The following is a 55,486-nucleotide window of genomic DNA, read 5'->3' on the forward strand; positions in this document are numbered from 1 at the left end:
CGCGTGAGTACCTCCTGCAGGGCGGCCGGCGCATTGGACTGGCGAATCAGTTCAATGGGGGCTACGTCGTTCAACAGCGGCGCGATGCGCGCAAGTTCAACATCGAGTTCGCCGGCTACTGGCGCGACCAGTTGTTCGCGGGCAGCTTGCGTGCCATACAACCGCGCCCGCCCGGATACCACGCGCGTCACGATGCATAGCGCGGTGGGCAGCGCTGCCTCGAGCGCGCGCAATACTGCGTGCAGGCGCTCCCCGAGCGAAGCCGCGGACGGCAGCGTTGACAGCAGATGATCAAGGTGTTCGTGCGGCAACGCCGCGCCGATGGCCTCGGCGCTGAGAATGCGCTCGCCCGCCTTGCCAGGCAACTGCGCGTCGAGCGGCAAAGGCAACCCGTGTACCACGATCTGCTGTGCAGGCAGGCCATCGAAACGTGTCGGCGTGATAGTCAGCCGGACGTTGACCGGTGCCTCGGATGTGCCCAAAGAAACAGCAGAAGCCACCTCTGTGGCGGCTGTATCGGGCATCTGCGGATCGGCGTTCGCGCCTGCGTACGCATTCAGCGTGGCGGGCACATCCTGAAAGAAGCGCGAGAACGGCTCGCCGAGCAGTTGATCGACCGAGCGCGCGCGCACCATGCTGATGCCGGCCGCATTGGCGTACACGATGCGGCCTTCGAGAACGACATAGAGGGGAACGGGCAGGCTTTGTGCCGACAGCGGGTAGGAAAGTTCGTCTTGCATCCCACGCTCCAACCAATGGTATTGCCCGAGATACCACGCAATCAATGTGTCCGCGGGCAACGCAACAGCAGCCAGCCTGCGGAGGCGGGACAACAACTTTTATGATGCGCAAAAGTTGCGTGTCGCGCAAATCGTTGATTTGTGATTTATACAACACACCGCATGTTTGGTTTGTCTGCGACGTTCTCGGTTGTTTGCAGCATTCGCTGAAAAGGGTGGTCCGATCGATACGGATTCGATCAAGCCTGCAATACCGCATCTGAAGCGCTTCTCTTGTCGGCGAAATGCCGTTTGGTTCGGCAAGGCGTGCACGCCAATCTGCGCGCTGACATCAAGAGGCAGATTCGCATTGTGAGGACGAAACAGGTGTTCACGCGGCCGATGAACGTTATGGAAAGAAAAAAATTGTGCCTGTAAGTAGCAGGTGTACCGGCATGCCGAAGCGCAAAGCCAACGGTAAAACACGGGCAAGGATGGATTCATCGTGGGTGTATCCAACGATCAGTCCGCAGGGGTCATCGCTTTGAAGCGGTTTTAGCGACGATCAAACATCCCTCCAGGGTGGTGAAGCAATGCGGTGCCAATGCCAGGTCGCCACGTAGCTTGATAGGCGGTGGCACAGCCAGCCGCCAGCAATGTACTGGCGTCAATTGGCCTCGGGAATTGCAGGACCCAACGGCAGTTGCTAATGTGATGGCACTGAAATGCAGTGCTTGCAGGTTTGCAGTCTCGTCTGATCGCGTATACCAGAAGAATGCATCCATCTGACTTTCTGGTTGAATCTTGAGCATTCGGTGTGCCTGATTTGATTCGACCGCTTTTGGTGCACTTGCGGCAAGCCGCGGTGCGCGATCAAAACCGTTGAAATTTCATTTCAGTTATGAATACAATTGAACTAATATCTGACCCACAACAGAATTTATTGGGAGCGCATATGGCGACATACAAGGAATTGGTTGCACAAAAGGCCAAGCTGGAAGAGCAGATCGAAACCGCCCGCGCCAAAGAGCTGGAAGCCGTTATCCAGCAAGTGCGTCAAACGGTTGCCGAATACGGCCTGACGGCTGAAGACCTGGGCCTGGCACCGCGCCGCGGCCGCCGTGCTGGTGCCAAGGCACCCGTGCCGGCGAAGTACCGCGATCCGAAGACGGGCGCAACGTGGTCTGGCCGTGGCCGTGCACCGGCCTGGATCGGCAAGAACCGCGACAAATTCCTGATCGCCTGATTTGCCCCTTTCGGTACGACGGCCCACCAGACCGGTGGGCCGTTTTTGTTGGAGCGCCTGAGCGTTCCTGACTATAACGTCGACATGACGCCCCGCCTCCCCAAATACCTCGAACTGGCCGATCGCATCCGGCTCGACATCCTGCATGGCGCCTTGCCGGCCGGCAGCGTTGCCCCCAGCGAAAACGAAGTCGCCCAACGCTACGGCGTATCGCGGCTGACCGCGCGCCGCACGCTCAATGAGCTGGCCGCACGTGGGTTGCTCAAGCGCTCGCGCGGGCAACGTAGCGTGGTGCTCGATCGGGTGGGGCCGCATCGTCCTGTGCTGTATGCCCCGGGTCAGTCCGATGCGGCGTTGGAGTACGTGCCCGGCGCCGCCTACAGCGTCAGCGCATTCCAATTGGAGCGGGCTGATGAGACGGTGGCGGCCGCGCTCGGTCTGGAGGTTGGCGCGCAGGTGGCATTTGTGGAGCGCCGCGCGCAGGTCGAGGGCAAGCCCATCATGCTGCTGCGCACGTGGTTGACGTCACGGCTGGCGGCCATGCTCGAGGCGCGCGATTTTGAAGACCGCTTGTTCGTGCAGGTCTTCCAGCGGGCCAACCTGACCATCGCGCGCTCGCGCGAGGCGCCGCTGGCATGCGTGGCTGACGCGCATCAGGCCAGCCAGCTTGACGTGTCCGCAGGCGTGCCGCTGGTGCGCGTACGCCGGATCGGCTACAGCGTGGCTGACGTGCCGATCTCCCTCACGTATTGCGATTTCTCCCCCGAGCGCTATACGCGCGAGGTAGACATTCGCGTCCTGCAAAACGACTAGAGCGTGTCATGTCCTTTTACGGGAGATGCGTTCGTTTCAAAACGGTTTGCGTGGTAGGCGCAGACCGCCGCCCTTGGCGTTCCAAGGGCAAGGGCTGCAACACCCCACGCGAGCCGTTTTGAAACGAACCCTTCGGGAAACCCACCAAAAAGCCGCATGGCCGCGTTGCGGCTCGCTTATTTGGCTTGCCAAACCGCGCTCGCCACGCCTTGCCCTGCGACTTTTTGGTGGGTTTCGCACTCCCGTAAAAGGGCATGACACGCTCTCTGCACTTGCGCCAGCACGGTGCAGAAACGGCGCCACACACCCCTGTGTTGGGACTTGTCTGGTAGGGGTATTCAAGCTAGTCTGCGCGCCTTCCCGCGAAAACGTATTCATTTGTGACACCTCAGCATGCTGACGGCGCATTGGCACGGCTGTTGCATTCACTCGCGGCGATCTCAGCAGGGCAGGCGAGCCACCTGCCTCTGTGAAGCGAATTCAACACAACGGAACCAGAAGAGGGAGAAATCAACGATGCAACTCAAGCGATGTTTCAAGCTGGCCGCGCTGGCTGCTGCCGCCGGTCTGACCGCAGGTGCGGCCCAGGCGCAATCGTCCGTCACGCTGTACGGCCAGGTGGATGCCTGGGCCGGCATGACCAAGAACCTGGGCGCGTCTGACCGCGCAGCGGTTGTCAATTCGGGCGGCATGTCCACGTCGTACTGGGGCATGAAGGGCAGCGAAGACCTGGGCAACGGTTTGAAGGCCATCTTCACGCTGGAAGCGTTCTTCCGCCCTGACACCGGCAAGGGCGGCCGCTTTGATGGCGACACGTTCTTCGCCCGTAATTCGTTCGTCGGTCTGCAGTCGAACACCTGGGGCTCGATCAAGCTCGGCCGCAATACGCCGCAGTACTTCGTTTCGACGATCCTGTTTAACCCGTTCGGCGATTCGTACACCTTCTCGCCGATGGTGTTCCACACCTACCTGGGCAACGGCCGCACGGGCGCAGCCGGCATCTCGGGTCTGGTGGGCGATTCGGGCTGGAACAACTCGATCCTGTACAGCACGCCGGACATCAATGGCTTCACGGGCACGCTGATGTACGGTGCGGGTGAGCAGGCTGGCCACAACGGCCAGAACAAATTTGGCGCGGGCTTCCTGTACTTCCGCGGCAACTTTGCAGCCACCGCCGCTTTCCAACAGGTGCGCTTCGATGCCACCCCGGGCGACCTGAATGCACTGGTGGCGGGTTTCCAGCGCCAGACTGCAACGCAGCTGGGTGCGTCGTATGACTTTGGCGTGGTCAAGCTGTACGGTCAGTACCAGTACATCAAGAACACGATCGCCACGGGTGATGCGAAGAGCAACGGCGGCCAACTGGGTGTGTCGATTCCGGTCGGCCCGGGCAGTGTGCTGGCTTCGTACGCCTACACGAAGACCTCGGGCGCTGCAGACGTGAAGCGCAACACCTGGGCCATTGGTTACGACTATTCGCTGTCCAAGCGCACGGATGTGTATGCCGCGTACTTCCGCGACAAGGTGTCCGACCTGAGCTCGGCTGATACTTTCGGCGTGGGCATGCGCGCAAAGTTCTAAACCTGCGCTTTCCTTGTCACCCCCGCGTGTCGACAGCGCGGGTGGGCATTTACAGCGGCGTCCGGGGTTCCGGGCGCCGTTTTTTGCTTGTGGAAGGCGAGTGGGGTCGGGCGTTCAACCGGTACGCGCGATGCGTACGGGCGCCAAGGAAGACGTGGCAGGCTCAGCCACGAGTTGCGGCTGATTCAGCAGCATGGCGCCACGCTGGGTGGCGACGAATACCGCTTCGGTACGGCTGCGGACTTCCAGGCGACGATATAGCGCGTTGATGTGCGCCTTGGCTGTGGCCTCAGAGATGCCGAGCATGCGGCTGATGGTTTTGACCGGATGGCCGCGCGAAAGCAGAACCAGGATTTCGTACTGGCGTTGGGTGAGTCCCAATAATGCGCAGTCGTCACTGCCCTTGGCGCCACCTGTTTGCGCATCTGGCCGGGCAAGCACAATGGAAGCCGGTACATAACGGCCGCCGGCGAGTACCAATTCCAATGCGGCTGCAATCAATTTGCCTGAATAGCTTTTCAGCAGATATGCAGAGACATTCAATTGCATCAGCGCGCGCACATGTGCGGCTGAATCGCTTTCACCCAGTACGGCGACGTGCCGTGGATGTGGCTGTTGCAGCAACCGGGAGAGCGCCGGAAGATCGTCGATGCCCGGCAGTGGCAGGCCGATCAGGGCCAGTTCGGCGTCCGCATGCGCCGCGAGATTTTCAAATAGGGCCTCGTCCGGGTCGACGCTGACGACTTCGGAAATGGCCGGCAAAGATTGTAAAACGTGGGTCGCACCGGCACGCACCAAGGGGTGTGCCTCAACTACGATCGATTTCACTGCGCCGCCTGTCTGGTTATGGTTGTTTGCCCATTTCCGGAATATGGCCGGCCGTCGCCCATTTGGACCGGCGAGATCCAAATTGATACAGGCGTGGCTGGTAGAAACGCAATGACGCGCGGTTTCGGTATGTTTCCCCGTTCAACCAGCAGTCACCAGGTGCGGTGCCGCCGGGCCGAAACCTTGGCATGCCATTCAGGCGCGATTTCTTTCCGGTTTTCTTGTTTATGTCGCCAGGCGCGGAGGATATACCCCGCCAAAATCGGCAGAATAAATCCCCAGCATGCTTGTTGCACCCATCAATGGGATGTAAACCTTTTTGTTTACCCCGATTGGCGGTGTGCCAGACCCCCTATAGATAGCAGGATCAGGCAGGGGCAGCTAGCCCCACTTCAAACCCATTGACGTAAACGTAAACCGGCGTTCGGCCGTCTTTGACGGCCCTGCGGTTTATTGGGCGACGACCGAGAAGCGCGGCATCGACAGCGGTTGCTTGCCGTCGCGGCCGTAGGGCGTGCCACCGCCGTTGTTGGCAGCGTGCAGGACAGACAGCGCGTTTTGCGTGGCGCGCAGACGCAGATCGATCAGGGTGCCGTTATCCAGATTGCGCTGGCGCAGAGTGCGGGCCAGGGCCAGGTTCTCGTCGAACAGGCGGCTAGCGGTTTCATCGGTGCGCAGGTATTTGACCAGCCCGTACGGATCGGCGCCGCCGTGCTGTGCCCACCAGAGGCGGCGCTCGCGGTCAGCTTCGCCCAGGGCGGTGAGCTGCTTCTGCTTGGTCTGGGTGACGCGCTCGAGCTCGACCATGTCGCCGTCGCGCAACGCTTGCGCCTCGGCTTCCAGCGTCTGGGTGGCGGCGCGCAGCAGTTCCTGCTCGTCGGCAAGGGTGCGGATCAGCAGTGTGTTGTCCATGTTGGCGACCTTTAGCTGGGGAGCTTGGGCAGCCGCCGGCCGGCACACCGCCCCGCCGCGATCAGCCCAAGCGGGCTGGCGGCGTCATGAGAAATGGGGGACGGACGACGGGAGGCTCCCGTCAGACCTTCTTGCTTTGTGCCGAGAGCAGCGAATGCGCGTCGGACAGCGCCGCATCGGCGATCTTGCCGGCGTCCATCTTGAGCGTGCCATTCTGAATGGCGCTGCGGATCTGCTCGACGCGTGCTGCGTTGAAGTCGCCGCTGCCCACTTGGCGCGAAACTTGATGGACCGACAGCGAAGGCACGGTTGAATCCTGGTCGCTGTGGCGCGTGGTGCCCGTGGCCGTCGTGGCCACCGAGGACGAGCCGGTCGCGCGCGTCGACCCGGACGCTGCGTCCTTGGTCGGCGCAATGGCCGGCGTGTTGTTGACGATATGGTTGATTTTCACGGGTGTCTCCGAAGAGCGCGTTCATCCTATCACCCATATCGGCCAACCCCGACCCAAACTTTAGCGAGGCGTATTGAGAGCGCATCACAGTGTGCGTGTGATCGATTGATATCAAATCGATGTCAGAACTGGATCGCGACCACACCGGCGGACTGCGCAATGCCGGAGACGACGTTGCCGTTGGCCGTGCGCACCTGCGCCACCTGACCCACGGCTGCCTGGTTCATGGCCCGGCCGTCACTGGTCACCTGGAAGCCGCCGCCTTCGGCGACGAGCTTGACGGTCTGGCCGGCCTGCACGGCAATTGCCAAGCGCAGGCTTTCGGCGCGCAGCGGCTGGTTGGCCGCCACGCTGGTTACCAATACACGCCCGACCACGTCGGCGGGTTGCTGTACGACTGACGGTGGCAGCAGCGAAAGGTCCCCCGTGCGTGCTTCCAGATCGCTCATGTCGAGCGTCTTGCCCGGCGACAGCTGGTGCGACGCCACGTAGTACGTCCCCGTGATCTGGATGGTGGCTGGCACCCACGCCGCCCAGGCGTGCGGTGATTTGCAGCGCACTCCAACTTGAATGCGGCCGCGCAGGCGGTTGGCCGCCGGGAGCATCAGGTCGATCTGGTCACACGGCTGGTTGGCCACGCGTGGATCGACCGGGCCGACTTCCACCGAGGCGCGCGGTGCGCCAGCGTCATTGGTGCCACCCAGGATGTCCAGCTGTGACTGCAGTTGCTGCTGGATCTGCATCTGGATGGCGTTCGGGCCCTGGACGGTGGTCGTGGCGGGTTGTGCGGCCTGGGCCGGCATCGGCATGTTGGTGGCTGCCGGCGCGTAGCCGACGCGCATCATGCTTTGCGCGTGTGCCGGGAACGGATGGGCGAGGCTTGCCAGGACGCCCAGCGCCAGGGCCAGCAGCAGCGTGCGCCGGCGTGCGGCCAACGGCATTGCCGTGGCGCCGCGGCGGCGGACAACGGCAAAGGTCGGGTAGTGGGCGCTACGTGCAAACCGCGTGGACATGGAAAGCCCTCCATCTAGGAGCGTGTCATGCACTCTTACGGGAGTGCGAATCCACCCAAAAGGCCGCAGGGCTAGGCGTGGCCGACGCCGTGTGGTGATTCCACACAAGGAGGCCGCAACGACGCCATGCGGCCTTTTGGGTGGATTCCCTTTGGGTTGTTTCCAAAACACGCGCTGGGGGTGTTACGGCCACCCGCCAATGGAACAACCATTGGCAGCCGTCCGTGCCTACCCAGCACGCGTTTTGGAAACAACGCATCTCCCGTAAGAGTGCATGACACGCTCCAGAGTCCGGTGAAGTGTAGCCACGCGCGCGGGAGGGCCAAATGCGGAAATGTCGGCCAATCCCCCCCTTATTCGGACGAATGCTCTTGCCAGGTGGCCCCTAGACTTTGCAACGTGGTGAAGTCCCTGGCGTTGCGCGGTGCCGTTCCATTTGCCGCGCGGCCTGCCCCGGAAGGTCGGTTTCCCGGCCGGCCCCCGGATCCGCAGACAAGGCCCTCTCCACTGAGGCTGCATGACGGCAACTCAGCAATACAGCGGTTCTGGAGACGGCATCGGCGGTTTTGAAGGGGCTGCCGATGCCTGCTTCTCCAACCCACGGAATTCGGAATACCAAACAAACGCGGCGGCGGGGTTGCCAGTTCAGGCACCAACAAGACGCCACGCGCGAGGAATGACAGACATGGTCGACAAGCTGGATCAGTTGTTCGGTTTTCAGGAGAAGGCGTTGCAGTTGCGTTCGCAGCGGCACCAGATCCTGGCCTCGAACATTGCCAACGCCGACACGCCCAACTACAAGGCGCGCGACTTCGATTTCCAGTCGGCGCTGCAAAAGGCGGTCGGCCAGCAAAGCGGCAACACGCTGCCGATGACGGCCACGGCGTCCGGCCACCTGACGGCGGACGGCGCACCTGCCGGTGATGTGACGCTGATGCAGGCCTCGCTCTCGCAGCAGGCCAAGTCGCTGCAGGGCGAAGTGCAGTACCGCACATCGCAGCAGCCTTCCATTGACGGCAACACGGTCGACATGGACGGCGAGCGCATGCGCTTTGCCGACAACACCGTGCGTTACGAGGCCGACCTGAACATCGTGACGCAGAAGATCAAGTCGATGCTGGCGGCCATTCAGAACAGCTAGCGCGGCAAAGCAAGACAAAGCAGGACCGAGCAGAACAGAGCAAGACAGGGTAGGACGATCGCGCCGCAGTCTCGGGCGCGACGAAAGAGGGGCGGGAGTGATGCGGCGCCCCGGGCCAGGCAGTCTGGCCCGGAGAGCGCCCACACAACACCGGACCGATCCGGCAACAGCAAACAGTATTCAGACAGCGGAACCAACATGTCGCTATTCAAGGTGATGGATGTGGCTGGCAGCGCGCTCACCGCGCAGTCCAAGCGCATGAACGTGGTGGCCTCCAACCTGGCCAACGCCGAGAGCGTGACGGGGCCCAACGGCACCGCCTACCGCGCCAAGCAGGTGGTGTTCTCGCCCGAGCAGGGGGCTGACGACTACGCCACGGGCGTGTCGGTCGACCGCGTGGTGGAAGACACCGTCACCCCCATGAAGCGCATGCACCAGCCGGGCAACCCGCTGGCCGATGCCGATGGCTACGTGACCATGCCGAACGTGGATCCGGTCGAAGAAATGGTCAACATGATTTCCGCCTCGCGCTCGTACCAGGCCAATGTGGAAGTCGCCAACACCACCAAGACGATGGCCGCCAAGGCCCTGACCCTGGGCCAGTAAGCGGCACCCGCTCAAGCCTCCTAAGCGAGATACGACTATGACCGTCAGCTCCACGACAAGCACCACGGGTACCTCCGGTACCACGAGCACGACCACCGGCAACAACCTGGCGATCACCAGCGGTACCGATCTGCAGAGCACGTTCCTGCAGATGCTGGTGGCGCAGTTGAAGAACCAGGATCCGCTGAACCCGATGGACAACTCGCAGATGACCACGCAGCTCGCGCAAATCAACACGGTCAGCGGGATCCAGCAGTTGAACACTACGATGTCCAGCATGCTCACGCAGAACGCTGCCACGCAGGCTTCATCGATGATCGGCCGGACGGTGCAGGTGCCGTCGTCCAACCTCACGCTGGCGTCCGGCAAGGCCAACTTTGGCATCTCGGTGCCTAATGGCGCCGATGACGTGGTCGTCACCATCAAGAATGCGGCCGGGGTTGCGGTGCGTACCGTTGATCTGGGCCAGATGACGGCCGGCTCCGGCAACTACACCTGGAACGGCAAGGACGACAAGGGCAACCAGCTTGCCGACGGCAACTACACGATCAGTACTGCGGCCACGCTCAACGGCCAAACCACCACGGCAAACGCGCTGGGCACCGACAAGGTGGCCGGCGTGACCATCAACAACGGCACGATGCAATTGGTGCTGGCATCCGGCGGGACGGCCAAGCTGTCTGACGTCGCTTCTATTCAGTAACGGGCCCGTCTCAGACACGCCCGCCGCATTTCTATTCTCGGGAGAACACTATGGGATTCCAGCAAGGCCTGAGCGGTCTCGATGCCGCCTCTCAAAACCTCGACGTGATCGGCAGCAACGTCGCCAATGCCAACACCGTCGGCTACAAGAAATCGACCGCCGAGTTTGGCGACGTGTACGCACGTTCGCTGGTGGGTGCTACCGACAATCAGGTCGGCCAGGGCGTGAGCGTGACCCGGGTGTCGCAGTCGTTCACGCAGGGCAACGTGACCAACACCGGCAACCCGCTGGACATCGCCATCAACGGCACGGGCTTCTACCGCATGGTGGACGCGAGCAGCGGTCAGGTGTCGTACACGCGTAACGGCCAGTTCCAGACCGACAAGAACGGCTACATCATCTCCGCCACCGGCCAGAATTTGACCGGCTACGGTGTGGATAACACCGGCAAGGTCAACACCGCCGTGCTGACCAACCTGAAGATTCCGGTCAATGACCTGGCGCCGCTGGCCACCACCAACACCGCGTTCGGGGTGAACCTTGACGCTGCCGCCACGCCGCCGACCACCACGCCGTTCTCGGCCACCAACTCGGCCACGTTCAACCACTCCGTTTCGGAACAGGTGTACGACGGCACGGGCACGGCCCACATGCTGACCAACTACTACGTGAATACGGGCCCTGGTACGTGGGCGGTGTACTCGCAGGTCGATGGCAACAACCCGACCGGCGGTAACCCGGTCTCTACGCTGACCTTCAATGCCAGCGGTGCACTGACCACCAACCCCAGCAAGGTTGCCGTGGCCTTTGGCGGCATGAGCATCGCCAACATGGACTTCACCGGCACCACGCAATACGGCGGCGGCTACAACGACACCGCCCCCGGCGTTTCGCAGGACGGCTATGCCACGGGTCGCCTGGCCAGCTACGCGGTGGGTACCGACGGCACCATCACTGCACGCTATTCCAACGGCCGCACCGCCGTGCTGGGTCAGGTTGCCATGGCCAACTTCAAGGCACCGGAAGGCCTGCAGAACATCGGCGGCAACCAGTGGGTGGAAACGTCCAACTCGGGCGCCCCGAACCTGGGCACGCCGGGCATGGGTTCGTTCGGCTTGCTGCAGTCGTCGGCGGTGGAGCAATCCAACGTGGATCTGTCGGCCGAGCTGGTGAACATGATCATTGCCCAGCGCTCGTACCAGGCCAATGCGCAAACCATCAAGACGCAGGACACCATCCTGCAGACGCTGGTGACCATGTAAGCACTGGATTGTCCTGACAGCCATCACCTGAACGCCCATCTAGGAACCTCGCATGGACCGCTCGATTTACGTGTCGATGACTGGCGTGAAGCACCTGTTCGACCAACAGGCCGCCAGCGCCAACAACCTGGCCAACGCCAGCACCACCGGCTTCAAGGCGCAGATCGACGCGTTCCATACGGTGGGTGTGCAGGGCGATGGCTCGCCCACGCGCAGCTATGTGATGGCATCGGCCATCGGCACAGACGTGACGCCAGGCCCGATCGAGACCACCGGCCGTTCTCTGGATGTGGCAGTCGACGGGCAGGGCTACTTTGCCGTGCAGGCCGCGGATGGCTCCGAGGCGTACACCCGCGCGGGCACGTTTCAACTGAGTGCCGACGGCACCATCGTCACCCTGGCCGGCCAGCCGGTGATGGGTGATGGCGGCCCGATCACGCTGCCGCCCAACACGACGGTGCAGTTTGCCAAGGACGGCACGGTCAATGCCATCAGCGCGGACAACGTCACGCCGCCGGTGTCGCTGGGCCGTCTGAAGCTGGTCAGCATTGACCCTTCCAACCTGAACCGTGGCACTGACGGCCTGTTCCGTCAGCGTGATGGGCAGGACGCCGACACGAATGAAAACGTGCGCATCACGCCCGGCGCACTGGAAGGCAGCAACGTCAACCTGACCGACTCGCTGGTCAACATGATTGAAATTTCGCGCCAACTCGAGATGCAGATGAAATCGCTGCAGACGAGCGACACGAATGCTCAGTCGGCCAATGAACTGCTGCGCCACGCTTGATGCGTTGCGTGTGAACTGAATCAACCAAGGACTCGAACATGATTCGCTCCCTGTGGATTTCCAAGACCGGGATGGATGCCCAGCAATCGCAGCTGGATGTCATCTCGAACAACCTCGCGAACGTCAACACGACGGGCTTCAAGCGCTCGCGCGCCGTGTTCGAAGACTTGCTGTACCAAAATGTGCGTGAGCCGGGGGCGCAATCGTCGCAACAGACCACGCTGCCTTCGGGCATGCAGGTCGGTACCGGTGTGCGCATCGTCGCCACCGAGCGCTTGCACACGCAGGGCAACCTGACGCAAACCGGCAACGCGACCGACGTGGCCATCAACGGCAACGGCTTCTTCCAGGTGCAGATGCCTGATGGCACCCTGGCCTATACGCGCGACGGCAGTTTCCAGGTCAACGCGCAGGGTCAGTTGGTGACCTCCAGCGGTTACCCGATCCAGCCGGCCATCACCATTCCGCAGAACGCCACCAGCCTCACCGTGGGCAAGGATGGTGTGGTGACGGTCACCACGCCTGGCTCGGTCAACAACACCCAGGTCGGCACGTTCCAGTTGGCCAACTTCATCAACCCGGCCGGTCTGCGCAGCATGGGCGAGAACCTGTATGCAGAGACCGAAGCCGCCGGCACAGCCAACCTGGCTAACCCGGGTTCCAACGGCACGGGTGTGCTCAACCAGAACTACGTGGAAACGTCCAACGTGAACGTGGTGGAAGAAATGGTCAACATGATTCAGACGCAGCGTGCGTACGAGATCAACAGCAAGTCGGTGCAGACGTCCGACCAGATGCTGGAGAAGCTGTCGCAGCTCTAAGCTGGGCAGCGCAGTTTTTAAGGAAGTCTTGCGATGCAAACCCCCCCGGTCTACTCGCTCCAACAGGAACAGATTCAGCACGGCGGCCGCGCTGTGCGAATCGCCAAACTGGCCGTGCTTGGCACGGCGGCTCTGCTCGCTACGGCGTGCGGCTTCCTGCCGCCGCCGGCGCCGATTGTGCAGGGCCCGACCACGGCGCGTCCGCCCATGCCCGTCATGGCACCGCGTCAGAACGGGGCGATCTACCAAGAGGTTGCATCGGGCAGCGGCGGCTTTCGCGGCATGTTCGAAGACCGCCGCGCACACATGGTGGGCGACACCATCACCATCGTGATTACCGAGAACACGGCAGCCAGCAAGCAGACTTCCGGCAGCGTGGACCGCAGCGGCAGCAAGACCACGTCGGTGCCCACGTTTGCTGGCATGAACCCGGGCGTGCTGTCGCTGCTGGGCGTGTCGGCCAGCGACGCCAACAAGTTCGACAGCAAGGGCGCCAACGGTGCGCAGAACAACTTCACCGCCACCATTACCGTGACGGTGGTGGAAGTGCTCGGCAACGGCAACCTGGTGGTGAGCGGCGAGAAGCAGATGGCCGTGGGCCAGGGCACCGAGTCGATCAAGTTCTCAGGCGTGATCAACCCGACCACCGTCAACAACCAGAACACCGTGCTGTCCACCCAGGTGGCGGATGCACGCATGGAATACCGCGGCACCGGCTACGTGGCCGAAGCCCAGCAGATGGGCTGGCTGTCGCGCTTCTTCCTGACCGTGTCACCGTTCTAAGGAAGCGGCCATGACTTTGTATCGCACGACGTTACATCGCACCCTTGGTGCCGTCCTGTTGGCATTGAGCGCGATTGCTGGGTTTGCTCCCACGTTGGCGCACGCCGACCGCATCAAGGATCTGACCAGTGTTGCCGGTGTGCGTGAGAACGCGCTGATCGGCTACGGCCTGGTCGTCGGCCTGGATGGCAGTGGTGACCAGACCACGCAGACGCCGTTCACGATCCAGAGCTTCAACAACATGCTCACGCAGTTCGGCATCAACGTGCCGGCCGGCGCCAGCATCCAGCTCAAGAACACCGCCGCCGTGGTGGTGACGGCGGCGCTGCCTGCCTTTGTGCGGCCGGGGCAGACCATCGACGTGACGGTGTCTTCCATTGGTAACGCCAAGAGCCTGCGCGGCGGTACGCTGCTGCTCACGCCGCTCAAGGGCGTGGATGGCCAGTTGTACGCCCTGGCGCAGGGCAACGTGGTGATTGGCGGCGCGGGTGCGTCGGCCAACGGCAGCAAGGTGCAGATCAACCAGCTGGGCGCCGGCCGCATCGCCAACGGGGCGACGGTGGAGCGCGCAGTGCAGGCCACGGTGGGCGAAGCCGGCAGCATCCAGCTCGACACCGGCACGACGGACTTCGGTACGGTGCAGAACATCGTCAACGCCATCAACAAGCAGTTCGGCACCGACACCGCCCAGGCCGCCGACGGCCGCACGATCAACGTGCGTGCGCCGGCGCTGGCATCGGACCGCGTCGGGTTTCTCGCCAAGTTGCAGAACATTGACGTGACGCCGGCGCTGGCCGCCGCACGCGTGGTGGTCAACGCGCGTACGGGCTCGGTGGTGATGAACCAGCTCGTCAAGCTCGAGCCCTGCGCGGTGGCACACGGCAGCCTGTCGGTCACCATCAGCACCGAGCCGGTGGTCAGCCAGCCGGCGCCGTTCTCGCAAGGCCAGACCGTGGCGGCCGCACGTTCGAACATCGAGGTCAAGCAGGCAGGCGGCAGCCTCATCAACGTGAAGGGCGGCACCAACCTGGCAGATGTGGTCAAGGCCATCAACGCGATCGGCGCCAACCCGCAAGACCTGATTTCGATCCTGCAGGCGATGAAGGCGGCCAACGCCCTGCGCGCCGAGCTGGAAATCATCTAAAGCAGGGGCCGACGCGATGAACCCGACCGACCTCACCAGCCGCCTGGCGCTCGACTCCACAGGGTTCGAGTCGCTCAAGCAAGCCGCACGCACCGACCCGACCGGCGCCGCCAAGACCGTCGCCAAGCAGTTCGACGCGATCTTCGTGAACATGATGCTTAAGCAGATGCGCGATGCATCGCCGCAGAACGGGCCGTTCGATTCATCGTCGACCAAGATGTACACGTCGATGCTTGACCAGCAGCTCTCGCAGACGATGGCATCGCGCGGTGTGGGCGTGGCGGATCAGTTGCTCAAGCAGATGCTGCGTCAGGCCAACCACGTGAACCCGGATGCCGGTGGGCCGGTGAATACCGCGCTGTCCAACACTACCGCGACAAATACCGCCTTGCCCGGGGCCGCTGGCTCCACGGCCGACGCGGCCAAGGCCATCGCCCGCTCGTCGCTCAACAGCATGGCCGCTGCGGTTGCGCCCGGCACGGAAGACGATGGCTCGGGCATCAGCACCGTGCCGCGCCCGGGTCTGGAAGAGCGCGTGCAGCGCGCCTTGGCTGCCCTGCGCAAGCAGGCCGGGGCAGACCAGAGCGGCCAGTCGACCGGCGCACTGCCGGATGTAGATTTGTCGACCGTGGCTTCCGAGCCGCGTGGTGATCGCATGGCCAGCTTCTATAACAAGCTGATCGGCCACGCCTCGCAGGCCGCGCAGGAAACCGGCATTCCGGCCAACTTCATGATCGGCCACGCCGCACTGGAGTCCGGCTGGGGGCGCCGCGAAATCAAGTCCAGCGACGGCACCAACACGCACAACCTGTTCGGCATCAAGGCCGGCGGCTCGTGGACGGGCAAGACGGCCACGGTGACCACCACCGAATACGTGGGCGGGGTCGCGCACAAGGTCCAGGAGAAGTTCCGCGCCTACGGCTCGTACGCCGAGGCGTTCAAGGACTACGCCAATCTGCTGGCCAACAACCCGCGCTACAGCAACGTCGTGGCGGCGGGCAACGGTAACGATGCGGCCTCGTTTGCCAAGGGCTTGCAACGTGCGGGTTACGCCACAGACCCGAACTACGCCAACAAGATCATGGCGGTGCTCAAACAGATCGTTTGACGTTCGCTATCAACAAGAAAAACCAATAGTGTCGGCCGGCTCAAGTTTGATCAGAGCCGGCCGATGTTGTTTGTAGGGTCCATCTTGGCGGCACTGTGCTGCCTGCATCGAGACAAACATGAGCAGCTCCCTCCTGAATATTGGCGCGACCGGCCTGCAGGTCGCCAATATCAACCTACAGGTGACCGGCAACAACATCGCCAACGCCAACACGCCTGGCTATTCACGCCAAGAGGCCGTACAGACGGAGAACATTCCGCTGTACGCCGGCGTCGGCTATCTGGGGCAGGGTGCGAATGTGACGACCGTCAAGCGTATCTACGACCAGTTCCTGACGGCCCAGGTGCAGAGCGGCCAGGCCGCCACCAGCTCGGCTGACCAGCTCAACAGCCTGGTGTCCGGCCTGAGCCAGTACATGTCGGACAGCAACAGCGGCCTCTCCTCGGCGCTGACCAGCTTCTTCAACGGGGCCGACGGTCTGACGTCCAACCCGTCGAGCACCACCGCACGCCAGGTGTTCCTGAACGCCGCGGCGGGCTTGCAGAGCCGTTTCAATTCGATTGCCGGCCAGTTGACCTCGCTGTCTGGCCAGGTCAACACGCAGGTGCAGACACAGATCAGCTCGGTCAACAGCGTGGCGCAGCAGATTGCTGGCCTGAACGACCAGATTGCCAAGGCGGAGGCCTCCACCGGTCAGCCTGCCAATGACCTGCGTGACCAGCGCGACCAGCTCGTGCAGACGCTCAACAAGTCGATCAAGGCCAGCGTGGTGCAGACCGGTGACGGTCAGTACAACATCTACGTGGGCAATGGTCAGGCGCTCGTGCAGGGCAACCAGAGCTACCAGCTGGCGGCCGTGCCGTCGCAGTACGACCCGACGCAACTGTCGGTGGGCTACAAGAGCCCGGCCGGCACTGTCAACATTGACGACAGCCAACTGGGCGGCGGCGCCCTGGGGGGGCTGCTGGATTTCCGCCGCAACACGCTCATCCCGGCGCAGAACAGCCTGGGCAAGCTGGCTGCGGCCGTGTCGGCCGACGTGAACGCGCAGAACAACCTGGGCATGGACGCCAACGGCAAGATGGGGACGAACCTCTTCTCCGTGGCTGGCCCCACTGTTGCCGCCAGCAGCAACAACACCGGCAGCGCTACCGTCACGGCCAGCATCACCAACGCCAATGCGGGCCAAGGTTACGACTACCAGATCAAGTACCAGGGCGGCGCCTACACCGTCTCGCACTACCCGGATGGCTCTGCTTCCGTGACGGTGACGAGCTGGCCGACCACCATTGATGGCGTCACGATGAACCTGTCGGGCACCATGAACAGTGGGGATTCGTTCCTGGTGCGCCCGACCGCCAATGCGGCATCGAGCATGCAGACGCTCACCACCGACTATCACAACGTGGCAGCCGCCACGCCGGTGGTGCTCAACCAGGGCAGCAACAACACGGGCAGCGCTACGGTGTCGTCCATTGGTGTGGACGGCACGTACGCCGGCGCGCCGCTCACGTCGCCGGTCAACCTGACGTACAGCTCGGCGGTGGGTGGCTCGCTCTCGGGTTTCCCGGGCAGCGTGACGGTCAACGTCAACGGCACCAACACGACATACAGCGGCGGCACTGCGCCGTACACGCAGGGTGCGACGTACTCGTTCAATGGCGTGCAGCTGACGTTGTCGGGCACACCGGCCAACAACGACACGTTTGCCGTCTCGGCCAACACCGCCAACAGCACCGACGGCGGCAACGCCAGCGCGCTGGCCAAGCTGCGCAATGCCACGCTGCTCGACGGCGGCACCACCTCGATCGGCTCGTCGTGGAACAACCTCGTCACCAAGGTGGGCGTACAGGCCAACACGGCCAGCAGCAACCTGACCTCGCAGAAGGCGCTGCTGGCAAGCTCGCAGCAGCAGCAGTCGTCTGTGTCGGGCGTGAGCCTGGATGACGAGGCAATGAACCTGATGAAGTATCAGCAGGCCTACCAGGCATCGGCCAAGGTGATGCAGACGGCGAATACGCTGTTCGATTCACTGCTGTCGATTGCCGGCGGCTAACGCACACGATTGAAGAATCGCGCCAACGTGCCGATAACGTCCTAAAGCCCTTCGTCCGGACCGATCATGCGAGTCAGTACCGCCCAATTCTTTGCTGCATCCACTGCTTCCATGCAGAACACGCAGTCGAACCTGATGACGCTGCAGCAGCAGATTGCGAGCGGCATTGCGCTCACCAGCGCGGGTGACAACCCGAGCGCGTTCGGCCAGATGTCGCAGCTGCAGCAGACGCAGGACGCCAATGATCAATACCAGGCCAACCGCGACGCCACCGATGCGCGCCTGACCAACGTGTCGTCAGCGCTCACCAACCTGGCGACCACGCTGCAGCAGGGCAAGCAGAGCCTGGTGTCGGCCAATACCTCGCTGATGACGGATTCGCAGCGCATTGGTGTGCTGGCGCAGGTCAAGCAGCAGTATCAGCAGTTGCTCGCCACCGCCAACCAGCGCGATGCCTCAGGCGTGGCGTTGTTCGGTGGCGCCAACGGCACGACCGACCCGTTCGTCAATTCGGGTGGCACCGTGCAGTACGTCGGCAGCGGACAGCCGCCCACGGTGCAGGTCTCTCAGAACGTATCGATGCCGAACTCGGTGGCGGGCGACTCGGTGTTCGTGCGCATTGCCAATACGGACCCGGCCAACCCGAGCGCCAATCAAAGCATCTTCAAGACGTACGAAAACCTGATCACGGCACTGTCCACCCCGATCAACCCGGCCACCCAGGCCACCGATGTTGCCAACCTGCAGAAGGCCGTGCAGACGGCGCAGGGCAACCTCGACAACGCTTACCAGGTCGCCCTGCAGGCGCAGGTGACCGTGGGCACGCAGCAGGCGCAGATCACCACGCTCAACAGCAGCGGCTCGAGCTACGGCGAGCAGTTGAAGGAGCAGATCTCCAAGCTGCAGTCGGTGGACTACACCACCGCCATTTCGCAGTTTGCCCAACAGCAGGTGTCGTTGCAGGCCGCGCAGAAGACGTTTACGGCCATGCAGGGCATGTCGCTGTTCCAGTACTTCAATCCTTGATCGGCTGACCAGAGGCGGTCAGGGGGCGCGGCGTATCATGTCGGCTCGCCTACCGTCAGGACTGGTCATGCCCATTCAATATCTCCGCCGCCTGACCAGCCCCGAACGTACGGAAGACGCCAACCGCCGGCTGGGGCAATCGCTGGCTTTCGTGGCCGGCGCCGCCAACGCAGGCGGTTTTCTCGCCGTCAAACAGTACACGTCGCATATGTCCGGCATTGTCTCGGCAATGGCCGATGACCTTGTGCTGGGCGACGTGGTGCTCGTGCTGGCGGGCTTTGCCTCGCTGCTGGCGTTTCTGTGCGGAGCGGCCTGTACGGCGGTACTCGTCAACTGGGGCCGCCGGCGCAGCACGCAAAGCGAGTTTGCGCTGCCCCTCATGCTGGAGGCCGCGCTGCTGCTGCTCTTCGGGCTGATGGGCACGTCGCTCGGGCAATACCGCGTCGTGTTCGTGCCGGCCACCGTAGCGCTGCTGTGCTTCTTGATGGGGCTGCAGAACGCCATCATCACCAAGATTTCGAAGGCGGAGATCCGCACCACCCACGTGACTGGTCTGGCCACTGATATCGGCATCGAGGTCGGCAAGGCGCTGTACTGGAACCACGGGCACCGCAATCTACCGGCCGTGGTCGCCAACCTGCCCAAGCTGCGCTTGTTGGTTTCCCTGCTGGGGATGTTCTTCGTGGGTGGCGTGGCGGGGGCGCTGGGTTTCAAGCACGTGGGTTATGCGGCGACCATTCCGCTGGCGTCGATCCTGATGCTGCTGGCCGTGGTGCCGGTGGTGGATGATCTGATGTCGCGCCGGCGATAGGCCTGCCGCTCAGCGCAGCACCAACCCGACGCCGATGGCACAGCCCAGCACGATGAGCCACGGCACGGCTGTTCTGACGACGATGGTGCGCAGCCAGTCGCCCTCATCTGCCCGCCGTACGGAACGAAGCAGCCCGCCCGCCAGCAGCACCTCGAACGCGGCTTCCGACAGCAGCATCGGCCCTTGCGTGTAGAAGTACGTCAGCACGCCAAGGCATGCTGTCACAGCGGCCGCCACCACAGCAATCACCAAGACCAGCGGTAGCGCCTCGTCTGCAGAAGACAGGCTGTCTGCCACGCCGCTGCCGGCGTCACCCAGCAGAGATGAATCGGCTGCATCGGCCAGCGGTTCGAAATCGGCCGAGGTGCCGCCACCGCCAAATGCGCGGCCTTGCCCGCCAATGGGGCCAGGCCGCGCGGCCGTACGCCCGATATTGCCGCCAAACCGCGGCAAGGGGAGACCGGAGCCAAAGTCGATCGCATCTGCGGCTGCATCGGCAATCGAATCGCTCTGCCAGCCTCGTGCGCTTTGCTGTTTGCGACGCTGCGTGAATCCCGCATAAGCCAGCCACAGCTTGAAGGCAACGAGCATTGCCAGCCACGCGGCCACGGTGGCGATGCTGTAGCGCCACGGCGGCGAGTCCAACCCCGCCAAGTGCAGCAGCTTGTTGCAGGCCGCACCCCATGCCAGCGACCAGAGCACGATCAGCACCACGTGCAGCCGCAAGGCAAAGCGGCTCGCCAGCCGGCGGGCGAGGTTGCGTTTGAGGACGGGTTCTGTCGTGAGCGTGGGCGCTGTGGGCGTCTTCTTGCGCTTCATCAGATCATGCCGCCGTTGACGCCAATCACCTGCCGGGTGACATATGACGCCGCATCCGACATCAGAAAGCCCACGACGGCAGCCACCTCTGCCGGCTGCCCGACGCGGTTCATCGGTACTGCTTCCAGCGCTTGATCCAGGTGCTCCATGTGCGCCAGCATCTCGGTCTCGATCAGCCCCGGTGCCACGCAGTTGACGGTGATGCGGCGCGAGGCCAGCTCCACCGCCAGCGCCTTTGTCGCGCCAATCAACCCCGCCTTGGCCGCGCTGTAGTTGACCTGCCCGCGGTTGCCCATCACGCCCGAGACTGAGGCAATGGCGACGATGCGCCCGCCCTGGCGTGCACGCACCATTGGCATGGTGAGCGGGTGCACGACGTTGTAGAAACCGTCCAGGCCGGTCTCCAGCACGATGTCCCAGTCTTCGTCTGTCAGGGCAGGGAAGGCCGCGTCGCGCGTGACGCCCGCGCACAGCACGATGCCGTAGTAGGCGCCGTGTGCTTCCACATCGGCTTCGAGTTGCGTACGGCAGGCCCTGCGGTCACGCACGTCGAATTGCAGGACGCGGGCGGCACCGCCCTGGGTTTGGATGTCGGCAACGATGGCCTCGGCCTCTTTGCGGCCGCTGCGGCAGTGGACCGAGACGTCGAACCCGTCAGACGCCAGTTGGTATGCGATTGCGCGGCCAATGCCACGGCTTGCGCCCGTCACGAGAACACGGCGGCTCATGTGGTGAGACTCCCTTTGCTGAATGCTTGAAAACCGGTGGGCGGGTTCGATTCGATGATCGCTTGGGCTAGAGGCTGGCCACCGGCGTGGCTGTGCAATTGCGCAAGACTAACACCCTGTGCCCGGAGGCTTCCCATCGTTCCGGCTAGGGCGCGGCTGAGCAGTCGGCGCGGATCGGATTGTGACCGGCAGCCCTGTCCAAAGAGGCCAACCGATGGCGAAACGTGAGGCGACTACGAGCGGCTACGTGTCAGCAGGCAGATCAGGCTGCCCGCCGACAGCAAGATGGCTGGTATGTGGACCAACGCCTGCACCATTTCCTGTAGGTGAAATGGCTGTATGACAGCAATCGCTGTCTTGGCGCTCAGCAGACTCAGCAAGAGGACGATCGAAAACACAGCGATGGCGATGTGCCGAGGTCGGTGTCCAAAGGGCAATCGCTGCGCGAGTACCACAAAGCCCCACGCCAGCAGGGTACTTGCAAAGCCGGAAACGAGAGCAAGGAGCTTCGCGTTGTCAGCCGCTGCTGCCGAGACTCCCGTCATCACCGTCATCGTGATGTTGATGATGAGCCCGAAGGCCAACACATGCAGGGCGAACTGCGCGAACCCGCAATGGACTCGGGGTTGAGTGGGTGCCTGTGATGCGTTGTTCGGCGTATCGGAGTCAGTAGTCACCGCGGGCCAGATCGATCAACGAGACAACGCCCCGTTTGTCCCAAACTGAGTAAACGCCCGCCCACTCAACTCCAGCGCATCCATGACCGACCGTTCCACCACGGGTGCGAGCGAGGTCATCATCACCATAACCAGCATCAACCCCACCACCAGCGTGGCGGAAATGCCCACCGCAAACGGGTTGAGCGCCTGCGCGGTGCGTGCCAGCACGGCAAAGCCCAAGTTGACGATCATCATGATGGCGATGATCGGCAGGGCGACGCGCACGGCCAATGCGAAGGCGATGGTGCCGCCTTCGGCCAGTGCCTGCCAGCCGGGGTTGGCCAGCGGCGCAGCCGAGATGGGCAGCGCGGTAAAGCTGTCGAACAGGGCGTGCAGCAGTACGAGGTGGCCGTCGCCGGCAATGAAGGCGGTGATGGCCGTGAGGTTGAGAAAGCGGCCGAGCAGCATGCTGCTTTCGGTTTGTGTCGGGTCGACCAGCGTGGCAAAGCCCAGGCCCATCTGTATCGACATCACCTCGCCCGCACCGCTGATGGCGCTGAACACGAGCTGCACACAAAACCCAAGCGACAGCCCGATCGCCACTTGCAGCAGGGTGATCCACAACCCCTCGTAAGAGCCCACGGACACGCCAGGCGGCACCGGCAGGATCGGTGCCAGCGCCACCGTGAGAATGACGCCGAACGCCACCTTGATCGACATCGGCACTTCTGTGTTGGCAAACGGCGGCGCAATCGCAATGAACGCCAGAATGCGCACGAGCGGCCACCAGTACATGGCGATCCAACCGTTGAGCTGGCTGGCGGTGAACTGGATCATGGCGGCGGGTGGTGTGTTTGGTGGCTGCGAGTCGACTACGTCAATTCACGTAGTTGGGGATGTTGGTGAGCAGATCGCGCGTGTAGTCGACGATCACGCTCACGAGCCATGGGCCCGCCAGGATCATGGTGGCGGCTACGGCCACCAGCTTGGGAATGAACGACAGCGATTGCTCGTTCAGCTGCGTGGCAGCCTGGAACACCGCCATCAGCAGGCCGACCACCAGCGACACCAACAGCATGGGCGCGCCCACCATCATGGCGACCTGCATCGCCTGGCGCGCCATATCCAATACGTATTCGGGTGTCATGGTGGCTCCTTATTGCACAAAGCTCTGGGCCAGCGAGCCCAGCAACAGGTGCCAGCCATCCACCAGCACGAACAGCATGATCTTGAACGGCAGCGAGAAGATCGACGGTGTGACCATCATCATCCCCATCGACATCAGCACGGCCGCTACCACGATGTCGATCACCAGGAACGGGATGAAGATGGCAAATCCGATCTGGAATGCGCTCTTCAACTCGCTGGTGACAAAGGCGGGAATGAGCGCGCGCATGGGCGTCTGCTCCGGGCTGGCAATGGGCGGCATGTTGCCCATCTTGACGAACAGGGCGAGGTCCGGCTCGCGCGTCTGCTTGAGCATGAACTGGCGCAGCGGCGTGGCGGCCGTGTCCATGGCTTGTTCTACGGTGATCTTGTTGTCGCGCAGCGGCACGTAGGCGTCGGTGTATACCTTGTCGAGCACTGGCGACATGACGAAGAACGTGAGAAACAGCGCCAGCCCTATCAGCACTTGGTTGGGCGGCGTGGTTTGCGTGCCCAGCGCATGGCGCAGCAACGACAGCACGATGACGATACGCGTGAAGCTGCTCATCATCAGGATGATGGCCGGCAAGAAACCCAGCGACGTGAGAAAGATCAGCGTCTGCACCGGCAGCGTGTAGCTCTGCCCGCCAGCAGTGCCAGAGAGCAGCGGTAGGCCCGGTTGCGCCTGCGCAAACACGGCGGGCGTGGCACACAGCAGGGCCAGCGCAGCGAGGTAACGAAGAACAGCACGCATGTTCATTCCGACTTCCCCGTCAGGTGGCGCTTGACCTGGACAGCCAGTGCATCCGCAAAGGAAGGGGGTTTGGTATTGGCGCCATCACCGGAGTTGGCATTCGGCTCGGCGGGCGTGGCGGGCTCAATGGGCCGTGGCAGCGTGTGCAGTGTCTGCACGTTGTGCTGGGTAACGCCCAGCACCAGCCACGTGCCATCCACTTCCACCACTACGACTTTCTCGCGGGCGCCCAGCATCTGCTGCGCCACGACCGAGACGACCTGGCTGCGGCGCCCAGGGCCCATGCCCGCGCGCTGTTGCAGCCTGCGCAGCAGCCAGCCGGCTGCCACGATCATGGCCAATACGACAAACAGGCCGCCCAAGGTGCGGGCCCAATCAACTGCATGGTTCATTTCAACACCTTGCCCGGGGGGAGCAGTGGTTGCGCAGGGTGCGACGGCTTAGCCGTTCAACTCAGCGGTTCAACTTACGGATACGTTCGGACGGCGTGATGATGTCGGTCAGGCGGATACCGAACTTCTCGTTCACGACCACCACTTCGCCCTGGGCGATCAGGTAACCGTTCACCAGCACGTCCATCGGCTCACCGGCCAGTGCGTCCAGCTCCACCACCGAGCCCTGTGCCAGTTGCAGCAGGTTCTTGATGGGCACCTTGGTGCGGCCCAGCTCCACCGTCAACTGCACGGGGATGTCCAGGATCATGTCGATGTCGTTACGCGTGTTGCCGGCCGCACTGGGGCTATCGACAACCAGCGGCTTGAACACCGAATCGGAGGCTGGTGTGGCTGCGGGCGGATTGGCTGCAGCGCGCTGTGCGGCCTCCAGGGCCATGGCCTCTTCCATCGTCATCTCGACATCGATGTCGTCGGCGCTGGTCTCGGGGTTCATGGTCGGTTCAGTTGTCATCTTCAGACTCCATGGCAGATTCACTGCCGCTCATATTCAGCATGCGGTTGACCCGCAGGGCGTATTGACCGTTGAAGGTGCCGTAGCTGCATTCCATGACGGGCACGCCGTCCACCTTGGCGGTCACGGACTCGTCCAGCTCAACCGGCAAGACATCGCCCACCTTCATGTTCAGGAGGTCGGAAAACTGCACGCGGGCGGTGGTCAAGTCGGCAATCAGTTCCACCTCGGCGGTCTGCACCTGCTGCGAGAGCAGCCGCACCCAGCGCTTGTCCACTTCCAACGCCTCGCCCTGGATGGCGGAGGTGAGCCGGTCGCGGATCGGCTCGATCATCGTGTAGGGCATGCAGATGTGCACGTCGCCGCCGTTGCTGCCCAGCTCCACGCTGAAGCTGGTCGTCACCACCACCTCGTTGGGCGTGGCGACGTTGGCGAACTCGGTGTGCATTTCCATGCGCAGCTGTTCGAACTCGATCGGGTAGATCGGCTGCCAGGCCTTGGCATAGTGGTCGAACATGAGTTGCAGCATGCGCTGGATGATGCGCTGCTCCACATCGGTAAAGTCACGGCCTTCCACACGCATGTGAAAGCGCCCGTCGCCACCGAACAGGTTGTCGACCACCAGGAAGATCAGGTTGGGGTCGAACACGAACAGCGCCGTGCCGCGCAGCGGCTTGACGTGCACGAGGTTGATGGCAGCCGGCACGACCAGGTTGCGGATGAACTCGCTGTACTTCTGGACCTTTACCGGACCAACGGAGATTTCCGCGTTGCGGCGCATGAAGTTGAACAACCCCAGGCGCCAGTTGCGCGCAAACCGCTCGTTGATGATTTCCAGCGTGGGCATGCGCCCACGGACGATGCGCTCCTGAGAGCCCAGGTTGTAGGTGCGTACACCAGACGGGTCGGCCGCGACAGGTTCCTCGTCGACCTCGTTGGTGACGCCCTTGAGGAGCGCATCGATCTCCTCCTGGGAAAGAAACTCTTCCTTGAGCATGTCACTGGATCACGAAGTTGGTGAACAGGACGTCCGCCACCGGCGATTCCTTGCCGACAGCCGTGAACACCTGCTCGCATTGTTCGACGATTTCCTTGGCCAATGCGGCCTTGCCCTCTGCCGGATACAGCTCGGTGGGCGACTTGCTGGCCAGCAGCGTCAGGATCCGGCTGCGCAGTTCGGGCGTGTAGGTCTTGATGCCTTCTTCAGCGTGCTTGTCAAAACTCTTGAAGGTGATGCCGATCTGCAGATAGCGATCGTTGCCTTCCTCGGGCTTCAGGTTGACGGTCAGGGTATCCATTGGCACGAACACCGGTTCTTTGGGCTTGGCCGGTGCGGCAGGGGATGCAGCGTGATTGCCGCCTCCCAGGAAGAACCAGGCGGCGGCGCCGCCCATGCCGACGAGCAGGAGCACGATCAGGATGATCAGCAGCAGCTTGGTGGAGCCGCCCTTGGCAGCAGGGGCGGGGGCAGTAGTGGCGGCAGCGGCTTCGGCCATGGGGATCACTCGGAGCTAATGGGACAACGATCGGGGGGAAGACCTGTCCGGCTCGAAATTCGGAAATTCCAGAGTCGGGTTCTCGGTTGGCATTCTTCCTCACCTCTGTCCAGCTCATTCCGGCAAGAAACGCGGTCAATCCCGTCTATCTCGGGGGTTTGCGGCAAAGCGCTGGGGGGATTGCGTTGTCATAAAGTTATCTATTAATCACTTTTATGCGACGTATCTCGTCCCCATGCGCCTTCCTCATCTCCCGGCACGCAAACCGCTGCGTAAAAGTGATGTCTGCCCGAAAGATTTGCCGGTGCGTGCCGTTGTAGTTCTGCAAAGGGCGTCGGGCAGGTTTCCGGCGCCGCACAACGTCCTGCCGGAAGCCGTCTTGAATTCCTTGTCCATGCCCACCAATGCTGCCTTTGGTCCCGTCGATGCCGACGGGCTGCCGGCTGACTGTCCGGCACGCGGCGAGCCGCCGGGCTTTTGCCCGAAGCTCGACCTGCTGTCGATGGTCAACGCGCTGACAGAGGGCATTCTGGTGTGCGATGGCCTGCGACGCGTGACCTACGCCAACCCCAGCGCAGCGCGCCTGCTGGGCGTGCCGGTGGCCGAGTTGATCGGCCGCACGTTGGCACAGGTGGTGTTGTCGGCCGTGGACGAGTTTGAGACCACCATCCACGACGCCGACTGGCCCGACCGTGACGTGATGGCCGAGGGCCTGCCGCAGTTGAACCAGATCTTTGGGCTGCACTGCCAGGACGGCCGCACCGTTTGGGTGTCGAGCAACTGGACGCCGCTGTACACCGAGGGCGGCCATTCGATGACCGCCGTGCCCGCGGCCGGGTCCAATGCGGGCGCGCCGCCGTACTCCGTGCTGGTGTCGCTGGTCGACATCACGCAGATCCGCGAAGCGCAGCAGCGTATCCGGCATCTGGCCACGCACGATACGCTCACCGGCCTGCTGAACCGCTCCGCGCTGGAAGACCGACTGGAGCATGCGCTGGCCATCGCGCGCCGCAACCGTACGCGCGTGTCGGTCATGTTCCTGGATCTCGACCGTTTCAAGAACGTCAACGACACGCTGGGCCACCAGTTTGGCGACATGCTGCTGCGCGAAGTGGCCGCCCGCCTGCAAGCCTGCGCGCGTGAGGCCGATACAGTGGCCCGCCTGGGCGGTGACGAATTTGTCGTCATGCTCGAATCGCTCGATGCCCTGGGTACGCGCCGGGTCGCCGAGCGCATTCTCTCGGCCATCAGCGCGCCGTTCCATATCGACGGGCAGGAGCTGTTCCTGGGGGTGTCGATCGGCATTGCCGTCGCACCTCACGACGGCGACGACCCCAACACTCTGCTGCGCAAGGCCGACGCGGCCATGTACCTGGCCAAGGAGCGCGGCCGCAACAACTTCCAGACGTTTACCAGCGATCTGGACGACCGCGTTTCGCGCCGTTTCCGCATTGAATCGGGCCTGCGCCGCGCCAGCGACCGCAACGAGTTCTACGCCGACTACCAGCCGCGCGTGGACGTGAAGAGCGGCCGCATCGTCAGCGTGGAGGCGCTCATCCGCTGGAACTCGGCAGATTTCGGCCGCATGATGCCCGGCCAGTTCATTCAAGACGCGGAAGAGACCGGCCTGATCGTCGAGATCGACCGCTGGATCCTGCGCGCCGCTTGCGATCAGCTTGCGCGCTGGCGCCGCATCGGGCTGCCGCAACTGCGCATGTCGATCAACCTGTCAGGGCAAGCATTCAGCTCGGGGCAGCTCAGTGCCATGGTGCGTGGGGCGCTGTCCACCAGCGGCTTGCCAGGGGACGCGGTTGAGTTGGAGATGACCGAGGGCATCCTGATCCGCGATGATCCGTCGCTACATGCGCTGCTGACCGAGTTGCGCGCGATGGGGGTGTCGCTGGCGCTGGACGATTTCGGCACCGGATATTCATCGCTGTCGTATCTGCACCGCTTCCCGATCGACACGCTCAAGATCGATCGCTCGTTCGTGCAGGACTTGCCGCATGTGGCCGAGCGCGCCGCCATCACGCGGGCCATCATCATGATGGCGCAAGCGATGGGCATGAAGACCGTGGCTGAAGGTGTGGAGACCACCGGGCAGCTCGAATTCCTGCGCGAAATTGGCTGCGATGAGTATCAGGGCTACCTGCTTACACGGCCGCTGGAGCCATCTGCCGTGCAGGATCTGGTGCGCGAGAACGTGCGTCGCTATGGGCTGCGCGAGCCACGTCTCCTGTGATTTCGAGTCTTTTCAGGGTGTCCTGAAAAGCGTAGCGAGCCGCCCGAGGTTGACACGAGAAGCGCAGCCGTACACGCGTACAGCGAGCATCGCAGGATCAAGATCGGACGGCGCAGTAGCTTTGCGGGACGCCCTATAGCTGCAACCCGTTGCTGACCACGTACATGGTCACCTCGGCATTGTTGCGCAGCCTCATCTTCGAGAGCACCCGCCCCCGATACACGCTGACCGTCTTGGCGCTGATCTGCAGCGCCTCGGCAATCTCACTCAGCGTGCGGCCGGAGCCAAGCATGCGCAGGGTCTGGAATTCCCGGTCGGACAGGATGTCATGGCGGGGCTTGTCCCAGTCGACGTTCAGATTGTCGGCCAGCACTTCAACCATGTCGGACGGTAGGTATTTCTTGCCCTTGGAGATGGCGTTGACGGCCGCCAGCAACTGCGGCTGGGTGGCGTCCATCGGCAGATAACCGGATGCGCCGGCCTTGAGTGCGCGCACGGCCAGCAGCGCCTCGGGGTGGCGGCCCAGCGCCAGCACGGCCAGGCGCGCATGCTGCTGGCGGACGGCCTTGATGGTCAGGAATTCGTCACCGGTGGCAGATTCCACCGAGAACAGCATGACGTCCCACTCGCGTTCGGCAAGCAGGTCTTGGTTGGCGTTGTGCAGGTCGGGTACGGCCTCGATCTGCCGGGCCAGGCGTGAATCCTTGAGGATCTGGCGCAAGCCTGCACGGGCAATATCGTGCGGTTCGACAATCAGAACGTTGAGCATGGTGGGCGTTGCGGTCAAACGGGCTCGACTTGAGCTCTTCTAACCGCCGGCAGGTTTTGGGCTGGTCCGGCGGGCCTGCAACTCCCCATCTGTGCGATGGCGCTCTCTATATAGGGATGCGGGCGCCTCTGAACTGGTCGATCGAGTATAGCCGAGCACGTATCTGCCAAGAAGACGGCCTGGCGCCTCTTTTGGTGGGGGGCGGAAGTAGGGGGTGCCGCCGGAGCCAAACCGCCGCTCGCGCACAAATTTGTCAAGTTGCCCCTAAACTTTCTGCCGGGGCCACCGATAACCTGAGTACAACGCAGACCTGATCCCCTTCAAGTTGCAGGTCACGTTGCCCGGCCTAGCCGGAACGAGCAATCAAACGGGCAACAACGCCATCGGGAAACTTAGGAGCCGTCATGTCCCTCAGCCTTAATACCAACATCTCGTCCCTGCAAACGCAGCAAGCTCTGTCGCAATCGCAGAACGCTCTGCAAACGTCGCTGCAACGCCTGTCGACCGGCCTGCGCGTGAACAGCGCCAAGGACGATGCCGCTGCTTACGCTGTGGCCTCCAGCCTGACCACCACGCTGAACGCCCAAACCCAGGGTATCCAGAACGCCAACAACGCACAGTCGTATCTGCAAACGGCCGACTCGTACCTGGGCCAGGTTGAAAACAACCTGCAGCGTATGAACCAGCTGGCAGTGGAAGCCAACAACGGCGGTCTGTCGACCACCGACCAGGCCAACCTGGACAAGGAATACCAACAGCTGGCCACGGCCAACAAGAACATCGAAACCAACGCCAACTACAACGGCGCCAAGCTGTTCGATGGTTCGGTGACCTCGACGGCGTTCCAGTACGGCCAAAGCTCGACCACGGACGTTGCTACGGTTACCAACGCCAACCTGTCGTCCTTCGGTACGCTGACCGGTACGAGCGTGACCAGCGCTGCCAACGCCACGGCAGCCCAAGCTGCCATTGCCACCGACCTGACCAACCTGAAGGCAGCTCGCGCAAGCCTGGGTGCACAACAAAGCGGTCTGAGCTCGACCATCAACACGCTGACCTCGTCGAACACCGCGCTGTCGGCTGCCAAGTCGACCATGATCGATACGGACTACGCGTCGGAAACGTCGAACATGACCCGCCAGAACATCCTGCAGCAAGCGGGTACGGCCATGCTGGCGCAAGCCAACTCGGCACCGAACAGCATTCTGAACCTGCTGAAGGGCTAATAGCAGGCTGATGCTGGCCCGGCCTGTCTGGTACAGGCGGCTGGGCGCAGGAGTCGGTAAAGGCCGGCGCTCTTCGGGGCGCCGGCCTTTTCTTTTGTTGATCGATACCCCCCTTTATCAGGGGCGGCGTATGGGCGCCATGCCCTAAAGAAGTGGCAGGCACTGCCGTTGAGAAGAGAGACTTCCGCCGACGCAGACGTTCACCAGATTCGATCATGGCGACTACCACGACCTCTTCCACCACCAGCAACTACGTACCGCCGATCTCGATCCCCGGTATCGGGACGAGCATCGACGTCAACTCGCTGGTCACCAGCCTGATGAGCGTGGAAAGCCAGCCGCTGACTCAGTTGCAGACCCAGCAGAGCTCGTACCAGACGCAGCTCTCGGCCGTGGGTACGCTCAAGAGTTCGCTGTCGACCTTCCAGACTGCACTGTCGAACCTGACCAGCCTGTCGAACTACAGCGCCATGAAGGCGAGCGGCTACGACGCATCGGTGCTGAGCGCGTCGGTTTCCGGTTCGGCGCCGGCCAGCTCGTACGCTGTGAATGTGACGCAGCTTGCGCAGTCGCAAGTGCTGGCCGCGCAAGGGCAGACGTCCACTACGGCAGCCATTGGCAGCGGGTCGTCCACCACGATTTCGTTCTCGTTCGGCTCCGTGTCGGGCGGCAGCCTTTCCAACGGCAAGTACACCGGCGCCACGTTCACACAGAACGGCAGCCTGCCGGGCGGTTCGATCACGATCAACTCGTCCAACAACACACTGGCCGGCATTCGTGATGCCATCAACTCGGCCAACCTGGGCGTCTCGGCCAGCATCGTGGATGATGGCAGCGGCAACCCGTACCGCCTGGTGCTGACCTCCACGGCGGGCGGCTCCAGCTCGGAGATGAAGATTTCCGTGTCGGGCGACTCGACGCTGCAATCGCTGCTCTCGCAAGACCCGGCCGGCACGCAGAACCTGAACGAGGTGACCACGGGCCAGAACGCCCTGGCCACGGTCAACGGTATTGCGGTGCAAAGCCCGACCAACACGTTGTCCAACGTGGTGGATGGCACGTCGTTCACGCTGGCCAAGACGGGCAGCACCACCGTGACGGTGGCCAACGACCCGACCGCCACCACCACCGCCGTCACCAATTTCGTGAATGGCTACAACGCGCTGCGCACGCAACTGAACACGCTCACCAATATCGACACCAGCAACAAGGCCAACAACGGTCCGCTGGCTGGCGATGTGAGCACCAAGACGCTCATCAACCAGATTACCGACGTGCTGGGCCAGGCCGTCGGCAATGGCAACTACCAGTCGCTGGGCAGCGTTGGTGTGACGATGAATTCGGACGGCACGCTGGCGATCAACAACAGCACGCTGTCGGCCGCCATTGCCGCATCGCCCAGCCAGGTCGCCGGCCTGTTTGCGGGCACCGGCACGGCCACGGATTCGCTGGTCAACGTACCAACCTTCTCGAGCACCACGCAGTCGGGCAGCTATGCCGTCAGCGTCTCGCAACTGGCCAAGCAGGGCTCGATTACGGGTTCGGCCGCTGCCAATACGACCATCACGGCGGGCAGCAACGACACGCTGGCGTTCAACATCAGCGGTATCGCCGTCAACGTGACGATACCGGCGGGCAGCTACAGCGCTGCGGGCCTGGCCGCACAGGTCCAGAGCCAGATCAACGCATCGTCGAGCCTGCAGAACGCCAAGATCACCGCATCGGTGTCGGCCAATGCTGGTGGCGTGCTGAGCATTGCCGACAGCCAGTTCGGTTCGATCTCGTCAGTGTCGGTATCGGGCAATGGCGCTGCGTCGCTGCTGGGTGGCAGCCCCACTGCAGTGGTTGGCCAGGACGTGCAGGGCACCATCAACGGGGTGGCGGCCACGGGTTCGGGCCAGAACCTGTATGGCGCGACCGGCACGGCCGTCGATGGCCTGACCGTGCAGGTGACCGGCGGTGCGCTGGGCAGCCGCGGCACGGTGACAGTGCAGCGTGGCTATGCCGCACAGCTCAACACCGTCATGACCAACCTGCTGTCGACCAACGGCATGGTGCAGAACGAGACGGACTCGATCAACAGTTCGCTCACCTCGCTCGCCAGCCAGATCAGCAACATGCAACTGCAGTTGAGCAACAAGCAGGCCCTGTACTACACGCAGTTCAACGCGTTGTCTGCGGCGGTGGCCAGCATGACGAACACCAGTACCTACCTGACCACGCAGCTCGCGGCGATTGCGAACCAGACCAAGAGCAACTAAGTCCGGATTGAAGCAACACCCATAACAAGATCACACAGCGAGGACCTTTCTCATGTACGCAGCACGCCGCGCCATCGGTGCCTACGCGCAAGTCGGTATCGAGACGTCTGTGGTTGACGCTAACCCGCACCGGCTGATCGCCATGCTGTTCGATGGTGCACGCGCCGCTGTCAAGCTGGCTGCCGCCTCCATCGAGCGCGGCGACCTGCCCACCAAGCTGCGTGCCTTTGACAAGGCCATCTCGATCATCGGCCAGGGCCTGCAGGCCAGTCTCGACCACCAGCGTGGTGGCGAGATCGCTGCGCAGCTCAATAGTCTGTACGACTACATGCTGCGCCGTCTGCTGGTGGCCAACGGCACCAATGACCTGACGGTGCTTGCCGAGGTTGACGGTCTGTTGGCGTCGTTGCAGGAAGCCTGGCTTGCTATTGGCCAGCCGGGTGCTGCGGCGTCCAGCAACCACCTGAGTGTTGTGAGCTGACGCGGCTGGCCGCGCAGCAAAGCGATTTTTACGAATTGAATTCGGCCCAACTGGAGCCAACATGCACCGCAACATCCCGATCAAGGACAGCGAAAGTCTGTTCGTCTGCTACGAAGCCATCGCGCGCCTGACTGCCGAGATGGTCAATGCTGCTGAAGTGGGCAACTGGGAGATCGTCAGTACGCTGGAGAGCGAGAGCGCCGCCTATGTGGATGCGCTGCGCCGTTCTGAGCCGCATCCCACGCTGTCACGCGATGACATCGAGCGCAAACGTACGCTGCTCGTGCGCATTCTTGAAGATGACGCCCGCGTACGCGCGATGGTGTATCCGCGCCTGGATCGCCTGCAGAAGCGCATCGACACGGCACGCCGTGCCAACACTGCCAGCAACGCCTACGGCAGCATGGCACGCTACTGATCCACTATACGGATAGGGTCACTCAACCCTCGCGAGGCGCAGGCGCGCCTTGCATCTGCTTTGACAGCGCTAGGTATTGCTCGGATTTGCGGGCAAGCACGTTGGCCTGCATCTGATACACGGTAGCGAGTTGCTGGGCAGCCAGGAAGCTGCCTCGCCCGACAACGCTGCCGTCCATCCCCGCCTGATCGCCAATCTCCAGGCAACGGCAGAATGCCTGCTCCGCCAACGGCAGCCATTGCGTGTTGGCGTGCTCAGGATGTTTGACCGCCGCATCCACCAACACCAGGCCCAGCGCAAAGCACAGATCCGGAAAATCCGGCCATGCATGGATGCTGGCATCCGCATGGGCCATCGCTTCATTCAGTCGATCCGATTTGCCCAGGCTGTACAGATAGCGCAGCGCAAGGCCGCGCCGGTACGGTGCGTCTTGCGGCGCGAGGGCGAAAGCACGGGCGTAATAGTCCGTGGCCCGGGCGTAGTCTTCCTGATGCAGCTCGATTTCCTTGCCGAGTTGGAATAGCACGTAAGGATCGTCAGGCCGATGCTTGAGTTCGTCGAGCAGGAGTTGCGTATTGCGCTCGCCTTTCTTCTGCATCTTGGCGGCGGTATAGCCATCGTGCCGCAGCACGATGGAGAGGCGCTCCGCCGGCAGTGAAGACACCGGTTGTTCATGGATGCGGCCCACATAGCGCACGCCACGCGGCAGCAGGCGGGGGAGCCATGCAATCAACTGGCTGGTGGCGTCGGCCGCATCGGTATCGTTCTTGATGCAAAGGATGCCCAGCACCGGTTTGGCGTTGCTGAGGGCGCGCAGATGTTCACCACCGCTTTCCAGCCATTCATCTGCATCCAGGACGAGGTTCCAGTCCGCATTGGCGGCTTCCAGCGCGGCGTTGCGGGCTGCTGAAAAATCATTCTGCCAAGTCATCTGGCTGACATGCGCGCCGCATGCCTGGGCAATGGCGATGGTGTCGTCAGTGGAGCCGGTATCCAACACCACCATGCGGTCGACAAACGGTTTGGCGCTGAGCAGGCAGCGTTCGATGCAGGTGGCTTCATTGCGCGCGATGACAACCAGCGCGAGCTTGGTGGGAGTGGATTGCACGGTGTGTCGGAAAGATGAAGATTCGGGATGCGGCCTGGTCTGTCGATCAGGTGAGTGTGGCTAGCCGCGGTCATCGGCCGCAGCAAGCGCATTCAGCAGCTTGTGCAGCACTTCGCGCGTGGCGCTGATCTCGTCGGGCTCAAGCGGAATCTTGCACGTGAGCGCTTGCGGCACCTTGGTGGCGCGCTCCTTCAGGGCGCGGCCGGTCTCGGTCAGCTCGATGACAACGCGGCGCTGGTCGTCCTGATCGCGCGTGCGTGTGAGCAAGCCCTGTTCCTCCAGTCGCTTGAGCAACGGTGTGAGCGTGCCGGTATCCAGGTACAGCGTGCGTCCCAGATCGCCTACGGCGCACGGTGTCTGCTGCCAGCAGGCGAGCATCACGAGGTATTGCGGATAGGTCAGATCCAGCTCATCGAGCAGTGGGCGGTACAGGCGCGTCAGCAGATGGCCGGCGGCGTACAGAGGAAAACAGAGCTGCTGATCGAGCGCCAGCACGTCGTTCACGGAAGACTCCCGGGGACGGTCCTGGCGCCTGTGCGGCGCGTGCTGCACTGGCCTGAGCAGGCGCGGTGCGCATGACCGTATTCAATGGGGCATCCATATTGCCACGGACGGCATGCGAATAGTCGCGTTGTTGGGGGCCGTGACCGTCAGCGCGCTTGCGGTTGCTTAAACTCAGCCAAAGAACCCGTGCAAGTGGAGTGACGTCAGATAGACATGCTCATGATGCTCTGGTAGGCCGAGACCAGTTTGTTGCGCACCTGCACGGCGGTCTGCATGTCGATGTTGGCTTTTTGCAGCGAGAGCATCACGTCGTGCAGATCCACGTCGCTGTTGCCCATTTCGAAACTACGTGAGACGGACTCGGCCTTCTGCTGCGAGGCATCGACCCTGTCCAGCGACGACTTGAGCACCGAGCCAAAGTCGACACTGGGTTGCGTGGCGCTACCGCTGGCAGTGCTGCCGCCGACCGCGCTGGATGGTGCCAGCACGCTGTTCATCAGCGAGACCACGGAATTGGCGTTGGAGAAATCCATGCTGGGTTCAACTCAGGGAAATTTGGCGAGCGTTTCAAGTTCCGAAACGAAGCGGACTTCGCGGCCGGCCGGCACCGGAATGTCCATCGGGATCGGGGTCACGACGATGGTGTGCTGCGGAATGGCCGCATCGTTGTCGAGCACCAGGAACTCGGTCCCCGCAAAGTCCTGCGCGTGCGGGAAAATCTGCAGCGGCGCGCGGCGCAGGGTCGCGTACTTGGGCGGTTCGGGCTTGAACGGGTCGAGCTTGGTCAGGCATTCGAATGCGGCGTTGACGCGGTACAGGTCATACGATGCAGGCAGATCGGACGCCTCGCCAAGCGCGCGGACGCGGTTAGCGATGTAGTAGTTGTCGATCCAGTGACCGCCTTCATGCGTGCGCAGGCGCAGCGCCACCTTCATGCGTGCCAGGACGAACTGGTTGATGGCGTTCAGCCACTCCGGCCGTTCGTTGGCGGGCACAGTGTGTGAGAACTTGCCGAACAGGTATTCGAGGCCGCCGCGATACCGGTCCCATGCATGTTTGACTTCCTCGCTCCCCGCCTGGGTGCGAGTCTCATCGGCAAAGTAACGCGTGACTGACCGGTAGAACGGCGTCTTGCTGAAGTAGAGCGCGTATGACCCCAGCATTTCCGCCGCGTGCGCGAACGCCCAGAATGCATGCTCGGGCGCGCTGTAGTACAGCTTGTCGATGACTTCGCGGCGCGCCAGGTAGATCTCCGGGAAGATGTGGTGCGACAGGATCAGCGCCAGGAGCTTGGCGTAGTCGCGTTGCTCGATCAGGTAGTCGTCGTCCTGGCGGTAGAAGGGTGTGATGTCCTGCTGGGCGACGAGGTCGTGGATGAGCCAGGGCGCGAAGATGACACCGACAGCGGGGTTGCGCTCGAAGATGTCGAGATTGTTGTTGATCTCGGCAAGGATCGGCAGGTCGTCGTCGGCATGGTAGAGCACGTACTTGCCCTGCGCGCTGCGGTAGAGCTGGTTCATGTTCTCGGCGGACCCCAGGTTGGACGGGCGCCGGAAATACCGGATGTTCAGCTTGTCCTGATATTCGGCGACCACCTGTTCGGTGGTGTCGCTCGAGCAGTTGTCGCCGATCAGGAGCTCGTAGCTGTGTCGCAACTCGCCAATCTGCGCGGTCAGCTCCTTGAGCAGATTCTCCAGGTAGCGTGCCCGGTTGTAGGTCGGGATGCAGATGCTCAGCGTGATGGCATCAGCCGGCATCGTCTTGGTGGGTTCCATCTCAGGAGCCTATTCGTTGGGTCGGCTGGTCAGGCAACGCGCTTCAGATAGCCGTCCGGTGCGACGGTAATCAGGAGCTTGTGCTGGATGTCGGTGTCGATCACGAATTCCGGGTGGTCACGCAGGTAGGCATGCACGGCGGTCTTCGGGTTGTTGCCGACGCCCCACGGACGATCGTGGAACATCGCTTGCGGCATGTCTTCGACGGCGGTGTCGAACACTACGCAGTAGCTGCCCACGCTGGTGAGCGGCGCGTAAGCCTGCAGCTCGGCCAATACGTGGTCGTGGGTGTGGTTGGAGTCCAGCGCCACCAATACCCGCTGCTTGCCCGCGGCGATCTGCTTGACCTGCTCGATGACACCCGCATCGATACTGGAGCCTTGCAGCATCTGGATGCGTCGCGCCATCGGGTGTGCCTCGATCGCTTCGCGGTTGTGCTGGCGGATGTCGATGTCGATGCCCAGCACCTTGCCGTCGCCATGGCCGCTCTGGGCCAACAGTTCCAGCATCGACGCATAGAAGATCATCGAGCCACCGCGCGCGATGCCGGTTTCGATGATCAGATCCGGTTTCACTTCCCAGATCAGTTGCTGCATGGCCAGTACATCTTGCGGGCACTGGATGATGGGCACGCCCATCCACGTGAAGTTGTAGTGGTACTTGTGCGTGGTCACTTCACGCAGCCAGATGCGCGACAGCGCCTGCAGGTCTTTGTCCTGCCCCAGCGAGCGGATGTTCTGCTGGACTTCGCCTTGGAATTGTTCGATGTCATTCATGGGTAAATTCGCGCCAGTTGAGGGTCTGTGGGCTCAGGTATTGCTTGCCTGCCGGGCCGTGATTGGCAACCAGGTCCAGGCTGCTGACGAAGGGGGTGAATGCGCCGTGCAATTGTGTATACGGCCGCATGGCGTAATTCATGTAGGCAACGGTGATGCCGCGCTGCTCAAATTCAGCGTGGGCCAGATAGTTCTTGGCGCCATGCCCGGTGATGTAGGTGTCGCCTTGCAGCTTTTGCACGATAGCGAGCACGCGGTCGCTGTTGCGGCCAGGTACGGCCAGTTCAACGGAATCGCGCAGCTTGGGGTCCAGCGGAATGTCCAGATAACGGCAGACCGCCTGCATGGATGCCAACGCCAGTGCGCCCATGTTTGCGTACTCAGCCTCGTACACCGAGCGCACCAGCGCCAGCATGTCGCCGGCATAGGGGGCGGCTTCGTAAGCCTGCTCCAGCATGCGCAGATGCTGCGCGCGCCAGTCGACGTTCGTCGCAGGTTTGACTTCGTCAATGCGCGCGCCCAGGTGGAACTTCTCCAGCGGCACCGTCATCCAGCGCGTGCCGGTAGGCTCCTTGATCTGCACGCGGTTGGTGAAGCTGCCCTTGGAGAACTGCACGTCGGCGTAGTTGACGAGCACGTCCGCCAGCATGATCTGCTCAAGCAGACCGACCCAAGGGAACAGCATCGGTTGGGTAATGACGACGTTCATGGCGCCAGCATCCGCTCCATGAGAACAACGTCGTGCCAGCGGTTGTCTTGCAGGTAGTGCGCATGCAACGTGCCGACATGACGGAAATCGAGCTTCTCATACAGGGCGATGGCGCGTGTGTTCTCGGCCAGCACTTCCAGCGTGATCTTGCGCAGGCACAGTGTTTCGCTGGCATAGGAAAACGCTGCCTCGCACGCGGCACGCCCGTGGCCTTGGCCCTGGGCTGACGATGCCAGGCAGATGCCAAGCGAAGCGTGCCGGTTGACCGCATCGATTTGGTTCAACTGGAGATAGCCCAGCACGCTGTCATCGGCCTGGCTGGCAATGACGAACAGCACCACCTCGCTCTGCTTGGATTTTCCGATCAACCAGTCGCGCACGCTGGCCTCGGAGTTGGGCCGCGGGCGTGTCATCAACTGGAGCTGCATTGGCACATCGTTGCGCAGCGGCAGCAGTTGCGCAATGTCGCTCTCGCGCCACTCCCGAAGCAGAAGTTTGCCGCGCGCAATCATGGCTGGAACTGGAAGTAGTGGAAGCGGTTGGGAAACGCCGCTTCCACGGTGTGTTTGACCTCATCGGCAATGACCGGGTTGACGGCCAGATAGACCAGTTCGACTTCCGCTGGAATGTCGGCCAATGCAATCACCGGCTTGCCCGCCAATGACGAACCTTGCAGATAGGGATTCTGATCCACAAAGGCACGCAGCGCATGCGGGTGCTGCAGATGGTTGGCGGTGTAAGTGCCGTAGAAGCCTGCGCCATAGATCACCGCGGGGGCGTCCTGGTGGCGAGATTCAAAATCGCCCAGATGGCTTGCTGCCTGCTGCCAGAACCGGGCCAGTCGGTTGGCGGCCGCTACCGTGTCTGCCAGCGGCTGTGGCTCAACGGCGAACGGGGCGCGGTCCGGTGCTGCGGCGCGCATGGCTGTGACAACAAACGCCCCACGATGGCTGTGGTCATCGAGGTCAAGCAGATCGAACCCGTGGGTTGCAAGCAGGGCTTGCAGCGATGTGCGTGTGAAATGGTTCACGTGATCCGCCACCAGGAAGTCGGCGGTATTCGTGAACGTGTTCGGCACGATGGCGTAAAGCCGCCCGCCTTCGCGCAGCAGGCTACGGATCGTGCGCAACGCGGTTGTCAGGTCTGGAATGTGTTCGAGCGAAAAGAACGAGCTGACCACATCGAACGAGCCCTGCCATGCCGGCGGGATGGTGTACGTGGCCCAGTGTTCCGGGCTGACAAATTTCTCCCAGAAACCGACATAGCGGTCGCTGATGTCAAACAGGTGGACGTTGACGTCCGGCCGCTGCTGCAAGAGCCGCCGCATCGTGGCGCTCTTCGCGCAGCCGAAGTCGAGCACGCGCGCGCCTTCGGGCAACGCCAGCTTGCGCTGGAGGAGTGCCACCTGATGATCGGCACGGAAGATCTTCTCGCCGTGCTCGACCGCATAGATCTGGTCTTCCTCCTCGCTCTTGACGAGGATGTCGTACTCGGTGTCGTAGAAGCTGCCGTTGTCGCACAGCTCGACGGTCTGGATGTGGCCGCACGCCGCGCAGCAGAACACCTCAAGCGTGCCCTCCATCGACCGCTGCAATGAAGACAGCGAGCTTTGCGGGCCCGCGGTGTAGATCGGGGCTGCCAGCGGTGTCTGGCAAACGTTGCATGGTTGCGCACTCATGATGGGTTTTCCGCGCAAAGTTCGGGGTGGATGGTGCGGAAGTCGACACCGTTCGCATACGAGCCTTTCCAACCGTGCGCACGGCCAGTCGGCTCGCGGAAGTTGAAATAGCGGAACTGCATTGACCAGCGAGACCGATGGCTGGTGTTGTGTCCCGATGCGTGCAGCACCAGAAAATCGACCAGCACCAGATCGCCGGGCTTGGTCAGCGGCGATACATGCGGATAGCGCGCGAGATAGTCGGCCTCGTCCTTGAGCATGAGCGCGTAGGCGCCTTGCTTGCCGGCATTGTCTGGGTCTGCACTGCCGACCGGCAGCGGCCCTTCGCGGTGCGAACCGGGGCAGAACTCGACCGGACCGATCTCGGGGGTGATCTCCACCAGCGGGCTCCAGAACACCACGCCATCAAGGCTGCGCAGCTGCGCGGGGTATTCCTGATGCCAGTTGGCGCGAAACTTCTCTTCGCGTGGGTTATCGATGCGAATGCCGTAGCCGCCGCCGGCGATGCCGGGCAGTGCGTTGGGGCGCAGTTCCGATACCAATTGCTCATGGCGCGGGTCGGCCAGCAGGCGCACAAACGCGGGGATCTGCTTGACCGCGTCGTACACCTCGCCGCCGTGCGCCCGCTTGGCCTGGATCAGCGCCTGATACCCGTCGTCAAAGCACTCCGGTGCAAACGGCACGCGTGCGATGTCCAACCGGTACTTGTCGATGATCAGACCGATCACGTTATAGATGGCGCGTTGAATCGGCTCGATTTGTGCCTGTGTATAGAACCCGGGCACGATCAGCAGGCCATCACGCTGGAAGGTCTCGATTTGCTCCGGGCTCAGGAGGCCAGGCATGACAGCTTCTCCTGATGTTCGCGCACGAGATCGAGCACCACCTGCGACACGGTCTCGATGTTCTCGCTCGACATGTCGTGATACGACGGCAGGTTGATGGCGCGCTCCGCAATCGCGTAGCTGTTGGGTGTGTTGCCTGCCGGCTTACCAAAGAGCTCGGTCTGGCTGAGCGGGTAGAAGAACACGCGCGCATCAATGCCACGGCGCGAGAACGCTGCCAGCAGCCCGTCGCGCGTGATACCCAGCGACTCGTCAAACACAACCGTGGGCATCCAGTAGCTGTTCAGCGTGCCGGGGGCTTCCGGGTTGAGCGCAATGCCGCTGATGCCACCCAGGTGCCGCGCATATGCCGCGAAGATCTCGCGCTTGCGTGCGACCAGCGCATCGACACGCTCAAGCTGCGCGCAGCCGATGGCGGCCTGGATATTCGAAATCCGGTACTTGAAGCCAATGAAGTCAGACCAGAACTGCTTGCCGCCCGGCACGCGGCCGTGGTTGTTCAGCGTCATCACGCGGTCGTAAAGCGCACGGTCGTTCGTGACGAACATACCGCCTTCGCCCGTGGTCATGGTTTTGGTGCCGTGGAACGAGAACGTGCCGAAGATGCCTTGCGCGCCCGCGGCATGTTGACCCCAGCGCGAGCCGAGCGCTTCCGCTGCATCTTCGATCACGGGAATGTTGTGGCGCTGACTGATCGCCAATAGTTTGTCCATCTCGCACAGGTTGCCGTAGAGGTGCGTGGCAACGATGGCCTTTGTGCGCGGCGTGATGGCGGCTTCCACCAGCGCCGGGTCCACACACCAGGTGTCGGGCAGGATGTCGACAAACACGGGGGTGGCACCCACGTAGGTGATGGGCGAGGCGGTGGCAATCCAGTTGGTGTCCGCCAGGATCACCTCGTCGCCTGCGCCGATGCCCAGCGCCGCAAGCCCCATGTGCATGGCACCGGTGCAGCTCGACGTGGCAATGGCGTACTGCGTGCCGACAAACTTGGCGAACTGCTTTTCGAAGCGGTTGATATAGGCGTAGCACTGGTCGCCCCAGCCGTTGCGGGCGGCATCGGTGGCGTACTCGACTTCCAGCTCGGTGATTGACGGCTTGGAATACAGAATCTTCTGGGTCATGGCTGTTCCTGTGGTTCAGGCGTCAGTGGCTGCGCAGGGCCGGCAGGTCAATCCCCGTGAACGCGTTGGTCAGCGGCGGATGGGCGCGGTCCCGGTCGGAGCATTCGGTCATGGCGAGTGGCCAGGCAATGCCCAGCCGGCCGTCGTTCGGGTTGAGGCCGTCTTCTGCGGCTTGCGCGTACGGCGTCGAGGTCAGGTACAGCAGCTCGCAATCGTCTTCAAGCGTCTGGAAGCCGTGGGCAAACCCCTTGGGCACCAGCAGGCTGTTGTGCCGCTCGGCGGACAGTTCCACGGCGTGCCACTGCAGGAAGGTGGGCGAACCCGCGCGCAGGTCGACGGCCACGTCGAACACGCGGCCACGCACGCAGCTCACCAGCTTGATCTCGGCATGCGGCGGGTATTGGAAGTGCAGCCCACGCACCGTGCCGCGCTTGGCGGAGTAGGAGTGGTTCATCTGCGCGACCGGGCTGTCGAAGCCGGCATCGGCAAGTTCTTCTGCGCAGAAGAAGCGGGTGAAGTAGCCGCGGTGGTCGCCGATGATTTTTCGGTCGATTTCAACCACGCCGGCCAGCGGCGTCGGCGCGATGGTGAAGCGGCTCATGCGGCGCTCCTGGATGTGGCAGTCGATGCGGCGGCGGTGAAGCGGTCGATCTGTTGGTCACACAGCGCGCGTGCATCTGCGGTCTTGTCATGCAGTTGGCGGTACCAGGCGGCGGTGTGCTCCAGCGCGGTCTCAAACGACCACGCTGGATGCCAGCCGAGTTGCTGGCGTGCCCGGCTGGCATCCAGATGCAGCATGCCAGCCTCGTGCTTGCCCGTGGTGGCGTTGGCATCCAACTGCCAGATCAGCGCGGGCCAATGTTGTTGCAAGCCTTGCAGCACCTGCTCGACGGTGCGCGTGGCGGCGCTGTCCGGGCCGAAATTCCAGGCGGTGGCGCAGGAGGCGTCGCCCGCCAGCAGGCGTTGCGCGAGCACCAGATAGCCGTGCAGGCAATCCAGCACGTGCTGCCACGGCCGCGTGGCGTGCGGTGATCGGATGACCAGCGGCGTACCGGCACGCATGGCGCGCTCGGCATCGGGAATGAGCCGGTCTTCCGACCAGTCGCCACCGCCAATGACGTTGCCTGCGCGGCCGGTAGCCAGCAGCGGGCCGTTGGCGAAGAACGCGCGCCGGTAGCTCGCGGCCACGAGTTCTGCACAAGCCTTGGAGGCGCTGTAAGGGTCATGGCCGCCGAGCGCGTCGGTCTCCCGGTAGCCCCAGGCCCACTCGCGGTTGTCGTAGCACTTGTCGGTGGTGGCCACCACGATGGCCGACAGGTTCGTGCAGCCGCGCGCGGCTTCCAGCACGTTCACCGTGCCCATCACGTTGGTGGCGTAGGTGGCGACAGGGTCTTTGTACGACGCGCGCACCAGCGGTTGCGCTGCGAGATGAAAGACGATGTCCGGTCGTGCTGCGATCATGGCGCTACGCAAGGCATCCGCATCACGGATGTCGCCCAGCGTATGACCGGCCAGTGCGGATTCCACGTCAGCAGACGTGAACAGATTCGGCGTCGTCTCCGGTGCCAGGCTGTAGCCGTACACCTCGGCACCAAGCTGGCGCAGCCACAGCGCCAGCCAGCTTCCCTTGAACCCGGTGTGCCCGGTCAGGAAGACGCGCTTGCCGGCCCAGGCAGCGGGGTGAAGCGTCACCACTTTTTCCACGGTGCACTCCCCGATTGCCACAGGGCTTCGAGACTGTTCTTGTCGCGCAGCGTGTCCATCGGCTGCCAGAAGCCCTGGTGCTCGAACGTGTTCAACTCGCCCATCTCGGCCAGGCGATTCATCGGCTCGCCTTCCCAGTGGGTGTCTTCGCCTGCGATGTATTCGATGACGGCCGGGTTCAACACAAAGAAGCCGCCGTTGATCCAGGTGCCGCCGTCACCCGGCGGTTTCTCCGTGAAGCCGGTCACACGGCTGCCGTCGCGTTGGAGCATGCCGTAGCGGCCCGGCGGCTGCACGGCCGTCACGGTGGCCATCTTGCCGTGCGCGCGGTGGAAGGCGATCTTGCTGGTGATATCGACGTCGGACACACCATCGCCGTAGGTAAAGCAGAAGGGCTCATTCGGATCGAGATACGCGGCAACACGCTTTAGGCGCCCGCCGGTCATGGAATGCTCGCCAGTATCGACCAGTGTGATGCGCCAGGGCTCGGCGTGGCGCTCGTGCACGGTCACTTCGTTCTTGGACATGTCGAACGTCACGTCCGACATGTGCAGGAAGTAGTTGGCGAAGTATTCCTTGATCACGTAGCCCTTGTAACCCAGGCAGATGATGAAATCGTTGATGCCGTGGGCTGCGTAGATCTTCATGATGTGCCACAGGATCGGGCGGCCACCAATCTCGATCATGGGCTTGGGCTTGAGGTGCGACTCTTCGCTGATGCGTGTGCCCAGGCCGCCGGCAAGAATGACTGTTTTCATGGTTCAGTGCTCGCTTATGCGCCTGCTTGTGCGTCCATTCATGCGGCAACCGGCGTGGCTGCGGATGCGATGTTCTCCTGCATCTGCCGGGCGAGATTGGAAAAATGGTTGGCCTTGATGGCCAGTGTGTCAGCTTGGGCGCGGTAGGTCAGCGCCAAATACTTGGCAGCGGCAAAGCTGCCGCGCCCGAACACGGCGGCGTCCAGTTTGGGCTGCTCGCCAATCTCCAGGCACTTCAAAAAAGCGGACTCCGCCATCGGCAGCCACTGCTTCTCGGCCTGCGCGGCGTCTTGCGCGGCGGCTTCAAACATCAGGTGGCCAAGCATGTAGAAGTAATCGGGCGAGTTCGCCCACTCTTCCATCCACTCACCAGCCAGGGTGATGGCCGCGTCCAGTTGCTTGGATTTGGACAGACACGCCAGCAGGCAGATGCACAGGTCATGCCGATACGGCGCCGTCTTGGGCGCCGTCGTCAGCGCGTGCTGGTAATGCGCGGCGGCCTGTGCGGGGTCTTTCAGGTTGATCTCGAAGTCTTTGCCGAGTTGGTAGAGGACGTACGGGTCATCAGGGTGCTCTGCCAGTTCTTGTTGCAGCAGGGCGTGATTGCGTCCGCGTTTCTGGTCCAGCTTGGCGTTCATGTAGCCGTCGTGGCCGATCACCAGCGGCAGGCGCACGCGCTGCAGGTTGGCCGCAGTGGACGTACTGGCGACGGGCTGCTCGTGGATGCGGCCCTTGTAGCGCACGCCGCGCGGCAGCAGGCGGGCAATCCAGCTGTTGGAGTGCTCCACGTGGCCCGAGATGTCGTACTCGCTGCGGATGCACACCACGCCCAACAGCGGGCCGAAGGTGCAGGCGTCGCGCAGCTCTTCCGTGCCGCCCGCGATCCACTCGTCCGCGTCCAGCACGAGGTTCCAATCGGCGTTGGCGGCGGCCAGGGCGGCGTTGCGGGCGGCCGAGAAGTCGTCCACCCAGGTGAAATGGTGGACCTGCGCACCGCATGCCTGGGCAATCGCCACGGTGTCGTCGGTGGAGCCAGTGTCGAGCACGATCATGCGGTCGACATGCGGCTTGGCGCTCAGCAGGCAGCGCTCGATGCAGGCGGCCTCATTGCGGGCGATGACCACCAACGCAATCTCGGACCGGTTGGATCCTGTGCGGCGGTGTTTGGCGTGTTTGGACATGCGGACTCCCAACGGCAGCTGCCAGTTGGTGCAGACAAAAATAAAGATCCGGCGCGTGTGGCGTCAGATCGACATGCTCATGATGCTTTGGTAGGCCGAGACCAGCTTGTTGCGCACCTGCACGGCAGTCTGCATGTCGATGTTGGCCTTCTGCAGCGAGAGCATCACGTCGTGCAGATCCACGTCGCTGTTACCCATTTCGAAACTACGTGAGACGGACTCGGCCTTCTGCTGCGAGGCGTCGACCCTGTCCAGCGACGACTTGAGCACGGAGCCGAAGTCGACGCTGACTTTGGCGCCGTCGCCGTCCGCGGCCGAGCCACTACCGATCCCGCCGACCTTGCCCGACGGGGCCAGCACGCTGTTCATCAGCGACACCACCGAGTTGGCGTTCGTAATATCCATGTGAAGAGGACTCCTCTTTTGTTGCGTCTCTTGCATGTGGCGCCGGTTGTTGGCCGGCGAATAGCGAACTTCGGGCCGCTATGGCGCCACGGTGATGCAAAGGTAGCCGCCCGCCAGCCGTTCCCAAGCGCCCAAAAGAGCGGGAAAAGGCCCTCTTCTTGGCAATTTGCTTGCGCACCCCCTGCCGATAATGGCAACCACGGAGCTTTGCCCGTTTTGTAGGTTTCTCGGGGTTTAGTTGCTCCGGCAACGCAGTCAGTCAGGAGATTTGGGATGCCAACGACAGCCGATTCGGTTGCTGTCGCCGACACGCTCGGTACGGTCGATATGCCGGCGGTAGGCCAAGGTGCGATGACGCGCCAGAACGGGGGGGCATTGGGCTCTCTGGGCCCGCTCGGCCGTTTGTCTCCGCGACTGCTAATGATGATCGGCGGCGCCGCGCTGGTGGCCGTGATTGCTGCCGCCATGCTGTGGAGCCGCGCCCCTGACTACCGCGTGCTGTTCAGCAACGTCAGCGACAGCGACGGTGGCGCCATCATTGCTGCCCTGCAGCAGATGAACGTGCCGTACCGCTTTGCCAATGGCGGCACGGCCATCATGGTGCCCGAGGCCAATGTGCACGAGACGCGCCTGAAGCTGGCGTCGCAAGGGCTGCCCAAGGGCGGCCTGGCCGGCTTTGAGCTGATGGAAAACCAGAAATTCGGCACCAGCCAGTTTGCCGAGCAGGTCAATTACCAGCGCGCGCTGGAGGGCGAGCTGGCCCGCACCATCCAGGCCATGCAAGAGGTGCAGTCCGCCCGCGTGCACCTGGCGCTGTCCAAGCCGTCGGTGTTCGTGCGCGAGCAGGCCAAACCCAGCGCCTCGGTGCTGCTGACGCTGTTTCCGGGCCGCATGCTGGATCGCTCGCAGGTCCAGGCCATCGGCCATCTCGTTTCCAGCAGCGTGCCGAACCTGCCGCTGGCCAACGTGACGGTGGTCGACCAGTCCGGCCGCCTGCTGTCGACCGCATTCCAGGACAACGCCTCGGGCCTGGACCCGACGCAGCTGAACTATGTGCGCGAGATCGAGCAGGGCTACATCAAGCGTATTGAGGCCATCCTCGGCCCCGTGGTGGGCGACGACAACGTGCGTGCCCAGGTGACGGCCGACGTTGATCTGGACAATACCGAACAGATGGCCGAGACGTATCGTCCGAACCAGGACCCGGCCAACGCTGCCGTGCGCAGCACGCATACCGCTGAAGCCACGCAAAACAAGGCCGACGCTCAGGGCGGCGTGCCGGGCGCACTGTCCAACCAGCCGCCGACCGCGCCGCGCATGCTGCCGACCGCACCGGCGCCGGCATCGCAACCGGCCGCCACGGGCCCGAATGGTCAGCCGCAACAACCAGCCGCTACAGCCAACACGAGCGGCACCGCGACCAGCGGCAACTCGTCGAGCACCCGCGACACCACCACCAACTACGAAGTCGATAAGACCGTGCGCCGCACTCGCGCCGCGGTGGGCACCGTGCGCCGCCTGTCGGTGGCCGTGGTGGTCAACTACCGCGCCGACGGCAAGGCCTGGAAGCCGCTGTCTGACGCCGATATGACCAAGCTCAACGCGCTGGTCAAGGATGCCGTGGGTTTTGACGCCAAGCGTGGCGACTCCGTGAACGTGGTCAACAGCCAGTTCTCGGGCACGCTGCCGGTGGCCAAGGACGACCTGCCGCTGTGGAAGCAGCCGGACATGATCCAGTACGCCATCCAAGGGGCGAAGTACCTGGCGCTGGCGATCGGCTTCCTGATCCTGGTGTTTGGGGTGATCCGCCCGGCGATCCGCTCGATGGGCAAGAAACCCGAGCCTGCCACGCCCACCTTCGTGGGCCGTGAAGGCGAAGACCCGAACGCCCCGATCATCACTGGCGCTGCGGCTCCGGCCGGGCCCGGGCTGGAAGGCCCGACCTCCACCGACGTTGCCAGCGAAGAACTGCCGGACGCCCTGCCGCAGCTCAAGAACAACGATTTCGACAAGAAACTGGAAACCATGCGCCGCGTGGCCCAGCAGAACCCGCGCGCCGTCGCGGCCGTCATCAAGCAATGGGTGAATAACGAATGAGCGCCGAAGGACTCCAACGCAGCGCCATCCTGATGATGTCGCTGGGCGAAAGCGAAGCCGCCGAAGTGCTCAAGCACCTGGGCCCGCGCGAAGTGCAGAAGCTGGGCGCCACGATGGCGGCGCTGAAGAACGTCTCGCGCGAGCGCGTGCTCGACGCCTTTGACGCCTTCTTTGTCGAAGCCGAAGACCTGCCGCTGGATGTGGACTCCAACGAGTACATCCGCACGGTCTTCCGCAAGGCACTCGGCGACGACCGCGCCGCCAACATCATCGACAGGATCCTCTCGGGCGGCGACACCAGCGGCATTGAAGGCCTGAAGTGGATGGATGCATCGTCGGTGGCGGAACTGATCCGCAACGAGCACCCGCAGATCATTGCCACCATCCTCGTGCACCTGGATCGCGACCAGGCTTCGGAAATCCTGACCTACTTCAGCGAGCGCCTGCGCAATGACACCATCCTGCGTATCGCCACGCTCGATGGCATTCAGCCCAGCGCACTGCGTGAGCTGAACGACGTGCTGACCAAGCTGCTGCAGGGCAACGACCACCGCAAGAAGAACGCGATGGGCGGCGTGCTCACGGCGGCAGAGATTCTCAACCTGGTGCCGAGCGCCGTGGAATCCGCTGTCATCGAAGGCGTGCGCTCGCGCGACCCGGAACTGGCCGACGCCATCGTCGAGAAGATGTTCGTGTTCGACAACCTGATCGACCTGGATGGCCGCGCCCTGCAAACGCTGCTGCGCGAAGTCAGCCAGGAAGTGCTGGTGGTGGCGCTCAAGGGTGCCAAGCAGGAATTCCGCGACAAGGTGTTCGCCAACATGTCGCAGCGTGCCGGCACGATGCTCAAGGAAGAGCTGGAGGTTCTGGGCCCGGTCAAGGTGTCGGAAGTCGAAGCGCAGCAGAAGGAAATCCTGATGATCGCGCGCCGTCTGGCCGACGAGGGCGAGATCAGCATCGGCCGCAAGGCAGAGGACGCGTATGTCTGATCGCGCGCGCTTGGCCGCCTTGTTCGTGATGGAGCGCTGACATGCCGCGCCCGCCGATCATTCCGCGCGATACGCTGGTCGAATACCAGCCGTGGGAGCCGACCGACTTCGAGCGTGAGGCCGCGCAGGCCGCCGCTGAGGCCGCACCGCCGCCCCCGCCGCCGGAAGCCGAACCCGAAGAGCCGCCGATGTCCGAAGAGGAATGGCAGGCGATGCTGGATGCCGAACTGGCCACTGCCCGCGACGAAGGCCGTCGCGATGGGTTTGCCCAAGGCTTCCAGGATGGTTTCGAGCAAGGTCGTCGCCAGGGCGAGGAAGACTCCAAGCAGATCGCCGCGCTGATGCAATCCGTGCGCGAAGCGATCGATCAACTGAACGGCAACGTTGCTGATGAGCTGGTGGACTTGGCACTGCAGCTCGCACAACAGTTTTTGCGTGGTGCGTTGCATGCGCAGCCCGAGCGTGTGTTGCCGCTCATCCGCGAGGTACTGGGCGATGCGCCCACTGCACCGGCACCCGCCATGCTGCGCGTGCACGCCGAGGATGCCGAGCTGATCCGCCAGATGCTGGGTGCCGAGCTGGCCGCCGCCGGTTGGACCATCATCGTTGACGCCGCCATCGAGCGCGGCGGCTGCCGTGTGCAAACCCGTTTTGGTGAGACTGATGCCACGCTGCAGACCCGCTGGGCAGAACTGACCCGCGCGCTGGGCCGCGATACCGCATGGATCGCCAGCGAGCGCTCTGAAGCTGAACGCGTGGCCGGAGGGGCGCTCCATGTCGCCTGAGACCGTGCAAACGGCCGGCCAATCTGCCGCCAACAACCCCAACGTGCGCGTGTGGCAGGCGCACCTGCGCCAGACTGCGCAGCGTGCCCGCCTGGCCCGCCCGGTGGTGACGTGCGGCAAGCTCACCCGCGTGGCCGGTCTGGTCATGGAGGCCGTGGGTCTCAAGCTGCCCGTGGGCAGCGCCTGCCGTGTGGAATTGCCGAACGGGAGCGGGGCAGCCCGCTACGTGTTGGCCGAAGTGGTGGGCTTTGCCGAAGAGCGCGCCTTCCTGATGCCGCAGACGGATCTGGTGGGCGTGGTGCCCGGTGCGCGCGTGTTCCCGCTGGAGCCGCAGCACGTGCCGACCGACGCGGCTGACCCGACCATCGCGCACAGCAAGTTTCTGCCTGTGGGCCCGCGCCTGCTGGGCCGCGTGGTGGATGCCAACGGCGAGCCGCTGGATGGCAAGGGGCCGCTGGGCCCGCAAGAAGACCTGGCCTGGGGCACGCTGGCCCCGGCACCGTTGAACCCGCTCAAGCGCAAGCCGATCGAGCACGTGCTCGATGTGGGCGTGCGCGCCATCAATGGCTTGCTGACCGTGGGCCAAGGCCAGCGCCTGGGCCTGTTTGCCGGCTCTGGCGTCGGTAAGAGCGTGCTGCTGGGCATGATGGCCCGCTACACGCAGGCCGACGTGGTGGTGGTCGGCCTGATCGGCGAGCGCGGCCGTGAAGTGAAGGAATTCGTTGACGAGATCCTCGGTGAGGATGGTCTCGCCCGCTCGGCCGTGGTGGCCGCGCCGGCTGACAACTCGCCGCTCATGCGTCTGCAGGGCGCCGCTTACGCCCACACCATTGCCGAGTACTTCCGCGACCGCGGCTGCAATGTACTGCTGATCGTTGATTCGCTCACGCGCTATGCGATGGCGCAGCGCGAGATCGCCCTGGCCATCGGCGAGCCACCGGCCACCAAGGGCTATCCGCCCTCGGCATTTGCCAAGCTGCCGGCGCTGGTGGAGCGTGCCGGCAACGGCATGGTGGATGCCAGCGGCCGCGGCGGCTCGATTACCGCGTTCTACACGGTGCTGGCTGAAGGCGATGATCAGCAAGACCCGATTGCCGACGCCGCGCGCGCGATTCTGGACGGCCACTTTGTGCTCTCGCGCAAGCTGGCCGAGCAGGGGCATTACCCGGCCATCGACATTGAGCAGTCGATCAGCCGCGTGATGTCGGCCATCGTGCCGCGCGAGCAGCTCGATACCGCCCGCCGCTTCAAGCAGTTGTACGCCCGCTACCAGCGCAACCGCGACCTGATTGCCGTGGGTGCCTATGCACGCGGCAGCGACCCGATGACCGACCAGGCCATCGCCCGCTACCCCGACATGGAGGCGTTTCTGCAGCAAGGCATGTTTGAGAACGAAAGCCGTGAGCACACGCTGGAGAAGATGAACGCGGTGCTTGCTTGACAGTGTGAAGACGTAAGCCTGACAAAAGCCTCGGGCTAAAGCCAGGCAGCTTGTAACCGATGGGTTGATGTAGTGGAAATCTGGAGGTTCGACCATGACCACCATGAGTAAGCCGTTCCGCCTCAGTACGGTGCTGGAACTGGCCCAGAAGGACACCGAAAAAGCCACGCAGGAAGTCGGCCGCCTGATGAACACGCGCGAGGCTGCCACCCAGAAGCTGGCCCTGCTGTCCGACTACCGCAACAACTATCACCAGCAGATGCTGAACACGGCCAACGCCGAGGGTGGCATCGACATCACGCGCCTGCGCAACTACACCGCGTTCATTGACCGGCTGGGCGCCGCCGTGGACCAGCAGAAGGGCACGATCAACGCGCTGGAGAGCCAGCTCGAAGCGAGCCGCGCCAACTGGATCGAGAAGCAACGCCGCGAGCAATCGTTCGACATCCTGCGCCAGCGGCACATGGAAGAACTGCGCCTGGATCAGGAGCGCCGCGACCAGCGCGAGAACGACGAACACGCCGCCAAGGTGATCCGCATGCGTGCGGCGCAGGGCGGCAACTGAACACGCGTATACGTACGCAGATGGAAGACGGAGCCAACGTGGGTTTGAGTGCTACCCCCAACACCGCCGCGCAAGACCTGAGCGGCATGCTGTCTGCCAGCAACAATGCTGCCGCCGACAAGTCGCAGAGTGCATCGTCGTCCAACGGCGATACGTTCGGCAACCTGCTGTCAGATCGCATGGCGCAGGATGCAGCGCGCCGTCGAGCCGATGCACAGTCGGCCGCTGACGACGCGGCCAGCCGCCGCGCAGATATCGCTCGCAAGGACGCTGCAAACGCCGGCGCGCGCAATAGCCAAGACATCAAACCGGCTGCGACGGCGCTTCCTCAAACCGTGCCGGCATCCGGCACGCAGGACGCTGCCAGCGCCAAGCCGACGCAACCTGCCGATGCCAAGGACCTGGATGCCGCTGCGGCGCAAGCCGTTGTGGATCCTGCCGCGCAACTGGCTGCCCAGATTGAGGCCGCCCGCCAGGCGGCTCAACAGGCGGCGCAGCAAGTTGCCCAGCAGACTGCTGCCGCATCGGCAACAACCCAGCCAGCGACACAGCCCGGCACACAGTCGAATACCAATGCCAATACCAATACCGGCACCACGGCCGTACAAGGCGCCGGTAATCCAACTGCAACCGATGCCGCCGCACTGGCCGCACTGAGCGCTGCCGCCAATGGCGCGCAGGGTGGTGCCGATGCTGCTGCAGATGCCGCCGCAACCACGCCGGCTGGTCAGGCAGCGCTGCAGGCGGCCAAGGGCGCCAATACGGCCCAGGCCGCTGGTGCCGCTGCCAACGGCAGCACGCCAACGCCACCCGCAACGCCGCTGCCCGATGGCAACACGCTGGCCCAGACTCTGGCGCGCACGCGTGCCGTGTCTGACAATACGCCGCCAGCAGTGCGCCAGCTTGGCAGTGCCGCGTCAACGCAAAACGCCAACGGCGAGCATGGCTTGCCCAAGCGTGCGGAATCCAGCACGCAAAACAACGTCTCGCAAACCGCCGCGGCTGCCGTGGCCGATGCCAACAGCCGCACGGGCAATGGTGGCAACACCGGCACGCAGGCGGATGCACAGGGCAGCGGCACGCAGTTCCAGGGTGTTCTGGCGCGTGCGGATGGCAATGCCATCGCTGCGGCACCGACCTTTGCGATTGGCACCGCGGGCGCGGCGGGCAATATTGCCGGCGCCGCCATTACGCCGGCGCAGGTTCACACGCTGCCCACGTTTGGCGATGCCGCCTGGCCGCAAAGCATGGCGAGCCAGCTTGCCTTCATGCAGGTACACCGTCAGTCGTCGGCCGAACTGCAGTTGAACCCGGCGGAACTGGGCGGGCTGCACGTCAAGCTGGATGTCGACAACGGTGCCGTCAATGCCAGCTTCGTATGCCAGCACCAGGCCGTAGCCGAACTCGTGCAGGACTCCATGCCGCGTCTGCGTGATGCCATGCAGCAAGGCGGCATGCAGCTTGCGCAAACGACTGTCAGCACGGGCGATTTCAGCCAGCAGCAGGGCGCCTGGCAGGGTGCCTCCGCACAGGGCAATGGCTCGGGCAACGGTGGCAACGGCAGCCGCTTTGGCGGCAACGCACAGGGTCGGGCCGATACCACCAGCACCGTGGCCGCTGCACCGCAGCGCGTCTCCAGCCACGACGGTGCCATCGACACGTTTGCATGACAGCAGCGGGGCAACTCCTAAAGTTTTGTGAGGACCCGCCGTTACTCCTCAGGAGTGCCATGACAATGGCCAGCCTGAGTGACGAAAGTTAAGGCGACGAAAGCAGAGAAGGACGGGAAATAACAACGCGAATGCCCCAGCAGCAACGGCGGCTTTGCGATGAATAACAAGGGGGTCAAGTCCGACCGGCGAAGACGGGATCAAACGGGGATCACTTCGCCACATCCGCCTTCGGGTGGATGCAAACGGACCGATGCGGCGTGTCCGAGCCGGGGGGCTGGCGCACCGCATGTTTGCCGTACTTACGGGAGAGCGCACTGAAAGGTGCGCTTTTTGTTTTTGTGGCGCCCGAATGTGTGGCACCACAAGAGGCGCGCACTCGGGTACACGCTCAGGCGCGCGCCTCAGCCGCGGTGAGTGTGTCCGGCGATACGGAGACCACGTGCTCCACGCCGTAGCCGCGTTCCACCCACGCATCGATGCCGCCGTGCAGCGGCCGCACGTGCTTGAAGCCCCGGCCGATCAGCGTGCGCGCCACCATGATGGCGGAGGCCTCGTTGGGGCAGGCGCAGTAGATGATGACCTCGCGGTCGGGGCCATCGATCTCGATGGCGTTGTGCTTGCTCGACATGTCGTACAGCATTGCGCCCGGAATGCGCTGCGGCTGCAGTTGCCGTGAGCTGTCGCTGCGCACGTCGATGATGACCGGCGCCGAGCCCGATTCGATCAGTGCGTGCAATTCGTCGGGCGAGATGCGCACCATCTCCAGCATCTTGCGAAAACGCCAGCGCTGCAGCCATCGCCCGGCTACGTAGAGCGCCGCCAGCACCACGATCAGCAGGATGGCGCGGCTGCCAAGCTGGTCGAGCAACCGCAGCGCCTGGTCGATGCTGTCATGCGCCATGCGCCCGAGCATCAGCCAGATTGCCGCCCAGAGTGCCGAGCCGGCCAGGTTGTACCCTGCGAACACGCTGAATGGCGTGCGCATTGTGCCCAGCAGCGCGGACGACACCGTCGACAGCCCCGGCACAAATTTCGAAATCAGCAGCAGCGGTGCACCCCAGCGCTCGAACTGCGTGCGCGTGCGCCGCACGCACGAGTCAGGCGACAACGACACGCGGCACAGCAGGGCCATCACGTGCCGACCGTAGCGCTTGCCCGCCACGTACCACAGCGCATCACCCAGCAGTGCGCCGGTGATGGCGGCGGGCAGCAACTCCATGAAGTGCAGCGGGCCGATCATGGTAAGCGCGCCGCCCACCAGCAGCGTTGGCACGGCGGGCAGCGGCGCGCCGGCCTGCGTGAGCAGCACGTTCAGGAACACGGCAAACGCACCGTATTCGGCAAGGAGGGGGAACAGGTCGTGCATAGGAGGAAAGCGGAAGGCGCGCGGCAGGCAGATGCGTTTGCCAAGTTACCGCATTCTGGCGTCGTCCGATAGGCATACCTGTATGGACTATTGGGCGGCGTGTCGGGCATGTGAAATTGGCATGACAATAACGCTTTCGCGCACGTATCTGCCGCCATGTCCTCTGCATCCCCCACGAATGCTTCTGACGTTGCCTCCGGCGTTGACGCCGTCAGCATCCGCCCGGCCACGCTGGCTGACCTGCCGGTCATCGTCACCATCTACACGCAGCACGTGCTGTTCGG

General features: G+C 63.3%; 59 protein-coding genes (2 of these 59 cut by a window edge). 27 read left to right on the top strand and 32 right to left on the bottom strand.

All coding sequences use genetic code 11. The features are described 5' to 3' along the window. Positions 1-740, bottom strand: the start of a protein-coding gene (locus tag C404_RS35360) for a putative bifunctional diguanylate cyclase/phosphodiesterase (RefSeq protein ID WP_021193456.1). The gene continues 1,894 nt to the left of window position 1, outside the view; only the first 740 of its 2,634 coding nucleotides appear in the window; its start codon is at positions 738-740; its stop codon lies off the left edge, out of view. A gap of 934 nt (positions 741-1,674) precedes the next feature. Here C404_RS35360 and C404_RS35365 point away from each other — a divergent pair. The 3 genes from C404_RS35365 to C404_RS35375 all read left to right on the top strand — a co-directional run bounded on the left by C404_RS35365 (position 1,675) and on the right by C404_RS35375 (position 4,359). Further along, complete coding sequence (locus C404_RS35365) at positions 1,675-1,965, top strand: H-NS histone family protein (protein ID WP_021193457.1); 291 nt, start codon at positions 1,675-1,677, stop codon at positions 1,963-1,965. A gap of 84 nt (positions 1,966-2,049) precedes the next feature. Next, positions 2,050-2,778: a GntR family transcriptional regulator gene (locus tag C404_RS35370; RefSeq protein WP_021193458.1), complete on the top strand. Its 729-nt coding sequence runs from the start codon at positions 2,050-2,052 to the stop codon at positions 2,776-2,778. Positions 2,779-3,294: 516 nt separating this feature from the next. After that, complete coding sequence (locus C404_RS35375) at positions 3,295-4,359, top strand: porin (protein ID WP_021193459.1); 1,065 nt, start codon at positions 3,295-3,297, stop codon at positions 4,357-4,359. 114 nt (positions 4,360-4,473) lie between these two features. On the opposite strand, the gene C404_RS35380 is transcribed toward C404_RS35375, so the two are convergent. The 4 genes from C404_RS35380 to flgA form a co-directional block, all read right to left on the bottom strand. Continuing rightward, a complete protein-coding gene (locus C404_RS35380; RefSeq protein ID WP_031328887.1) occupies positions 4,474-5,187 on the bottom strand; it encodes a LuxR C-terminal-related transcriptional regulator in 714 nt (237 codons plus the stop codon). Positions 5,188-5,637: 450 nt separating this feature from the next. Further along, positions 5,638-6,099 (bottom strand): flagella synthesis protein FlgN, encoded by a 462-nt coding sequence (locus C404_RS35385; protein ID WP_021193461.1) that lies wholly within the window; start codon positions 6,097-6,099, stop codon positions 5,638-5,640. 121 nt (positions 6,100-6,220) lie between these two features. Next, positions 6,221-6,550 carry a flagellar biosynthesis anti-sigma factor FlgM gene (gene flgM, locus C404_RS35390; RefSeq protein ID WP_021193462.1) on the bottom strand — a complete coding sequence of 110 codons (330 nt, stop codon included), beginning with the start codon at positions 6,548-6,550 and terminating at the stop codon, positions 6,221-6,223. A gap of 122 nt (positions 6,551-6,672) precedes the next feature. After that, complete coding sequence (gene flgA, locus C404_RS35395) at positions 6,673-7,563, bottom strand: flagellar basal body P-ring formation chaperone FlgA (RefSeq protein WP_021193463.1); 891 nt, start codon at positions 7,561-7,563, stop codon at positions 6,673-6,675. Positions 7,564-8,248: 685 nt separating this feature from the next. Here flgA and flgB point away from each other — a divergent pair. The 12 genes from flgB (at position 8,249) to C404_RS35455 (ending at position 19,814) form a co-directional block, all read left to right on the top strand. Continuing rightward, the gene (gene flgB, locus C404_RS35400; RefSeq protein WP_021193464.1) at positions 8,249-8,704 is read left to right on the top strand and encodes a flagellar basal body rod protein FlgB; all 456 of its coding nucleotides are present in this window, start codon (positions 8,249-8,251) and stop codon (positions 8,702-8,704) included. Between the two features lie 198 nt (positions 8,705-8,902). Next, positions 8,903-9,310 carry a flagellar basal body rod protein FlgC gene (flgC, locus tag C404_RS35405; protein WP_021193465.1) on the top strand — a complete coding sequence of 136 codons (408 nt, stop codon included), beginning with the start codon at positions 8,903-8,905 and terminating at the stop codon, positions 9,308-9,310. 37 nt (positions 9,311-9,347) lie between these two features. Beyond that, positions 9,348-10,013 carry a flagellar hook assembly protein FlgD gene (locus C404_RS35410; protein WP_021193466.1) on the top strand — a complete coding sequence of 222 codons (666 nt, stop codon included), beginning with the start codon at positions 9,348-9,350 and terminating at the stop codon, positions 10,011-10,013. Between the two features lie 50 nt (positions 10,014-10,063). Then, complete coding sequence (flgE, locus tag C404_RS35415) at positions 10,064-11,275, top strand: flagellar hook protein FlgE (protein WP_021193467.1); 1,212 nt, start codon at positions 10,064-10,066, stop codon at positions 11,273-11,275. Between the two features lie 52 nt (positions 11,276-11,327). Beyond that, positions 11,328-12,065, top strand: a complete 738-nt coding sequence (flgF, locus tag C404_RS35420) for a flagellar basal-body rod protein FlgF (RefSeq protein WP_021193468.1) — start codon at positions 11,328-11,330, stop codon at positions 12,063-12,065. A gap of 38 nt (positions 12,066-12,103) precedes the next feature. Then, positions 12,104-12,886, top strand: coding sequence for a flagellar basal-body rod protein FlgG (gene flgG / locus C404_RS35425; RefSeq protein WP_021193469.1), 783 nt, complete (start codon positions 12,104-12,106; stop codon positions 12,884-12,886). A gap of 33 nt (positions 12,887-12,919) precedes the next feature. Further along, positions 12,920-13,669: a flagellar basal body L-ring protein FlgH gene (locus C404_RS35430; protein ID WP_021193470.1), complete on the top strand. Its 750-nt coding sequence runs from the start codon at positions 12,920-12,922 to the stop codon at positions 13,667-13,669. Between the two features lie 10 nt (positions 13,670-13,679). After that, positions 13,680-14,813, top strand: a complete 1,134-nt coding sequence (locus C404_RS35435) for a flagellar basal body P-ring protein FlgI (protein ID WP_021193471.1) — start codon at positions 13,680-13,682, stop codon at positions 14,811-14,813. A gap of 16 nt (positions 14,814-14,829) precedes the next feature. After that, positions 14,830-15,921 (top strand): flagellar assembly peptidoglycan hydrolase FlgJ, encoded by a 1,092-nt coding sequence (gene flgJ, locus C404_RS35440; RefSeq protein WP_021193472.1) that lies wholly within the window; start codon positions 14,830-14,832, stop codon positions 15,919-15,921. Positions 15,922-16,039: 118 nt separating this feature from the next. Beyond that, positions 16,040-17,977 (top strand): flagellar hook-associated protein FlgK, encoded by a 1,938-nt coding sequence (gene flgK / locus C404_RS35445; protein ID WP_021193473.1) that lies wholly within the window; start codon positions 16,040-16,042, stop codon positions 17,975-17,977. A 66-nt stretch (positions 17,978-18,043) separates the two neighbouring features. Next, positions 18,044-19,003, top strand: coding sequence for a flagellar hook-associated protein FlgL (gene flgL / locus C404_RS35450; protein ID WP_031328888.1), 960 nt, complete (start codon positions 18,044-18,046; stop codon positions 19,001-19,003). 67 nt (positions 19,004-19,070) lie between these two features. After that, the gene (locus tag C404_RS35455) at positions 19,071-19,814 is read left to right on the top strand and encodes a YoaK family protein (RefSeq protein WP_021193475.1); all 744 of its coding nucleotides are present in this window, start codon (positions 19,071-19,073) and stop codon (positions 19,812-19,814) included. Positions 19,815-19,823: 9 nt separating this feature from the next. Here the strand turns inward: C404_RS35455 and C404_RS35460 are convergent, their stop codons facing one another. The 10 genes from C404_RS35460 to fliL form a co-directional block, all read right to left on the bottom strand. Beyond that, the gene (locus C404_RS35460; protein WP_021193476.1) at positions 19,824-20,633 is read right to left on the bottom strand and encodes a hypothetical protein; all 810 of its coding nucleotides are present in this window, start codon (positions 20,631-20,633) and stop codon (positions 19,824-19,826) included. Further along, positions 20,633-21,361, bottom strand: a complete 729-nt coding sequence (locus C404_RS35465; protein ID WP_021193477.1) for a 3-ketoacyl-ACP reductase FabG2 — start codon at positions 21,359-21,361, stop codon at positions 20,633-20,635. The genes C404_RS35460 and C404_RS35465 overlap by 1 nt, the downstream gene beginning before the upstream one ends. A gap of 233 nt (positions 21,362-21,594) precedes the next feature. Beyond that, complete coding sequence (locus tag C404_RS35470; protein ID WP_156667265.1) at positions 21,595-22,038, bottom strand: hypothetical protein; 444 nt, start codon at positions 22,036-22,038, stop codon at positions 21,595-21,597. Between the two features lie 15 nt (positions 22,039-22,053). Further along, positions 22,054-22,857 carry a flagellar biosynthetic protein FliR gene (gene fliR / locus C404_RS35475; RefSeq protein ID WP_021193479.1) on the bottom strand — a complete coding sequence of 268 codons (804 nt, stop codon included), beginning with the start codon at positions 22,855-22,857 and terminating at the stop codon, positions 22,054-22,056. Between the two features lie 40 nt (positions 22,858-22,897). Next, positions 22,898-23,167 (bottom strand): flagellar biosynthesis protein FliQ, encoded by a 270-nt coding sequence (gene fliQ / locus C404_RS35480; RefSeq protein ID WP_021193480.1) that lies wholly within the window; start codon positions 23,165-23,167, stop codon positions 22,898-22,900. Positions 23,168-23,176: 9 nt separating this feature from the next. Further along, positions 23,177-23,926: a flagellar type III secretion system pore protein FliP gene (gene fliP, locus C404_RS35485; protein ID WP_021193481.1), complete on the bottom strand. Its 750-nt coding sequence runs from the start codon at positions 23,924-23,926 to the stop codon at positions 23,177-23,179. Next, complete coding sequence (fliO, locus tag C404_RS35490; protein WP_021193482.1) at positions 23,923-24,312, bottom strand: flagellar biosynthetic protein FliO; 390 nt, start codon at positions 24,310-24,312, stop codon at positions 23,923-23,925. Before fliO ends, fliP begins: the two co-directional genes overlap by 4 nt. A gap of 61 nt (positions 24,313-24,373) precedes the next feature. Continuing rightward, positions 24,374-24,826 (bottom strand): flagellar motor switch protein FliN, encoded by a 453-nt coding sequence (gene fliN, locus C404_RS35495; RefSeq protein ID WP_031328889.1) that lies wholly within the window; start codon positions 24,824-24,826, stop codon positions 24,374-24,376. Beyond that, positions 24,816-25,823: a flagellar motor switch protein FliM gene (gene fliM, locus C404_RS35500; RefSeq protein ID WP_021193484.1), complete on the bottom strand. Its 1,008-nt coding sequence runs from the start codon at positions 25,821-25,823 to the stop codon at positions 24,816-24,818. The genes fliN and fliM overlap by 11 nt, the downstream gene beginning before the upstream one ends. Before the next feature lies 1 nt (position 25,824). After that, on the bottom strand, positions 25,825-26,322 hold the full coding sequence (fliL, locus tag C404_RS35505; protein WP_021193485.1) for a flagellar basal body-associated protein FliL: 498 nt from the start codon (positions 26,320-26,322) through the stop codon (positions 25,825-25,827). A gap of 394 nt (positions 26,323-26,716) precedes the next feature. Here fliL and C404_RS0129620 point away from each other — a divergent pair, with 394 nt between their 5' ends. Further along, entirely contained in the window at positions 26,717-28,564 is a 1,848-nt protein-coding gene (locus C404_RS0129620; protein WP_152524408.1) for a putative bifunctional diguanylate cyclase/phosphodiesterase, read from the top strand. A 133-nt stretch (positions 28,565-28,697) separates the two neighbouring features. Here the strand turns inward: C404_RS0129620 and C404_RS35510 are convergent, their stop codons facing one another. Beyond that, the gene (locus tag C404_RS35510; protein ID WP_031328891.1) at positions 28,698-29,333 is read right to left on the bottom strand and encodes a LuxR C-terminal-related transcriptional regulator; all 636 of its coding nucleotides are present in this window, start codon (positions 29,331-29,333) and stop codon (positions 28,698-28,700) included. 404 nt (positions 29,334-29,737) lie between these two features. Here C404_RS35510 and C404_RS35515 point away from each other — a divergent pair, with 404 nt between their 5' ends. The 4 genes from C404_RS35515 (at position 29,738) to C404_RS35530 (ending at position 33,719) form a co-directional block, all read left to right on the top strand. Further along, complete coding sequence (locus C404_RS35515) at positions 29,738-30,559, top strand: flagellin N-terminal helical domain-containing protein (protein ID WP_021193487.1); 822 nt, start codon at positions 29,738-29,740, stop codon at positions 30,557-30,559. Positions 30,560-30,774: 215 nt separating this feature from the next. Then, positions 30,775-32,820 carry a flagellar filament capping protein FliD gene (fliD, locus tag C404_RS35520; RefSeq protein ID WP_021193488.1) on the top strand — a complete coding sequence of 682 codons (2,046 nt, stop codon included), beginning with the start codon at positions 30,775-30,777 and terminating at the stop codon, positions 32,818-32,820. Between the two features lie 52 nt (positions 32,821-32,872). Continuing rightward, positions 32,873-33,301 carry a flagellar export chaperone FliS gene (gene fliS / locus C404_RS35525; protein ID WP_021193489.1) on the top strand — a complete coding sequence of 143 codons (429 nt, stop codon included), beginning with the start codon at positions 32,873-32,875 and terminating at the stop codon, positions 33,299-33,301. 61 nt (positions 33,302-33,362) lie between these two features. Continuing rightward, complete coding sequence (locus C404_RS35530; RefSeq protein ID WP_021193490.1) at positions 33,363-33,719, top strand: flagellar protein FliT; 357 nt, start codon at positions 33,363-33,365, stop codon at positions 33,717-33,719. A 22-nt stretch (positions 33,720-33,741) separates the two neighbouring features. On the opposite strand, the gene C404_RS35535 is transcribed toward C404_RS35530, so the two are convergent. The 15 genes from C404_RS35535 to fliE (C404_RS35605) form a co-directional block, all read right to left on the bottom strand. Further along, the gene (locus C404_RS35535; RefSeq protein WP_021193491.1) at positions 33,742-34,827 is read right to left on the bottom strand and encodes a glycosyltransferase family 2 protein; all 1,086 of its coding nucleotides are present in this window, start codon (positions 34,825-34,827) and stop codon (positions 33,742-33,744) included. A 60-nt stretch (positions 34,828-34,887) separates the two neighbouring features. Beyond that, positions 34,888-35,331 (bottom strand): MarR family winged helix-turn-helix transcriptional regulator, encoded by a 444-nt coding sequence (locus tag C404_RS35540; RefSeq protein ID WP_021193492.1) that lies wholly within the window; start codon positions 35,329-35,331, stop codon positions 34,888-34,890. A 203-nt stretch (positions 35,332-35,534) separates the two neighbouring features. Beyond that, positions 35,535-35,864 carry a flagellar hook-basal body complex protein FliE gene (fliE, locus tag C404_RS35545; protein ID WP_021193493.1) on the bottom strand — a complete coding sequence of 110 codons (330 nt, stop codon included), beginning with the start codon at positions 35,862-35,864 and terminating at the stop codon, positions 35,535-35,537. Positions 35,865-35,876: 12 nt separating this feature from the next. Further along, positions 35,877-37,106 carry a glycosyltransferase family 2 protein gene (locus C404_RS35550; RefSeq protein WP_021193494.1) on the bottom strand — a complete coding sequence of 410 codons (1,230 nt, stop codon included), beginning with the start codon at positions 37,104-37,106 and terminating at the stop codon, positions 35,877-35,879. 29 nt (positions 37,107-37,135) lie between these two features. Continuing rightward, complete coding sequence (locus C404_RS35555) at positions 37,136-37,882, bottom strand: cephalosporin hydroxylase family protein (protein ID WP_021193495.1); 747 nt, start codon at positions 37,880-37,882, stop codon at positions 37,136-37,138. Further along, positions 37,875-38,591: a WbqC family protein gene (locus C404_RS35560; RefSeq protein WP_021193496.1), complete on the bottom strand. Its 717-nt coding sequence runs from the start codon at positions 38,589-38,591 to the stop codon at positions 37,875-37,877. Before C404_RS35560 ends, C404_RS35555 begins: the two co-directional genes overlap by 8 nt. After that, entirely contained in the window at positions 38,588-39,103 is a 516-nt protein-coding gene (locus C404_RS35565) for a GNAT family N-acetyltransferase (protein ID WP_021193497.1), read from the bottom strand. The genes C404_RS35560 and C404_RS35565 overlap by 4 nt, the downstream gene beginning before the upstream one ends. Next, entirely contained in the window at positions 39,100-40,269 is a 1,170-nt protein-coding gene (locus C404_RS35570) for a class I SAM-dependent methyltransferase (RefSeq protein ID WP_021193498.1), read from the bottom strand. Before C404_RS35570 ends, C404_RS35565 begins: the two co-directional genes overlap by 4 nt. After that, positions 40,266-41,114: a phytanoyl-CoA dioxygenase family protein gene (locus tag C404_RS35575; protein ID WP_021193499.1), complete on the bottom strand. Its 849-nt coding sequence runs from the start codon at positions 41,112-41,114 to the stop codon at positions 40,266-40,268. The genes C404_RS35570 and C404_RS35575 overlap by 4 nt, the downstream gene beginning before the upstream one ends. Continuing rightward, entirely contained in the window at positions 41,099-42,238 is a 1,140-nt protein-coding gene (locus C404_RS35580) for a DegT/DnrJ/EryC1/StrS family aminotransferase (RefSeq protein ID WP_021193500.1), read from the bottom strand. The genes C404_RS35575 and C404_RS35580 overlap by 16 nt, the downstream gene beginning before the upstream one ends. A 22-nt stretch (positions 42,239-42,260) precedes the next feature. Next, complete coding sequence (gene rfbC / locus C404_RS35585) at positions 42,261-42,839, bottom strand: dTDP-4-dehydrorhamnose 3,5-epimerase (RefSeq protein ID WP_021193501.1); 579 nt, start codon at positions 42,837-42,839, stop codon at positions 42,261-42,263. Continuing rightward, on the bottom strand, positions 42,836-43,942 hold the full coding sequence (rfbG, locus tag C404_RS35590) for a CDP-glucose 4,6-dehydratase (protein ID WP_031328892.1): 1,107 nt from the start codon (positions 43,940-43,942) through the stop codon (positions 42,836-42,838). Before rfbG ends, rfbC begins: the two co-directional genes overlap by 4 nt. Then, positions 43,927-44,700: a glucose-1-phosphate cytidylyltransferase gene (gene rfbF, locus C404_RS35595; protein ID WP_021193503.1), complete on the bottom strand. Its 774-nt coding sequence runs from the start codon at positions 44,698-44,700 to the stop codon at positions 43,927-43,929. Before rfbF ends, rfbG begins: the two co-directional genes overlap by 16 nt. 38 nt (positions 44,701-44,738) lie before the next feature. Next, positions 44,739-45,881, bottom strand: coding sequence for a glycosyltransferase family 2 protein (locus C404_RS35600; RefSeq protein WP_021193504.1), 1,143 nt, complete (start codon positions 45,879-45,881; stop codon positions 44,739-44,741). Between the two features lie 63 nt (positions 45,882-45,944). Then, positions 45,945-46,286: a flagellar hook-basal body complex protein FliE gene (gene fliE, locus C404_RS35605; protein ID WP_021193505.1), complete on the bottom strand. Its 342-nt coding sequence runs from the start codon at positions 46,284-46,286 to the stop codon at positions 45,945-45,947. Positions 46,287-46,559: 273 nt separating this feature from the next. On the opposite strand from fliE (C404_RS35605), the gene fliF reads away from it, so the two are divergent. The 6 genes from fliF to C404_RS35635 all read left to right on the top strand — a co-directional run bounded on the left by fliF (position 46,560) and on the right by C404_RS35635 (position 53,833). Then, positions 46,560-48,383, top strand: coding sequence for a flagellar basal-body MS-ring/collar protein FliF (gene fliF / locus C404_RS35610; protein ID WP_021193506.1), 1,824 nt, complete (start codon positions 46,560-46,562; stop codon positions 48,381-48,383). Next, positions 48,380-49,372, top strand: coding sequence for a flagellar motor switch protein FliG (gene fliG / locus C404_RS35615; RefSeq protein ID WP_021193507.1), 993 nt, complete (start codon positions 48,380-48,382; stop codon positions 49,370-49,372). Before fliF ends, fliG begins: the two co-directional genes overlap by 4 nt. Before the next feature lie 41 nt (positions 49,373-49,413). After that, complete coding sequence (gene fliH, locus C404_RS35620; protein WP_021193508.1) at positions 49,414-50,157, top strand: flagellar assembly protein FliH; 744 nt, start codon at positions 49,414-49,416, stop codon at positions 50,155-50,157. Continuing rightward, positions 50,147-51,598 (top strand): flagellar protein export ATPase FliI, encoded by a 1,452-nt coding sequence (gene fliI, locus C404_RS35625; RefSeq protein WP_021193509.1) that lies wholly within the window; start codon positions 50,147-50,149, stop codon positions 51,596-51,598. Before fliH ends, fliI begins: the two co-directional genes overlap by 11 nt. A 94-nt stretch (positions 51,599-51,692) precedes the next feature. Continuing rightward, the gene (fliJ, locus tag C404_RS35630) at positions 51,693-52,163 is read left to right on the top strand and encodes a flagellar export protein FliJ (protein WP_021193510.1); all 471 of its coding nucleotides are present in this window, start codon (positions 51,693-51,695) and stop codon (positions 52,161-52,163) included. Between the two features lie 38 nt (positions 52,164-52,201). Then, positions 52,202-53,833 carry a flagellar hook-length control protein FliK gene (locus C404_RS35635; protein ID WP_031328893.1) on the top strand — a complete coding sequence of 544 codons (1,632 nt, stop codon included), beginning with the start codon at positions 52,202-52,204 and terminating at the stop codon, positions 53,831-53,833. Positions 53,834-54,224: 391 nt separating this feature from the next. On the opposite strand, the gene C404_RS35640 is transcribed toward C404_RS35635, so the two are convergent. Beyond that, entirely contained in the window at positions 54,225-55,202 is a 978-nt protein-coding gene (locus C404_RS35640; RefSeq protein WP_021193512.1) for a DedA family protein/thiosulfate sulfurtransferase GlpE, read from the bottom strand. Between the two features lie 156 nt (positions 55,203-55,358). Between C404_RS35640 and C404_RS35645 the strand changes: the two genes are divergently transcribed. Further along, positions 55,359-55,486 carry the beginning of a GNAT family N-acetyltransferase gene (locus C404_RS35645; protein ID WP_021193513.1) on the top strand. It continues 421 nt past the right edge of the window, so 128 of the gene's 549 nt are visible here — the first part of the coding sequence; the start codon lies at positions 55,359-55,361; its stop codon lies off the right edge, out of view.

It is taken from the genome of Ralstonia sp. AU12-08 (assembly GCF_000442475.1).
In the GTDB taxonomy this organism is placed as follows: domain Bacteria; phylum Pseudomonadota; class Gammaproteobacteria; order Burkholderiales; family Burkholderiaceae; genus Ralstonia; species Ralstonia insidiosa.

Excerpts from the sequence above, each read along its gene's own strand:
- C404_RS35365 (WP_021193457.1), top strand. The coding sequence starts at position 1,675 with ATGGCGACATACAAGGAATTGGTTGCACAAAAGGCCAAGCTGGAAGAG.
- C404_RS35370 (WP_021193458.1), top strand. The coding sequence starts at position 2,050 with ATGACGCCCCGCCTCCCCAAATACCTCGAACTGGCCGATCGCATCCGG.
- C404_RS35375 (WP_021193459.1), top strand. The coding sequence starts at position 3,295 with ATGCAACTCAAGCGATGTTTCAAGCTGGCCGCGCTGGCTGCTGCCGCC.
- C404_RS35385 (WP_021193461.1), bottom strand. The coding sequence starts at position 6,099 with ATGGACAACACACTGCTGATCCGCACCCTTGCCGACGAGCAGGAACTG.
- flgA (WP_021193463.1), bottom strand. The coding sequence starts at position 7,563 with ATGTCCACGCGGTTTGCACGTAGCGCCCACTACCCGACCTTTGCCGTT.
- flgB (WP_021193464.1), top strand. The coding sequence starts at position 8,249 with ATGGTCGACAAGCTGGATCAGTTGTTCGGTTTTCAGGAGAAGGCGTTG.
- flgC (WP_021193465.1), top strand. The coding sequence starts at position 8,903 with ATGTCGCTATTCAAGGTGATGGATGTGGCTGGCAGCGCGCTCACCGCG.
- C404_RS35410 (WP_021193466.1), top strand. The coding sequence starts at position 9,348 with ATGACCGTCAGCTCCACGACAAGCACCACGGGTACCTCCGGTACCACG.
- flgE (WP_021193467.1), top strand. The coding sequence starts at position 10,064 with ATGGGATTCCAGCAAGGCCTGAGCGGTCTCGATGCCGCCTCTCAAAAC.
- flgF (WP_021193468.1), top strand. The coding sequence starts at position 11,328 with ATGGACCGCTCGATTTACGTGTCGATGACTGGCGTGAAGCACCTGTTC.
- flgG (WP_021193469.1), top strand. The coding sequence starts at position 12,104 with ATGATTCGCTCCCTGTGGATTTCCAAGACCGGGATGGATGCCCAGCAA.
- C404_RS35430 (WP_021193470.1), top strand. The coding sequence starts at position 12,920 with ATGCAAACCCCCCCGGTCTACTCGCTCCAACAGGAACAGATTCAGCAC.
- C404_RS35435 (WP_021193471.1), top strand. The coding sequence starts at position 13,680 with ATGACTTTGTATCGCACGACGTTACATCGCACCCTTGGTGCCGTCCTG.
- flgJ (WP_021193472.1), top strand. The coding sequence starts at position 14,830 with ATGAACCCGACCGACCTCACCAGCCGCCTGGCGCTCGACTCCACAGGG.
- flgK (WP_021193473.1), top strand. The coding sequence starts at position 16,040 with ATGAGCAGCTCCCTCCTGAATATTGGCGCGACCGGCCTGCAGGTCGCC.
- flgL (WP_031328888.1), top strand. The coding sequence starts at position 18,044 with ATGCGAGTCAGTACCGCCCAATTCTTTGCTGCATCCACTGCTTCCATG.
- C404_RS35455 (WP_021193475.1), top strand. The coding sequence starts at position 19,071 with ATGCCCATTCAATATCTCCGCCGCCTGACCAGCCCCGAACGTACGGAA.
- C404_RS35460 (WP_021193476.1), bottom strand. The coding sequence starts at position 20,633 with ATGAAGCGCAAGAAGACGCCCACAGCGCCCACGCTCACGACAGAACCC.
- C404_RS35465 (WP_021193477.1), bottom strand. The coding sequence starts at position 21,361 with ATGAGCCGCCGTGTTCTCGTGACGGGCGCAAGCCGTGGCATTGGCCGC.
- fliR (WP_021193479.1), bottom strand. The coding sequence starts at position 22,857 with ATGATCCAGTTCACCGCCAGCCAGCTCAACGGTTGGATCGCCATGTAC.
- fliQ (WP_021193480.1), bottom strand. The coding sequence starts at position 23,167 with ATGACACCCGAATACGTATTGGATATGGCGCGCCAGGCGATGCAGGTC.
- fliP (WP_021193481.1), bottom strand. The coding sequence starts at position 23,926 with ATGAACATGCGTGCTGTTCTTCGTTACCTCGCTGCGCTGGCCCTGCTG.
- fliO (WP_021193482.1), bottom strand. The coding sequence starts at position 24,312 with ATGAACCATGCAGTTGATTGGGCCCGCACCTTGGGCGGCCTGTTTGTC.
- fliN (WP_031328889.1), bottom strand. The coding sequence starts at position 24,826 with ATGACAACTGAACCGACCATGAACCCCGAGACCAGCGCCGACGACATC.
- fliM (WP_021193484.1), bottom strand. The coding sequence starts at position 25,823 with ATGCTCAAGGAAGAGTTTCTTTCCCAGGAGGAGATCGATGCGCTCCTC.
- fliL (WP_021193485.1), bottom strand. The coding sequence starts at position 26,322 with ATGGCCGAAGCCGCTGCCGCCACTACTGCCCCCGCCCCTGCTGCCAAG.
- C404_RS0129620 (WP_152524408.1), top strand. The coding sequence starts at position 26,717 with ATGCCCACCAATGCTGCCTTTGGTCCCGTCGATGCCGACGGGCTGCCG.
- C404_RS35510 (WP_031328891.1), bottom strand. The coding sequence starts at position 29,333 with ATGCTCAACGTTCTGATTGTCGAACCGCACGATATTGCCCGTGCAGGC.
- C404_RS35515 (WP_021193487.1), top strand. The coding sequence starts at position 29,738 with ATGTCCCTCAGCCTTAATACCAACATCTCGTCCCTGCAAACGCAGCAA.
- fliD (WP_021193488.1), top strand. The coding sequence starts at position 30,775 with ATGGCGACTACCACGACCTCTTCCACCACCAGCAACTACGTACCGCCG.
- fliS (WP_021193489.1), top strand. The coding sequence starts at position 32,873 with ATGTACGCAGCACGCCGCGCCATCGGTGCCTACGCGCAAGTCGGTATC.
- C404_RS35530 (WP_021193490.1), top strand. The coding sequence starts at position 33,363 with ATGCACCGCAACATCCCGATCAAGGACAGCGAAAGTCTGTTCGTCTGC.
- fliE (WP_021193493.1), bottom strand. The coding sequence starts at position 35,864 with ATGGATTTCTCCAACGCCAATTCCGTGGTCTCGCTGATGAACAGCGTG.
- C404_RS35550 (WP_021193494.1), bottom strand. The coding sequence starts at position 37,106 with ATGGAACCCACCAAGACGATGCCGGCTGATGCCATCACGCTGAGCATC.
- C404_RS35555 (WP_021193495.1), bottom strand. The coding sequence starts at position 37,882 with ATGAATGACATCGAACAATTCCAAGGCGAAGTCCAGCAGAACATCCGC.
- C404_RS35560 (WP_021193496.1), bottom strand. The coding sequence starts at position 38,591 with ATGAACGTCGTCATTACCCAACCGATGCTGTTCCCTTGGGTCGGTCTG.
- C404_RS35565 (WP_021193497.1), bottom strand. The coding sequence starts at position 39,103 with ATGATTGCGCGCGGCAAACTTCTGCTTCGGGAGTGGCGCGAGAGCGAC.
- C404_RS35570 (WP_021193498.1), bottom strand. The coding sequence starts at position 40,269 with ATGAGTGCGCAACCATGCAACGTTTGCCAGACACCGCTGGCAGCCCCG.
- C404_RS35575 (WP_021193499.1), bottom strand. The coding sequence starts at position 41,114 with ATGCCTGGCCTCCTGAGCCCGGAGCAAATCGAGACCTTCCAGCGTGAT.
- C404_RS35580 (WP_021193500.1), bottom strand. The coding sequence starts at position 42,238 with ATGACCCAGAAGATTCTGTATTCCAAGCCGTCAATCACCGAGCTGGAA.
- rfbC (WP_021193501.1), bottom strand. The coding sequence starts at position 42,839 with ATGAGCCGCTTCACCATCGCGCCGACGCCGCTGGCCGGCGTGGTTGAA.
- rfbF (WP_021193503.1), bottom strand. The coding sequence starts at position 44,700 with ATGAAAACAGTCATTCTTGCCGGCGGCCTGGGCACACGCATCAGCGAA.
- C404_RS35600 (WP_021193504.1), bottom strand. The coding sequence starts at position 45,881 with ATGTCCAAACACGCCAAACACCGCCGCACAGGATCCAACCGGTCCGAG.
- fliE (WP_021193505.1), bottom strand. The coding sequence starts at position 46,286 with ATGGATATTACGAACGCCAACTCGGTGGTGTCGCTGATGAACAGCGTG.
- fliF (WP_021193506.1), top strand. The coding sequence starts at position 46,560 with ATGCCAACGACAGCCGATTCGGTTGCTGTCGCCGACACGCTCGGTACG.
- fliG (WP_021193507.1), top strand. The coding sequence starts at position 48,380 with ATGAGCGCCGAAGGACTCCAACGCAGCGCCATCCTGATGATGTCGCTG.
- fliH (WP_021193508.1), top strand. The coding sequence starts at position 49,414 with ATGCCGCGCCCGCCGATCATTCCGCGCGATACGCTGGTCGAATACCAG.
- fliI (WP_021193509.1), top strand. The coding sequence starts at position 50,147 with ATGTCGCCTGAGACCGTGCAAACGGCCGGCCAATCTGCCGCCAACAAC.
- fliJ (WP_021193510.1), top strand. The coding sequence starts at position 51,693 with ATGACCACCATGAGTAAGCCGTTCCGCCTCAGTACGGTGCTGGAACTG.
- C404_RS35640 (WP_021193512.1), bottom strand. The coding sequence starts at position 55,202 with ATGCACGACCTGTTCCCCCTCCTTGCCGAATACGGTGCGTTTGCCGTG.